A 42,399-nucleotide genomic window follows, 5' to 3' on the forward strand; every position below is an offset into this window, starting at 1 on the left:
GCCCTCCCCCGCAAGCGGGAGAGGGGCGAGGGCTCCCCCCCCCGATTTGCCCGCTCTTAGACGCTGGGCTATGGAACGTCGGCGGTGAGACGTGAAAACGTCACGGATCAGGGCGGTAAAGAATGGGTTTGGCTTACCGGGCCGACGTGGACGGCCTGCGGGCGCTTGCGATCGTGCCCGTCGTTTTGTTCCACATCCACCTGTCGGCCTTCCCGGGCGGCTATGTGGGCGTCGATATCTTCTTCGTGATATCGGGGTACCTCATCACGGCCATCCTGTTCCGGGACATGAAGGCCGGCCGCTTCAGCCTGCTCGATTTCTACGATCGCCGCATCCGCCGCATCTTTCCGGCGTTGTTCGTGGTGCTCGTCGCCACCACGCTGGCCGCCGTCTTCATCATGGTGCCGTCCGACCTGCTGCTCTATGCGCGCAGCCTCAGGGCCACCACCCTGTTCTTCTCGAACATCTATTTCGCGAAGAATCTCAACTATTTCCAGCCTGAGGCCGACCTCAACCCGCTGCTCCATACCTGGTCGCTGGCGGTGGAGGAGCAGTTCTACATCTTCTTCCCGCTCATCCTGTTCGCGCTGATCCGCTGGGTGCGGCCGAACCTGTTGCGGCCCATCATCCTCGTGCTGATCGTGGCGTCGCTGGCCCATGCCGAAATCCGGCTGTCGCGCAATCCCATCGAGAGCTTCTTTTCCCTGCCGACGCGGGCGTGGGAGCTGCTGATCGGCTCCGCCTTGGCGCTGGGGCTCGTGCCTTTGGTGACGCCGCGCAAGGGGGCCTGGCTGTCGCTGGCGGGCCTCGCGCTGATCGTTTGCGCCATCGCCTTCTATGACCGGCACACGCGCTTTCCCGGCCTCGCGGCGCTGGCGCCGTGCCTTGGGGCGGCGCTGATCCTCCATGGCGGGGCCTCGGGGGCGAAGGGCATCGTGCAGCGGATGCTGGCCTCGCCAGTGCCGGTGTTCTTCGGGCGCATCTCCTATTCGCTGTACCTGTGGCATTGGCCGCTGCTGGTGCTGATCGGCTATTATCTTGAGCGGCACCTGTCCCCCACCGAAGGCCTCATGATCGCGGCCGTGAGCGTGGGCCTTGCCACGCTCTCCCTGTTCTATGTGGAAGCCCCCTTCCGCAAACGCCACCGGGCCGGCACCAGCCGGTGGATTCCGGTGTGGGCGGGGGGCGCGGCCATGGCGCTGGTGGTGGCGTTCGCGCTCACCGCCATCGCCCGCGACGGGCGGTTCTGGCCCATGTCCGCCTTCGCCCAGCAGGCCGATGCGCTGGCCCGCGCGCAGGACCCCTATATGTCGTGGTGCAGCGCGCCGCTCAGCGGCCCCATGCGCATGCCGGCCAAGCCCCAATGCGTGGTCGGCCGGCAGGCGGCGGCGCCATCGGGCGCGTCAGGGGAAGCCGCCCTGCCGGCGTTCGACGTGCTGCTGTGGGGTGATTCCCATGCCAGCGCGCTCATGGCCGGGCTCGGCGAAGCCGCCACCAGGGCCGACGCTTCCATCCGCCTGGTGATGCTGCCGGCCTGTCCGCCGCTGGGCGAGGTGGTGACCCTGCACGAGAGCATCAAGGGGCTGGAGCGCCAATGCCCGGCCTTCAACCGTGGGGTGCTGGAGCTGATTGCCGAGAAGCGGCCGAAGCTCGTCGTCATGGCCGGCCGCTGGTCGCCCTGGACCAGCCTGCAGCCGGGATTCGCCATCCGCGATGGCAATGACCGCTACCTCTCGGCGGAGGAGGCGCGGGCGGAATTTGCGCGCGGGCTGGCCCGCAGCGTGGAGGGGGTGACGCGGCTCGGCATTCCTGTGGTGCTGGTGGGGCAGGTGCCGGAATTCGGCTTTTCGCCGCCCCATTGCATCACCCGCGCCGAATTTTCCGGCGCCGACACCGCCCGCTGCCTGAGCCAGGACCGGGAGAAGACCCTGGCCGGGCTCGCCGCCTCCAACCAGGTGCTGCTGGATGTTGCCAAAGGCAATCCGCTGGTGACCACGGTGCTACTCTCCGACCGCTTCTGCGGCAAGGAGAACTGCCCCGCCATGGAGGCCGGCACGCTGATCTATCGCGATCCCAACCACCTAAGCGTCGAGGGCTCGCGCGCCGCCGCCGGCTTCATCAATCTCGCCGGCATTCTGCGCGCCGCGGCCGGCGGCCAGCAGGCGGCGGGGCAGGGGACAGGACAGGCCCCGCCCCCGGCCATCCGCTGAGGGGACAGCGCGGGCTCAGTCCTGGTCGAGCAGGCCGGCGAGCTTGAGGGCCACGCCCTGGGAGCCTTCCACCTTCAGCCGCCCGGTGGAAAACGCCATCAGCGGGCCCATGCGGCCGGTGATGAGCTTGTCCAGCGTGTCGGTGGAGAGCTTCAGCACCGCATCCGCCTCGCCCGAGCCCTCGCCCACCTCCACCGCGCCGCCGGTGGCATCCAGCAGGATGGCCTCGCCGGTGTCGGTGAGGTCGAAGCGCACCTTGTAGCCGAGCTCCGCGAGCGCAGCGGACCGCTCGCGCATGGCTTCGACGAGGGAGGAAAGATCGGCCATCCGTGTCACCTCAAAAAAAGCCGCCCCGGAAGCGGGGCGGTGGGAGGAAGTCGAGAATCGGTACGTCTGGTTCCGGGGAGCTTGCCCCCTCAGGACAGGACCCCTCAGAACATGGCCTCGTCGAGGGCCATCATGGAGGCCTTTCCGGCCTTGATGGAACCCCACAGCGCCGCCACGTCCGGCAGCAGCTTCTCCATGAAGAAGCGCGCGGTGGCGATCTTGGCATCATAGAAGGCGGCGTCGTCCGGGTTGGAGACGCGCTTCTCGAACGCCACTTCCGCCATGCGCACCCACATGTAGCCCAGCGCCACCATGCCGAACAGGCGCAGATATTGCGTCGCCGCCGCGCCCGCCTCCTCCGGGTCCTTCAGCCCCTTCTCGGCGATGTGGGCGGTGGCGAGCTGGAGCGCGCCGAACGCCTTGGAGAGCGGGGTGATGAGCGGCCCGAGATTCTCGTCGTCGAGCTTGGCGTCCATGTAGTTGAGCACGGGATGGAAGAAGGAGCGCAGATAGCGCCCCATGTGCGCCGGCAGCTTGCGGCCCACGAGGTCGAGGGCCTGCACCCCGTTGGTGCCCTCGTAGATCATGGCGATGCGGGCATCGCGCACATATTGCTCCATTCCGTGGTCGCGGATGTAGCCGTGGCCGCCATAGACCTGCATGCCCATGGAGGTGGCCTCGAAGCCCAGATCCGTGAACAGCGCCTTCACGATGGGGGTCATCAGGGCGGTGAAATCCTCCGCCCGCTGGCGCTCCTGCGGGTCCTGCGCATGCTCCATGAGGTCCAGCGCCCGGGCCACCCAGCCGGCGAGCGCCCGGCAGCCCTCGTTGTAGGCGCGCATGGTCATGAGCGTGCGCCGCACGTCGGGATGCACGATGATGGGATCGGCCGGCTTGTCGGGGTGCTTGGCGCCGGAGAGGGCGCGGCCCTGCAGACGCTCTTTAGCGTAGGCCACGGCGGCCTGATAGGCGGCCTCGCCGAGGCCCAGGCCCTGCGTGCCCACGGACAGGCGCTCGGAATTCATCATGGAGAACATGGCGCGCATGCCCTTGTGGGGCTCGCCCACCAGCCATCCGGTGGCCTCGTCGAACGACATCTGGCAGGTGGACGAACCGTGGATGCCCATCTTGTGCTCGATGCCGGTGCAGGTGACACCATTGCGCGGGCCCACGGAGCCATCTTCGCGCGGCAGGAATTTCGGCACCAGGAACAGGGAGATGCCCTTGATGCCCTTGGGCGCGTCCGGCAGGCGGGCCAGCACCAGGTGGATGATGTTCTCCGCCATGTCGTGCTCGCCGGCGGAAATGAAGATCTTGTTGCCGGTGACCTTGTAGGAGCCATCGCCTTTCGGCTCGGCCTTGGTGCGCACGAGGCCGAGGTCGGTGCCGCACTGGGGTTCGGTGAGGCACATGGAGCCGGACCACACGCCATCCACCATCTTCGGCAAAAAGCGGTCCTTCAGCTCCTGCGAGGCGTGATTCTTCAGCGCCTCATAGGCGCCGTGGGTGAGGCCGGGGCAGATGCCGAAGGCAAGGTTGCCGGAGCAAAGCATCTCCTCCACCAGCTTGTTCAGGCTCGCGGGCAGGCCCTGGCCGCCATATTGGGGATCGCAGGCGATGCCGTTCCAGCCGCCCGCGCAGAACGCCTTGTAGGCTTCCTTGAAGCCCTTGGGCGTGCGCACCACGCCGTTCTCATAGGTGCAGCCCTCCAGGTCGCCGGACTGGTTGAGGGGGGCGAGCACTTCGGTGACGAATTTTCCGGCTTCTTCCAGCACGGCGTCGATGAGGTCGGGGGTGACCTCCTCAAGGCCCTTGAGGGTGGACAGCTCCGCGCTGCCATGCAGCTCGTGGAGGACGAAGCGCATGTCGCGCAGCGGCGGTGTGTAGACCTGCATGGCGTTTTGCTCCCTGATCTATCTGATTTGCATCGCCATGCCGCCAACTCGGGCGCGCGGCGATGACGGACGGATTGATACGCAGATTACGGCGCGCGATTTCGAGCCACGCGTCCCGCTATTCTGCTTTCAGTTCTTCGCCATCATCATAGCGATTATTCTCGGGCTATTTATGCCGAGCATTACTATTTTATCGGACGCATAAATAACGTAGCATTCGTCTAATTTCTGGTCGGGTAAGGTGAGCCTCAATCTGAGGCAGCCATCTTCGGTCTCCCAACGTCCGTATCTTGGGATCCGATCTTGCGAGATGCCCGCGAATTGATGCTTGGCCTCGAACTTCAGCTCGCCATTGGGAAGAAACGTGAAGATTCCACCGCTCAGTGCGGCCATGGTAAAGGCACTGCCGACCACGTATGGCGCTATCTCCTCTGTCCCGATCTTGCGGAACGGAGACGACGACGGCAGTTCCTCCCCGGCCTTGTGTGCCTCGTTGACGAGGGGCAGGGCACGCATGACTTCGGCCCACCGGTCCCTGTCGGTGTCCGCAGCCGCCGGAGCGACCGCGAGACCGACGCCGAGGGACGCGACGCAGACGAAACGGACGAGCCCTGCCACCCGCATTGCTCTATCCCTCAGTTCCGCAGCGGCCGCCCGGTTTCGAGAATGTGCTCGATCCGGTCCAGGGTGGCCGTGGTGCGGATCAGCTTCATGAAGCCGTCCCGCTCCAGCTCCAGCAGCTTGGCGGCGGGCACCGGCTCGATGTGGTCGGCGCTGCCGCCGGTGAGCACTTCCGCCAGCACGCCGGAGACCACGGTGTCGTGCTTCGTCGCCATGCCGCGCTTGGCGAAGCCCGCCACCGCCATGTCCATGGCCACCTTGCCGGTGGGACCCGGCAGGAAGAATTCCACGGGCTTGGGCGGCGCATAGCCCTCCAACAGCGCCAGGGCCTTGGCCTTGGCGTCGGCAAGCAGCCGGTCGCGGTTCATGGTGATGCCGTCGCCCTCGCGCAGGAATTTCAGCTCCTTGGCCTCGGCGGCGGATTTCGCCACCGTGGCGGTGGAGACCGTCTCGAACACCTTGGAGGGCGCCGGCATGGGCCCCTTGGGGAATTTCGGGTCGGTGGCCCAGCGCTCCAGCATGGCGGTGCAGCCGCCCCAGGCGGGCAGCACGCCCACGCCGCATTCCACCAGGCCGATATAGCTCTCCGCATGGGCCTGCACGGCGCTGGCGTGGAGCAGGATCTCGCACCCGCCGCCGAGCGCCAGCCCCGAGGGGGCCGCCACCACGGGGAAGGGAGCGTATTTCATGTCCTGGTAGGTCTTCTGCCCAGCGGCCACCAGCTTCTCCACCTCGCCGAAGGCGCCGATGTTGCAGGCAAACAGCGCAAGGCCGAGATTGGCGCCCACCGAGAAGTTCGAGCCCTCGTTATAGATGACGAGGGCCTTGTGCTTGTCTTTCACCAGCTTCAGCGCCTTGCCGAGCAAGGTGATGATGCCCTCGTCCAGCGAATTGCTCTTGGAGGTGAATTCCAGGCACACCACCCCGTCGCCGATATCCCACAAAGCGGCAGAGCCGTTCTTCAGCAGCGGCTGGGACTTGAGCTTGATGTCGGCCAGCAGCAGCACGCCGTCCGGGCGGACGATGTCGCGATAGCTGCCGTCCAAGGCGAGATACTGCCGCGTGCCGTTCTCCACCCGGTAGAAGGGGGTGTCCGCCGCCAGCGCCAGCAGGGCCGGGACCTCCTCGCCGTCGGCCGCCAGCAGGCTCTTGAGCCGGGCGGCGCCGATCTTGTCGATCAGCTCGAACGGGCCGAATTTCCAGTTGTAGCCAAGGCGCATGGCATCATCGATGGCGACGATGTCGTCCGCCGCCTCGGGCACCAGCCGCGCCGCATAGGCCAGCGTCTTCGCCATGACCGAGCGGGCATAGCGCCCCGCCGTGCCGGGGGCTTCGAGGAGGGCGAAGATGTCCTTGCCCCCGCCATCCTCCAGCTCCGGCACGCTGGCCTTTTCCTGCGGGCGATAGGCGCCGGTGGAAAGGTCGATGGCCTCTTTCGCCTTGCCGCCGTTGTCGCGGTTGAGCCGATAGAAGCCGCCCTTGCCCTTGCGGCCGGTATAGCCGGTCTCGATCATCTTCGAGATCAGCGGCTCGTCGCGCAGGGTGGCGTGGAACGGGTCGGACAGGGGCAGGGCGCGTTTCAGCGAGCCCTGCACATGGGGCATCAGGTCGAGGCCCACGAGATCGATGAGGCCGAACACGCCGGTCTTGGGGAAGCCGAAGGGCCGGCCCATCACCGCGTCCGCCTCCTCCACCTTGAGGCCGAGGCGGAAGGCCTCGCCCACGGCGAGCTGGAGCCAGTAGGTGCCGAGCCGGTTGGCGATGAAGCCGGGGGTGTCCTTGCAGGTCACCACCGTCTTGCCCAGCTTCACGTCGGCAAAGCGGGCGACCGCAGCGACGGTGGCCGGATTGGTGTCGGCGCCGGCCACGATCTCCAGCAGCCGCATGTAGCGCGGCGGGTTGAAGAAGTGGGTGATGAGGAAGTCGCGCTTGAAGCTGTCCGGCAGCCCGGCGGTGAGATCGCCCAGCGGGATGGTGGAGGTGTTGGACGACACCGCCGAGCCGGGGCGGCGGGCGGCCTCGATCTTGGCGTAGAGCGCCTGCTTGATGTCGAGGCGCTCGATCACCGCCTCCACGATCCAGTCGCAGGAGGCAAGATCGCCGAGGTTGTCCTCGATATTGCCGGCGGTCACCAGCCTGGCGGCGCGCTTCGACATGAAGGCGGCGGGATCGGCCTTCAGCAGCTTCTCCACCGCCTTTTCGGCGATGGCGTTGCGATTGGCGGCCCCCTCCGGGACGATGTCGAGGAGCAGCACCTCGACCCCCGCATTGGCCACATGGGCGGCAATGCCTGCGCCCATGACGCCGGCGCCGATGACGGCCACCTTCTTGATGTCGAAGCCGCCGATGTCAGTGAAGGTCTTGATATCGCTTACGTTGGTCATGACGCGCCCCCTCAGACGCGTTCGAGCACGGTGGCGATGCCCTGTCCGCCGCCGATGCACTGGGTGGCGAGGGCATAGCGCCCGCCCTCCCGCTTCAGCAACGACGCGGCCTTGCCGACGATGCGCGCGCCGGTGGCGCCCAGCGGATGGCCGAGGGCGATGGCGCCGCCGTCGATGTTGAGGGTCTCGTCGCGGACGCCGAGTTCGCGTTGGCAGGCGAGGGCTTGGGAGGCGAAGGCCTCGTTCAGCTCGACCACGTCGATCTGGGAGATGTCGATGCCGGCGCGGGTCAGCGCCTTCTTCGTCGCCGCCACCGGGCCGATGCCCATGATCTCCGGCGCGCAGCCGGCAACCGCAACGCTTTTCAGCCGGGCGAGGGGCTCCAGGCCATGCTTCTGCGCATAGTCTTCCGAACACACCAGCACGGCGGACGCGCCGTCGGTGAGGGGGGAGGAGGTGCCGGCGGTGACGGTGCCGTGCTCGTCAAAGGCGGGCTTGAGGCCGGCCAGCTGCTCGGCCGTCGCATCGCGGCGGATGCAGCCGTCCTGGGTCGCGCTTTTGCCGTTGATGCGGATCGGCACGATCTCGCCGGCGAATTTACCGGCGGCCTCGGCCGTGGTTGCTTTCGCGTGGCTTTTCAAGGCGAAAGCGTCCTGGTCGGCACGGGTGATCTGCCATTTGGCGGCGACGTTCTCCGCCGTCTCGCCCATGCCCATGTAGGCCTGCGGGAGCTTGGCGTAGAGCGCCGGATTGGGCATGGGGTTGAAGCCGGTCATGGGCACGCGGCTCATGCTCTCGATGCCGGCGCAGATGAACACATCGCCGGCGCCGAGCTGGATCTGCCCGGCGGCCATGTGCACCGACTGCATGGACGAGCCGCAGAAGCGGTTCACCGTGACCCCGGCGATGCTGTCCGGCAGGCCGGCGATCATGCCGATCAGGCGGGCGATGTTAAAGCCTTGCTCCGCCTCGGGAAAGGCGCAGCCGACGATGAGGTCCTCGATGTCCTCGACCTTGATGCCGGTGCGGGCCACCAGCTCGGCCACCACCTGTGCGGCGAGGTCGTCCGGGCGCACGCGCGCCAGTTCGCCCTTCTTGGCAAGGGCGAAGGGCGAGCGGGCGTACCCCGCAATCACAACGTTTTGCATGGGTTCTCCTGCCTGATGTCTTGTTGGTCCGCGCCGTGAGCACGGTCCGGTCAGGTTGGTTCACCTGGCCAGACGCGGCGCAGCGCGGGGCCGAATGGGGATTCGGTCAGCCGGCGGCCTTCTTGTGGGCCGCCTCCTGTTCGAGAGCGGACAGGGTCTGCTCCTCGATTTCCTTCAGCTCGACGATGCTTTCTTCGAGCGCAAGACGCTGGTCTTCCAGCATTTCGAGACGGACCTGCACCTTCTTGAGGAGCAGGCGCATCTGTTCCGCCTGGCTCGGGTCCATGTCGTAGAGATCGAGGTATTCCTTGATCTCGCGCAGGGAGAAGCCGAGCCGCTTGCCGCGCAGGATGAGGACCATCCGTGCCCGGTCGCGCTTGGTGTACACGCGCATGGTACCGGCGCGGCGCGGGGTGATGAGGGCCTTGTCCTCGTAGAACCGGATCGTGCGCGGGGTCACGGACAGGTCCCGAGCCAGCTCGGTGACCGTGAAGAACGTGTCCGTCAGGGCGCTCCCGGCGCCGCGCTTGCCTGTGGATGCCACGGCCTCACCTATACGTCATCTATCCGCCCCGAAGATACATGCTTTGACCCTCGGCGCAAGCCCCGATTCGGCAGGATTTCATCGCGATCGCGTCATCGGCCGGGGTAGACGCCAGCGCTTGCGGGGGCTTGTGGGAAGGCTTGCCGAAACGCGCGCTTTCGATCGCAAATTGCAAATATCCCGGGTACCCTCACTTCACCCCGGCGGAGAGGTTCAGGCCGGGCAACTGTGGCGCATTTACAACGAGTTTGTCTTTCCCTTGCGATCATCTTCCAGGTTAAATGAACCCAGTTGACGCAGATATTCGTTTAGGCATGTTAGGTGACGTATAGGGCATCGAAAAAACCAATACTGCACTGCAATGTGCCGGGCCCAGAGGAAACTGTCTCAAGAGGGGGTAACCCAATGATGATGCGCGACTGGGCCGTGCGGGCGGCTCGAGTGCTTGTTGTTCCGATGGTCGCTGGCGCGGCCGGGCAGGCGCATGCCGGCGGCTTCGGCCTGCGCGAGCAGAGTTCCTATTACCAGGGCACGGCTTTCGCCGGCACTGCGGCGGGCGGCGAGGGCCTCGCCTCCATGTTCTGGAATCCGGCAGCCATCAGCTTCTCGCCCGGTCTCAGCGTGGAAGGCAATGTCACCTACATTGCGCCCCACGCCTCCTTCGACATCTATTCCGCCACCGCCCCCCTCACCGGGGCCTCGCTGGGGACGACGGGCGTCAGCGACATCGTGGGCAACGGCGTGCTGCCCACCACCTTCATCTCGTATGCCTGGGAAAAATGGGCGGTGGGCTTCTCAGTCACCTCCCCCTTCGGCCTCGTGACCGACGCGCCCTGCGGCTATTCGGGCCGGTATTACGGTTGCTATAACCGTATCTTCGATATGAATGTTCAGGCTTCCGTGGCCTACAAGGTCAATGAGTGGCTGACCATCGGCGGCGGGCTGAATGTCAATTACATCGATGCCAAGCTGACAAACGCGCAGTTCGCCGGCTTTACGCCCCCCGCCAACAATCTATACGCGGAGTTGAATGGCGACGACCTTGGCATTGGCTTCAATCTCGGCGCTTTGTTCACGCTGGTGCCAGGGACGACGATCGGCATCGGCTACAAGTCCTCTATCGACCAGAACCTGTCCGGCACCCTCGACCTGTCCGTGGCCAACGTCACCACGGTCAATCAGATGTACGTCAATGCGGGGCTGACCCTGCCGGATCAGGTGACGGCCTCGTTCCGCTCGCAGCTGACGCCGCAATGGACCGTGCTCGGCACGGTGGAATGGACCAACTGGTCCACGGTCCAGGACCTGGTGGTGACCTCTCGCGGCATCCCGGTGAGCACGCTCGACCTCAGGTGGAACGACGGCTGGTTCTTCTCCGGCGGCGTCGAATACCAGTGGGATCCCAAGCTCGCGCTCCGGGCCGGCATCGCCTACGAGCTGACCCCGGTGCCGGACGAGACGCGCTCGCCGCGCCTGCCCGATACCAACCGGCTGTGGCTGTCGGGGGGCGTCACCTACAATTTCACCCCGCAATTCTCGGTGGACCTCGCCTATACCCACATCTTCGGCGAAAACAGCCCCGTCGCGCTCGACGCGTCCGATACCGGGAACGCGCTGCGCGGCTCGCTGGTGGGCGAGGTGAACGATGGCTATGTGGACATCGTCTCGGTGGGCCTGCGCTACAAGTTCGGTGCTCCGGTCACCGCCGCGCTCATCACCAAGTGAGTGCATGCGCGGCCATCCGCGGCCATTCGTGGCTTGACGGGTGGTCGCACTGCGCCGCCGGGCATGTCGCATTCCTCGTGATCCGGCATTGTGATCCCGGCGCAATCGCGTCGGATACTGCATGACCTTACGTGAGAGGCGAGAGCATGGGCATGTCGCGTTCCAACGCGACGCGAAATTGCTCCAGGCTTCTGTTTGGTCGCTTTTTTAACGCGAACCGGTGCCCACCCCGCCCGGATATGCTCTGCTGTCGACGAGCGTGCGGGACCCCATAAGATGGCACCGGCGGAAGGAGGGACGTCCATGCTCCATCGCACCGATGGCGGGGCCGCGGCCCCCGCGCCCGTGCCCGAGCTTCTCGAGAACAGCGTGGCTGAATTCGGCGACCGCGCCGCGCTCAGCTTCTTCGGCCGCAAATGGACCTATGCCCAGCTCGGCACGCTGGTGAATCAGGTGGCGGCCGGGCTCCAGGCGCAGGGCGTGCACAAGGGCACGAAAGTGGGCCTGTGCCTGCCCAACACGCCTTATTCGGTCATCTTCTTCTTCGCCATCATGAAGGCCGGCGGCACGGTGGTGAATTTCAGCCCGCTCTATGTGGAGCGCGAGCTCAGGCACCAGATCCGCGATTCCGGCACCACCATCATGGTGGTGCCGGACCTGAAGCTGATCCATTCGCGCGTCGCCGCGGTGGCCCAGGAAGCGGGCCTGAAGACCATCATCGTCTGCCCCATGTCGGGCATCCTGCCGTTCCCCAAGGGGCTGCTCTTCAACCTGTTCAAGCGCAAGGAGAAGGCGCAGTTCAGCCTCGGCGACGGCGTGCACCTGGCCTATGGCGCGCTGCTGCGCCATGGCGACCGGCCGCAGCCGGTGGAGGTGGATGTGGAGAACGACGTGGCGGTGCTGCAATATACCGGCGGCACCACCGGCGTGCCCAAGGGCGCCATGCTCACCCATGCCAACATCTCCGCCAATGCGGAGCAGGTGATCACCCACGCGGATTGCCGGCGGATCGGGGTGAAGCGGGTGCTGGGCGTGCTGCCCCTGTTCCACGTCTTCGCCATGCAGACGGTGATGCTGATTCCCATCTGCCTCGGCGCCGAGATCATCCTGGTGCCGCGCTTCCAGCTTGGCGACCTGCTCGACCGCATCGAGCGGGAGAAGCCCACCATGTTCCCGGGCGTGCCCACCATCTATGCCGCCATCAACGGCGTGGCGAACATCGAAAAGCGCGACCTGAAGTCCCTCACCCTGTGCATCTCCGGCGGCGCGCCGCTCCCGGCGGAGGTGCGCGAGCGCTTCGAAAACCTCACCGGCTGCAAGCTGGTGGAGGGCTACGGCCTCAGCGAGACCTCGCCGGTGGTGACCGCCAACCAGCCCCTGGGCCGGGTGAAGGACGGGTCGGTGGGCACGGCCCTGCCGCAGACGGTGATCGAGATTCGCGGCCTTGAGGATGTGCGGCGCATCGTCCCCCAGGGCCAGAAGGGGGAGGTCTGCGTGCGCGGGCCGCAGGTGATGAAGGGCTATTACAATCGCCCGGACGAGACCGCCTCAGCCTTCATCGACGGCGCCCTGCGCACCGGCGACGTGGGCTATCTGGACGAGGACGGCTTCCTCTTCCTCGTGGACCGCATCAAGGATGTGATCCTCTGCGGCGGCTACAATGTTTATCCGCGCGTCATCGAGGAGGCGCTTTACCTGCATCCGGCGGTGGCGGAAGCGGTGGCCATCGGGGTGCCCGATGCGTATCGCGGTCAGGCGCCAAAAGCCTTCGTCACCCTGCGCGCCGACGCCGAGGCCACCCCCGGTGAGCTGATGGATTTCCTCACGGCGCAGATCTCCAAGATCGAGATGCCGAAGGCGGTGGAGATTCGCGACAGCCTGCCCAAGAGCGTGGTGGGCAAGCTCTCCAAGAAGGAGCTGGTGGAGGAAGAGCGCCAGCGCGAGCAAGGGCAGGGCGGGGACGCCGCCTCGGCATAAGACCGTCGGCCGTTGTCTTCGACCGACGCCAAGCGGGTTACGCTCAAACGTCGCCGGCATAAGCCTCCGGTCGGGCGCCTCTCGGCGGCGACCGGAATGCCCCAGGACCAGCGGGGGAGCGTGTTCCGGCTTGCATCACCGGACAGTGCACCCGCGGTTACCACTGCCCACACTTGCCTCGGCAAGCCGGCTCGCGTATATGGCCGGCCATCCCGCACGCGGACATCAGGCCCTACTGGCCATCCGGTGCCCTCTCCCTTTCGGGGGTGGGGGTACGTCCGCGGAGGCTCAACCGGAGAATACCGAAATGGCGCTTCCCGATTATTCGATGCGCCAGCTGCTTGAAGCTGGCGTGCACTTTGGACATCAGTCCCACCGCTGGAACCCCAAGATGGCTCCGTTCATCTTTGGCGTCCGCAACAACATCCACATCATCGACCTGTCGCAGACCGTGCCCGCGCTGCATCGCGCGCTGCAGGCCGTCTCCGACACGGTGGCCCAGGGCGGCCGCGTGCTGTTCGTCGGCACCAAGCGCCAGGCCCAGGAGCAGGTGGCCGACGCCGCCCGCCGCTCCGCCCAGTATTATGTGAACTCCCGCTGGCTCGGCGGCATGCTCACCAACTGGAAGACCATCTCCAACTCCATCGCCCGGCTGAAGAAGCTGGAGGAGATGCTGTCCGGTCCCGAGCAGGGCTCCGGCTACACCAAGAAAGAGCGCCTGACCCTGTCCCGTGAAAAGGACAAGCTGGACAAGGCCCTCGGCGGCATCCGCGACATGGGCGGCCTGCCCGACCTGCTGTTCGTCATCGACACGAACAAGGAAGACATCGCCGTGAAGGAGGCCCAGCGCCTCGGCATCCCGGTGGCGGCCATCCTCGACACCAATTGCGATCCGGACGGCATCGCCTTCCCGGTTCCCGGCAATGACGACGCCGGCCGCGCCATCCAGCTCTATTGCGAGCTGGTTGCCCGCGCCGCCATCGACGGCATCGGCCGCGGCCACAGCGATCTCGGCTTCGATACCGGCGCCGAAGAGGCCCCGCTGGTGGAAGACCTGCCGGTGGAACCCAGCGCCTGGTCGACCTTCGAGCCCCTGTCGGGTCCGCGCGGCGTTGCCGACGACCTGAAGAAGCTCACCGGCGTCAGCCCCGAGATCGAGCAGAAGCTCAACGATCTCGGCGTGTTCCACTTCGGCCAGGTGGCCGGGCTCGACGCGATCGACGCCCACCGCATCGGCGAGGAAGTGGGACTGCCCGGCCGCGTCGACGGCTGGGTGGCCCAGGCCAAGGAATTGTCTGCCGAGGTCGAGTGACCTTGTCGCAGATCTGATAGCGAATCGAGAGTAATGGGGCGCCTGGGGCGCCCCCACGGCCGGCTCGGGCACCTCCCTGGCCGGCCGTGGCGCGAGAAGAAGGGATTTTTGACATGGCTGCGATCACCGCCGGGCTGGTGAAGGAACTGCGCGACAAGACCGGCGCAGGCATGATGGATTGCAAGTCCGCGCTCACCGAGACGAACGGCGACATCGAGGCCGCCATCGACTGGCTGCGCAAGAAGGGCCTCGCCAAGGCCGCCAAGAAGGCCGGCCGCGTGGCCGCCGAGGGTCTGGTGGCGGTGGAATCCTCCGGTCACTACGCCGCCGCCGTGGAAGTGAATGCGGAAACCGACTTCGTCGCCCGCAACCCCGACTTCCAGGCGTTCGTGCGCGAAGTGGCCAAGGTCGCCCTCAACACCGACGGCACCGTGGAAGCGGTGGCTGCCGCCAAGTTCCCCGGCGAGAGCGTCACCGTTGCCGAGCGCCTGACCGCGCTCATCGCCACCATCGGCGAGAACATGACGCTGCGCCGCTCGGCCAAGCTGTCCGTGTCGGCCGGCGTCATCGCCAGCTACGTGCACGGCGCGGTGGTGGAAGGCCAGGGCCGCATCGGCGTGCTGGTGGCGCTCGAGTCCACCGGCGACGTGGAGAAGCTCTCCACCCTCGGCCGCCAGATCGCCATGCACATCGCCGCGCTGAACCCGCTGGCGCTGGATGCTTCGGGCATCTCCGAGGAGACCATCGCCCGCGAGAAGGCCATCCTGCTCGAGAAGCACCAGGGCAAGCCCGCCAACGTCCAGGACAAGATCGCCGAAAGCGGCATCAAGAGCTTCTTCAAGGAGGTCACCCTCCTCGACCAGGCCTTCGTGCACGACGGCTCCAAGTCCGTCTCCCAGGTGCTGAAGGAGGCCGAGGGCCAGGTCGGCGCGCCGCTCAAGCTCACCGGCTTCGTGCGCTTCGCCCTGGGCGAGGGCATCGAGAAGGAAGAGACCGATTTCGCGGCCGAGGTGGCGGCCGCCGCCGGCCAGTCCTGATCAGCGTTTCGTTCTGACGAGAGCGATTTCCGTTCGCACCAGCTCACGGAAGTCGCTCTCGAGTCTTGTGCTAACGCGTTTTCTTCACGCGAACCGATAATCGCTTCGCGCGAAAACGCTCTCAAGGGCAAGGGGGGCTCGCATGACCGTTTCCACGGCGGACGATTCGGACTTCCCGGAGCCCCCGGCGCCGTTCGCGGCACCGGGCCTCCCTTACCCCCGCATCCTGGTGAAGGTTTCCGGCGAAGCCCTGATGGGCTCGGAGCCCTTCGGCCTCCACCCGCCCACCGTGGCCCGCATTGCCCGCGACCTGGTCGCGGCCCGTGCGTTCGGCTGCGAGGTGGCGGTGGTGGTGGGCGGCGGCAACATCCTGCGCGGTGCCCGGGTGGCCGGTGAGGACCTCGATCGCGCCACCGCCGACCACATGGGCATGCTGGCCACCGTCATGAACGGCCTCGCGCTTGAGGCCGCCATCGAGGCCGCCGGCGCACCGGCCCGCACCCTGTCCGCGATTCCCATGCCCACCGTCTGCGAGCCCTATGCCCGCCAGCCGGCGCGGCGGCACCTGCGGCGCGGCCGCATCGTGGTGCTCACCGGCGGCACCGGCAATCCCTATTTCACCACGGATACCGGCGCGGTCCTGCGCGCCGCCGAGCTGGATTGCGACGCGGTGCTCAAGGCCACCAACGTGGACGGCGTCTACACCGCCGACCCGAAGAAGGATCCGACCGCCACGCGCTACGACCGCATCACCCACGACGAGGCGCTGGCCCGCGACCTCAAGGTGATGGATGCGGCCGCCTTCGCCCTTGCCCGCGAGGCGGCGTTGCCGATAATCGTGTTCGACATTCGTGAGCCGGGCGCCATCGCCACGGCCGCGAAGGGTGAAGGCCGCGTGACGGTCGTCGCCCCCTGAGCGTGCCGTGCGCGGGGCGGTTCCGCTCCCGCACACCATCGGGGCAAAGGACCGCGAAAGGGCCGCGGTCGTTGGCTGGGATCTGGGTTGGGGTTTAGGCTGGAATCGTAGGCCGGACTTGCGCCGGAAGGGCCGGACGGTTTGGGGCGGCGGCTTTCACCGCACCTTTGACCGGCCGCATCTGCGACGGGCGCTGTGCACCGCATCTGCGCGCTGCCATCAAGAAGCCGTACCATCCTGTCATCCGCGCCGGCGCCAGTCTTTTGCCCGGAGCCCCGCATCCTGACGCGGGGTTCGTCCATTGGCATGGAAACCGAAACGTTTCCATGCCAATGGACGAACCCCGACCACAGACTACAGAGGTTAGCCATGACCACCGGGACCTTCGAGATGTCCGATCTCAAGCGCCGCATGCAGGGCGCTGTCGGCGTGCTCAGGGACGAATTGGGCGGGCTGCGCACCGGGCGCGCCTCCGCCAGCCTGCTCGACCCCATCACCGTCGAGGCCTACGGCGCGCGCATGCCGCTGAACCAGGTCGCCACCGTATCGGTGCCGGAAGCGCGCCTGCTGTCGGTGCAGGTGTGGGACCGCGCCATGGTGAACGCGGTTGAAAAGGCCATCCGCGACAGCAATCTCGGCCTCAACCCCAACACCGAGGGCCAGGTGCTGCGCCTGCGCATCCCCGAGCTGAACCAGGAGCGCCGCCAGGAACTGGTGAAGGTCGCCCACAAATATGCCGAGGCGGCCAAGGTCGCGGTGCGGCATGTGCGTCGCGACGGCATGGACCACCTCAAGAAGGTGGAAAAGGACGGCGAGATGAGTTCCGATGATCTCGACCGCCTGTCCAAGGACGTGCAGAAGGCCACCGACGAGGCCATCGCCGAGATCGACCAGACGCTCGCCCAGAAGGAAAAGGAAATCCTTTCGGTCTGAGGAGCCGCGCGTGAGCCCGGAGCAAGCCATGTCCCTACGCGCCGCTGCGGGCGAGGCCGCCGTTACCCAACGGTCGCCGGCCGTCGTCCCGGTGCATGTGGGCGTGATCATGGACGGCAACGGGCGCTGGGCCACCTCGCGCAAGCTGCCGCGGGTGGAAGGCCACCGGCGCGGGGTGGAAGCGCTGCGCCGCTGCGTGCGTGCCGCCCGCGAGGTGGGCATTCGCTTCCTCACCATCTACAGCTTCTCGTCGGAGAACTGGTCGCGGCCGGTGACCGAGGTGAAGGAGCTGATGGGGCTCCTGAAGCTGTTCCTGCGCCATGACCTTGCTGACCTGCACGCCGATAATGTGCGGGTGAAGGTGATCGGCGAGCGGGACAATCTCGCCCCCGATATCCGCCAATTGCTGGTGGATGCGGAGGCGTTGACCTGCAACAACACCGGCCTCACCCTGGTGGTGGCGTTCAATTACGGCTCGCGGCAGGAGATCGCGGCGGCGGTCTCGCGCATCGCGGCGGATGTCGCCGCCGGTCGGGTGCGGCCCGAGGACGTGGACGTGGACATGATCTCCCAGCGGCTCGAAACCGCCGGCATCCCCGATCCCGACCTCATCGTGCGCACCTCCGGCGAGCAGCGGCTGTCCAACTTCCTGCTCTGGCAGGCGGCCTATTCGGAGTTCGTCTTCCTGCCCATCTACTGGCCCGACTTCGACAAGGCGGCCCTGCTCTCGGCCATCGACGAATATGCCCGGCGGGAACGGCGGTTCGGCGGCACCACCAAGTGTCCCGGGCCCTGATGCCCGTGAATTTCGGTGCCGATCTCAAGCATCGGACGCTCTCCGCGCTCGTCCTCGTGCCGGTTGTGCTCCTGGCCGCCTATCTGGGCGGCATCCCGTTCGCCATCCTGTGGGTGCTGGCCGGGGGCGCCATTCTCTATGAATGGGCCACCCTGGCGCAGCTGGACAACCGGCCGCTCTATCTCGGCATCGGCGGGCTGGCGCTGATCGGCGGCGGGGTCCTCGCCGTGCTTGAGATGCCGGGCCACGTCTTCAGCGCCGTCGCCCTTGGGGCGGCGGCCTGCGCGCTGGCGGTGCCGCGCCAGAGTGCCTGGGCCATGACCGGCCTGATCGTCGCCGGGAGCGCGGCCCTTCCCGTGGTGATTCTGCGCGGCGAGACGCCGCTGGGCCTTATCGCCGTGCTGTTCCTGTGCGCGGTGGTGTGGGCGACCGACATCTTCGCCTATTTCACCGGCCGCGCGCTGGGCGGGCCCAAGCTGTGGCCGCGGGTTTCCCCCAACAAGACCTGGTCGGGCGCCATCGGCGGCACGCTTGCGGGCATGGCGGCGGGCGTGCTGGTGGCGACGATTCCCGGCGGGGCCGCGCTGCTGCCGGTGGCCGGCCTCGCGCTGGGGCTCAGCATCGTCAGCCAGGCCGGCGACCTTGCCGAATCCGCGCTCAAGCGGCTGTTCGGCGTGAAGGATGCGAGCCGCCTCATTCCTGGCCATGGCGGGCTGCTCGACCGGCTCGACGGATTCGCGGCCGCCGCGCTGGCCGCCGTGGTGCTGGCGCTCCTGCGCAATGCGAGCGATCCGGCGGCCGGACTGCTCTTGTGGTAGGACCTGTGTCATGAAGCGCCTTTCCATCCTCGGGGCCACCGGCTCCATCGGCCACAGTGTCCGGACCCTCCTGGCCGATGCGCCCGGCCTCTATGAGGTGGAAGCGGTGGCCGGCGGGCGGGATGTGCAGGCGCTGGCCGAGACCGCCCGTGCGCTCAATGCGCGCTTCGCCGCCATCGCCGATCCGGCGGCGGGCAGGGCCCTTGCCGATGCGCTGGCCGGCTCCGGCATCGCCAGCGGCGCCGGCCCTTCGGCCCTGATCGAGGCGGCCCAGCGCGAGGCGGACGTGGTGGTGAGCGCCATCGTCGGGGTGGCGGGCCTCGCGCCCACCGTGGCGGCCTTCGCGCCGGGCCGGCGCATCGCGCTGGCCAACAAGGAATGCCTGGTGGCCGCCGGCGCCTTCTTCATGGCCGAGGCGGCGCGGCAGGGCACCGAGATCCTGCCGGTGGACAGCGAGCACAACGCCATCTTCCAGGCGCTGGAGGCCGGCCCGCGCAAGGCGGTGGAGAAGATCACGCTGACGGCCTCTGGCGGCCCGTTCCGGCTCAAGAGCCGGGAGGAGATCGCGCGGGCGGTGCCGAAGGACGCCCTGAAGCACCCCAACTGGTCCATGGGCGCCAAGATCACCATCGATTCGGCGACCCTCATGAACAAGGGCCTCGAACTGATCGAGGCGATGCACCTGTTCGCCTTGCCGCCCGAGCGCTTCGATGCGGTGGTGCATCCCGAGTCGGTGATTCACGGGCTGGTGTCCTTCGTGGACGGGTCGGTGACTGCCGGCCTTGCCATGCCCGACATGTGCGTGCCCATCGCCCATTGCCTGGCCTTCCCGGACCGAATCGCCACCTCCTGCCGCCGTCTGGACCTCGTGGCCCTGGGCCGCCTCACCTTCGAGGCGCCGGACGAGGCCCGCTTCCCGGCGCTGGCGCTCGCCCGCGCCGCCATGGCCGCCGACGGGGTGGCCGCAACCATCCTCAACGCGGCCAACGAGGTGGCGGTGGCCGCCTATCTTGAAGGGCGGATCGGCTTTTACGGCATCACCGATACCGTGGCCGCGACGCTGGACCGCATCAATGGCGGCCCTGCGCCTGCCAGTGTCGCCGATGCCATGGAGGCGGATGCACAGGCGCGACGCGCCGCTGCCGTGCTCTTGCCTAAGTTTTCCGCAAAGGCATCTTAGGATCAGTTTGTCGTCTCACGGGCGGCGGGCTTTTATACCGTTCGTTTGGGCGGGCGATGGTGTTGATGCCGGGTGGCCCGGCAGTATCAGGTCGGCCAAGGCGCGGGACTTCCCCCGTGCCGGGCGCCGTCCGCGGGAGAAGAGGTTCCGATAATGGATGTGCTTTCCGGTCTCGGCGCGCACCTGGGCAGTCTCTCGTCCTCCCTTCTCGGATATATCGTTCCATTCCTGTTCGTTTTGACCCTCGTGGTGTTCTTCCACGAACTCGGTCATTTCTGGGTGGCGCGGCGCGCCGGGGTGAAGGTGCTCACCTTCTCCCTCGGCTTCGGGCCGGAGATCGCCGGCTTCAACGACCGGCACGGCACCCGCTGGCGGCTCGCCGCAGTGCCGCTGGGCGGCTATGTGCGCTTCTTCGGCGACGAGGACGCCGCCTCCACCCCCAATCAGGCACGCCTCGCCGAAATGACCCCGGCCGAGCGGCGCGAGAGCTTCTTTTTCCAGCCGGTGGGCTGGCGGGCCGCCATCGTGGCCGCCGGGCCGATCGCGAACTTCCTCCTCGCCATCGTCATCTTCGCCTTCGTCTTCATGGTGTTCGGCAAGCAGGTGACGGCGCCCCGCGTGGATCAGGTCAACCCCGGCAGCGTGGCGGAGAGCGCCGGCTTCAAGCCCGGCGACCTGGTGCTGGAGATCGACGGCGCCAAGGTGGAGAGCTTCTCCGACATGCAGCGCATCGTCGGCAGCCGTGCGGGGGAGGGGCTCGCCTTCACCATCGTGCGTGGCGACCGGCAGCTCACCTTGACCGCCGTGCCCGAGCTGAAGGAGGTGAAGGACCCCTTCGGCAATGTGCACCGCACCGGCCTGCTCGGCATCTCCCGTTCCCTTGCGGCAGGTGACGTAACCACCCACCGCTACGGTCCCGTTGAAGCCGTTGGCCTGGGTGTCCAGGAAACTTGGTTCGTGGTAACCCGCACCTTCAGCTATCTGGGCGGCCTGATCGCCGGCCGCGAGTCGGCGGACCAGCTGGGCGGACCCATCCGCATCGCCCAGGTGTCGGGGCAGGTTGCGACCTTTGGTATCGGGGCACTTCTGTCTCTGGCAGCAGTGCTGTCCGTTTCTATCGGACTGCTTAACCTCTTTCCCATCCCGCTGTTGGATGGCGGCCACCTTCTGTTCTACGCTTTCGAGGCGATCCGTGGGCGTCCTCTGAGCGCCCGCACCCAGGACATCGGCTTCCGTATCGGCCTTGCGCTGGTGCTGATGCTGATGATTTTCGCGACGTGGAACGACGTGCTGCATATTGCTGCAATGTAAGGGTTTTTGATTTGCCGCACCGGGGTCGTGGCGGGAACGCAACGGTCCTCGGAAAAGGGCAGGCTGGAGGGGCGGTGTTGTTTGCACCGCAGGTAAAAGCCTGTACAAGCGGCAATGCAGGGTGAGAATCCGTCATCGCCCTTCAAGGGCTTCGGGCGGCTTCGAGAACAACGAAATTTCAAGGTTGCGCACCATATGACTGCTTCGCTCCGGGTCTTGAGAAATCTGGCTGCCGCCTTTGGGCTCGCCGCGTGCGTCGCGGGAGTTTCGGTGGCCGGTTCCCTCGTCGTGGCAAGTCCTGCCGCTGCGCAGTCGAGCTCCATCGTCGTCGAGGGCAACCGCCGCGTCGATGCCGAGACCATCCGTTCCTATTTCGGGCCAGGCCCCTACACCGCGGGCAAGGTCGATGAGGCCTGGAAGGCGCTCTACGCCACCGGCCTGTTCTCCGACGTGCAGGTGTCCCAGTCCGGCGGCCGCATCATCGTGCGCGTGTCCGAGAACGAGGTGATCAACCGCGTCGTTTTCGAGGGCAACCGCAAGATCAAGGACGAGGTCCTCGAGGGCGAGATCCAGTCAAAGCCCCGTGGCACCCTCTCCAAGGCCACCGTCCAGGCGGACACCCAGCGCATCATCGAGGTCTACCGGCGGTCCGGCCGCAGCGGCGTGCGCGTCAATCCGGTGACCATCGACCGCGGCAATGGTCGTGTGGACCTCGTGTTCGAGGTCACCGAGGGCGACAAGACCGGCATCAAGGACATCAAGTTCGTTGGCAACAAGGCCTTTTCGGACTGGAAGCTGAAGGATGTCATCTCCACGACCGCCACCAACTGGCTGTCGTTCCTGAAGTCCACCGATGTGTATGATCCGGACCGGGTGAACTCGGACCAGGAATTGCTGCGCCGCTTCTACCTGAAGAACGGCTATGCCGACTTCCGCATCATCGGTGCCTCTGCCGAGATGGATCCCGCCGGCGGCGGCTACACCATCACCTTCACCCTGGACGAGGGCGAGCAGTATCGCTTCGGCAAGGTGGATGTGGTCTCCAATATCCGCGATGTCTCCGGTGAGTCCCTGCGCCGCTCCGTGCGCGCCACCGAGGGGCAGGTCTACAACGCGGAACTGGTCGAGAAGTCGGTCGAGAACCTGACCATCGAGGTGTCGAAGAGCGGCTACGCCTTCGCTCAGGTGCGTCCGCGCGGCGATCGCGACTTCGAGGCCAAGCGCATCAATGTCGTCTTCGTGGTCGAGGAAGGCCCGCGGGTCTACATCGAGCGCATCGAGGTGCGCGGCAACACCCGCACCCGGGACTTCGTGATCCGTCGCGAGTTCGATATCGGCGAGGGCGATGCCTACAATCGCGTGCTGGTCGATCGCGCCGAGCGGCGCCTGCGCAACCTCGGCTACTTCAAGACCGTCAAGATCGTCACCGAGCCCGGCTCCGCGCCCGACCGGGTGATCCTGGTGGTGGACGTGGAAGACCAGCCCACGGGTGAGTTCGCCATCTCCGGCGGCTACTCCACCGCGGACGGCGTCATCGCCGAGGTCTCGCTGGGCGAGAAGAATTTCCTTGGTCGCGGCCAGTACGTGAAGGTGTCCGGCTCCATGGGCGAGAACGCCCAGGGCGCGGAATTCTCCTTCACCGAGCCCTACTTCCTCGGCTATCGCCTTGCGGCCGGCTTCGACCTGTACTGGAAAGAAACCAGCACCACGAGCTACACGCCGTATGGCACCACCACGGTCGGCGGTGGCCTGCGCTTCGGCCTGCCCATCACCGACGAGATCACGCTGGCGCTGCGCTACAATCTCTACCAGCGCGAGATCAATCTCTGTAACGACTACACGGTTGGCACCGTCTATTACGACTACTGCGCCAGCACGACGTCCTGGGCGATCCGCGATGCGGCGGCGCAGGGTGCCACGATTACGTCTGCGATCGGCTACACCCTGTCCTTCAATGGTCTCGACAACAACATGAACCCGACCCAGGGTCTCTATGCCGAGCTCAAGCAGGACTTCGCTGGCGTCGGCGGCGACGTGAACTTCATCCGCACCACCGGTGATATCCGTCACTACACGCCGCTCTGGTTTGACTCGGTGCTCATCCTGCGCACCCAGGCCGGCTATGTGAGCTCCTGGGGCAATGACAATCTGGACGTGCTCGACAATTTCTACATGGGTCCGAACCTGGTGCGTGGCTTCGCCCCATCCGGCATCGGCCCGCGTGACGGCGCGCCCTGCGCTGCGACCAACGCCAGTTCGCCCATTGGCTACAGCTGCACCAGCAACGAGCTGAATGCGCTGGGTGGTACCACCTATTGGGGTGTCTCTGCGGAAATTCAGTTCCCCTTCGCCTTCCTGCCTAAGGATATCGGCATGAAGGGCGCCATCTTCGCCGATGCCGGCTCGCTGTTCGATTACGGCGGACCGACCGAATTCCCGGGTGTGTATAATTCCTTTACCAATCCCAATGCTTCGCCGCCCTGGTCGGGGAACAACTACTATGGGAACCCAAACTTCGTGACTTGCCCTGCTGGATCTAAGAACGCGGCTGGCAACGTCTGCGTGTACGACGACAACACGATCCGCTCGTCCATCGGCGCCAGCCTGATCTGGCAGTCGCCCTTCGGACCGCTGCGCTTCGACTATGCGTGGGTGCTGTCGCAGGCGTCCTACGACCGGACCCAGGCGTTCCGCTTCTCCGGCGGCACGCGCTTCTGATCCCGATCCTGCAAGGCGGGCGCCGGAGGGTGGTGGCTTCGGCCCCAACCTCCGGCGCCCGCCGCGTTCTTAGCGCCCGGGCATATCCTTCCCATGAGCCATGACGTTTTCTTCCCGCTTCCGGCGCCCCTCACCCTCGCGGAGGCGGCGGCCCTCAGCGGGGCGCGGCTCGCCGTCGCCGATGAGGCGCAGGCCGCCGAGCTGGGCGCGCGCACCATCAAGGGCGTCGGCACCCTGGAGACAGCGGGACCGGACGAGCTCGCCTTCTGCGATACGGTCCAGTTCGCCGAGAAGCTCGGTGCCGTGCGGGCCGGTGCGGTCATCACGTCGGAGCGGTTTGCGGCCAAGGCGCCCCCCGGCCTGACGCTACTCATTGCGGCGCGGCCCGCGGCGGCCTTTCTCGCCGTCACCCGCACCCTCTTCCCCGCAGCCCTCAAGCCGCTGTCCATCTTCGGCCAGGACGGCGTCGCGCCGGGCGCGCAGGTGCATCCGAAAGCACGACTCGAGGACGGCGTGACGGTGGATCCTGGCGCCGTGATCGGGCCCGGTGCGGAAATCGGCGCGGGCACCGTGGTCTGTGCGGGGGCCATCATCGGTCCGCATGTCCGCATCGGCCGCAACTGCGCCATCGGGCCCGGTGCCAGCATCATCCACGCGTTTCTTGGCAACGGCGTGATCATCCATGGCGGCGCGCGCATCGGCTCGGATGGCTTTGGCTACCAGCCGAGCCCCAAGGGCCATGTGAAGGTGCCGCAGATCGGCCGGGTGGTGATCCAGGACGACGTGGAAATCGGCGCCAACACCACCATCGACCGCGGCGCCCTGACCGATACGGTCATCGGCGAGGGCACCAAGATCGACAATCTGGTGCAGATCGCCCACAACGTGGTGACCGGCCGGCATTGCATCATCGTGTCCCAGACCGGTATTTCGGGGTCCACCACGCTCGGGGATTTCGTGATGCTGGGCGGCCAGGTGGGCGTGGTCGGCCATGCCACCATCGGCACCGGCGCGCAGATCGCCGCGTCCAGCAACGTGAAGGGCGACGTGCCACCCGGCGTGCGCTGGGGCGGCACGCCGGCCAAGCCTGTCCGTGAATGGTTCCGCGAGGTGACGACCCTCAAGCGCCTCGCCGCGGCCAGCGCCCGGCGGGACGGCAATGACGGGGAAGGGGAAGGATCGGGGGAATGAACGATACGACGTCCGCCGCCGAAGGTGCGGCGCCGAAGGTGCTCGCCAGCGCCGACATCCTCAAGGTGCTCACCTGCCTGCCCCATCGCTATCCGTTCCTGATGGTGGATCGGGTTGAGCTGATCGACGGCGACCTCTCCTGCGTCGGCATCAAGAATGTGACGGCCAACGAGCCGCACTTCCAGGGTCATTTCCCCGGCAACCCGGTGATGCCCGGCGTCCTCATCATCGAGGGCATGGCGCAGACCGCAGGCGTCGTCTGCGTGCTCGGCAAGGACAGCGAGAAGCCCTCTCTGGTCTATTTCATGACCATCGACGAGGCGAAGTTCCGCCGCCCGGTCGTGCCGGGCGACGTGCTCGAATATCACATGACGCGCATCTCCCGCCGCCGCAATATGTGGTGGTATCGAGGTGAGGCCAAGGTGCGCGGCGAGATCGTCGCACAGGCCAAGGTGGGCGCCATGATCATGGAGAACAGCTAGTGGCGAAGATCGACCCCACCGCTCGGGTGGAAAACCCGGCGGGCCTTGCGGATGATGTGGAGATCGGCCCCTACGCAGTTCTCGGTCCGGATGTGGTGCTCCAGGAGGGTGTCAAGCTCCTCGCCCATGTGAACATCCAGGGCGCCACCACCATCGGCGCGCGCACCACGGTCTTTCCTTTCGCCTCCCTCGGCACGGCGCCGCAGTCGGTGCACTACAAGGGCGAGCGCACCGAACTGTTCATCGGCTCCGACTGCATCATCCGCGAGCACGCCACTGCCAGCATCGGCACGGCGGGCGGCGGCGGCGTTACCCGCATCGGCAACGGCGTCATGATGATGACGGGATCCCATGTGGGCCACGACTGCATGGTGGGCGACAGCGTCATCTTCGCCAACAATGCGGTTCTGGGCGGCCATGTGAGCGTGGGCGAGTTCACCTTTCTGGGCGGGCAGTGCGCGGTGCACCAGTTCACCCGCATCGGCGCCCAGTGCATGATTTCCGGCCTCACCGGCGTGCGCGAGGATGTGATCCCCTTCGGCAATGTGCTCGGCCAGGCCGGCAAGCTGGTGGGCCTCAACGTCATCGGCATGAAGCGCCGCGGCTTTTCCAAGTCCGACCTGCACGCGGCGCGGGCGGTCTATCGCGATCTCTTCTTCGGCGAGGGCACGTTCGAGGCCCGGCTCGAGACCGTGCGCGAACAGGCGGAGACTTCGGCCTTCGCCGCGGCCGTGGTGAGTTTCATCGACGCTGACCGCAAGCGGCCGATCTGCCAGCCCTCGCGGGGCGTCATCAAGGAGGAGTGAGGCGTGAGCCTTCCAGGGCAGAACGGGCAGGGGCCGGTGCCTGGCCCGGGCGCCCTGAAGGCCGCGGGCATGGCTGCGGAGGATCGGGGGCCGGCCGGCAGGGGTCCCGTGGGCATCGTCGCCGGCGGCGGCGCCTTTCCCGCGGCGGTCGCCGAGGCGGTCATCGGGCAGGGCCGGGAGGTGCTGCTCCTCCTCATTCGCGGGTTCGCCGATCCGGCGCTGGAGCGCTATCCCCACCAGTGGTTTCGCCTGGGCTCGCTGGGCTCCGTCACCGCCATGGCCAGGGCGCGGGGCGTGCGCGACGTGGTGATGGTGGGTGCGCTCACCCGTCCGCGCGTGTCCGATCTCGGCTTCGACTGGACCATGCTGCGCCTGTTGCCGCGCATCGCCCGGCTGTTCCGCGGCGGTGACAACCATCTGCTGTCCGGCGTGCTCGGGCTGGTGGCGGAGCAGGGCTTCAACCTCGTCGGTGCCCACGAGGTTGCCCCCGGCCTGCTGCTGCCGCAAGGCGTGCTCGGTGCGCGGGGCCCCTCGGCGCAGGACCGGCAGGACATGGCCCGCGGGCTCGATGTCATCCGCACCCTCGGGCCGTTCGACGTGGGGCAGGGGGTGATCGTGGTGGATGGCTTCGTCGCGGCGGTGGAGGCGGCGGAAGGCACCGACCAGATGCTTGCGCGATACGGCGAGATGCGCCGCACCGGCCGCCTGCGTTTTCACGCGGGGCGCGGCGTGCTGGTGAAGGCGCCCAAGCCGGGGCAGGACCGGCGGGTGGACCTGCCCTCCCTCGGACCTGCCACGGTGGCGCGCGCGGCCGAAGCGGGCCTCGCCGGCATCGCCTTCGAGGCGGGCGGCGCCATCGTGCCCGACGTGCAGGCGCTGGTGGCCGGAGCCGATGCCGCCGGCCTGTTCATTTTCGGCATGGGCCGGAGCAGCCAGACGTGAGCGGGCAATCATGAGGGAAGAGGGGGAGAAGGCGCTCCGCGTCTTCATGGTCGCGGGCGAGGAATCCGGCGACCAGCTCGGTGGGGCGCTGATGGAGACGCTCCATGCCGCGGCGCCGGGCATCGCGTTTCGCGGCGTGGGCGGCCGGCGCATGGAGGCGGCGGGGCTGGCGAGCCTCTTTCCAATGGAGGACCTCACCGCCATCGGCATCGCCGCCGTGCTGGGCAAGCTGCCCACCATCCTGCGGCGGCTGCGGGAGACGGTGGCCGCGGTGCTCGCCGATCCGCCCGATGTGCTGGTGCTGGTGGATGCGCCGGATTTCACCCACCGTGTCGCCGCGCGGGTGCGGGCGGCAAATCCCGACATCCCCATCGTGAAATATGTGTCCCCCACCGTGTGGATCTGGCGGCCGGGACGGGCGGCGGCCATGCGGCCGCACGTGGATGCGCTGCTGGCGCTGCTGCCGTTCGAGCCGGAGGTGCATCGCCGCCTCGGCGGGCCGCCCACCTTCTATGTGGGCCATCCGCTGCTGGAGCGGCTGGCCGAGTTGCGCCCCTCCGAGGCAGAGGCCCGGCGCCGCAGCGAACAGCCGCCCCTGGTGCTGGTGCTGCCGGGAAGCCGGCGTCGCGAGATCGTCCGGCTCGGGGCGGACTTCGGCGCCGCGCTGGCGCGGGTGGGCCGGACGCGGCCCATGGACCTCGTGCTTCCCACCCTGCCGCACCTGGAACCGCTGGTGCGCCAGACCATTGCCTCCTGGCCGCTGAAGCCGCGCATCGTCACCACGGACGCCGAGAAATACGCTGCCTTCCGCAGCGCGCGCGCCGCACTCGCGGCATCGGGAACGGTCACCCTGGAACTGGCACTGGCCGGCATTCCCCATGTGGCGGCCTACCGCGTGGGGTGGATCGAGGCCCAGATCGCACGGCGCGTGCTGCAGGGCACCACCGTCATCCTCGCCAATCTGGTGGCGGGGGAAGATGTGGTGCCGGAATTCCTGCAGGAATATCTGACGGTGCCGGTGCTCGCCGACGCCCTCGACAAGGTCATCGGCGACACGCCCGAGCGGGCACAGCAGGCCGCCACCTTCGCCCGGTTCGATGGCATTTTCGGGATCTCCGGGCCGAGCCCCAGTGCGCGGGCGGCCGAAGTGGTGCTGCGCCTCGCCCGCGGCGGGCGTCCCGGTGCGCTGCCGGCGGCCTGAAAAGACCATCTCCGCCTGCGCGCATTTTAAAGACTGGTGCACAAACGAAAAGCGCGGCCCAGGGGCCGCGCTTTCCTCGTTTCAACCGGCCGTGATGATCGGCCTCCGGATCATTTACGCCTGAACAATCACTTGCGCTTGGACATGGCGATATAATCGCGCTGGGCGGCGCCGGTGTAGAGCTGACGGGGACGGCCGATGCGCTGGCCCGGATCCTCGATCATCTCCTTCCACTGGCCGATCCAGCCCACCGTGCGCGCGAGGGCGAACAGCACGGTGAACATGGTGGTGGGGAAGCCCATCGCCTTCAGGGTGATGCCCGAATAGAAGTCGATGTTCGGATAGAGCTTCTTTTCGATGAAATAGTCATCGGAGAGCGCGATGCGCTCCAGCTCCACCGCGACGTCCAGAAGCGGATCGTCCTTGATGCCGAGTTCGCCCAGCACTTCATGGCAGGTCTGCTGCATGATCTTGGCGCGCGGGTCGTAGTTCTTGTAGACACGGTGGCCGAAGCCCATGAGGCGGAAGGGGTCGTTCTTGTCCTTCGACCGCTTGATGTATTCCGGGATGCGGTCCACATGGCCGATCTCGGTGAGCATCTTGAGGGCCGCCTCGTTGGCGCCGCCATGGGCGGGGCCCCACAGGCAGGCGATGCCGGCCGCGATGCAGGCGAAGGGATTGGCGCCGGAGGAGCCGGCGAGGCGCACCGTGGAGGTGGAGGCGTTCTGCTCGTGATCGGCATGGAGGATAAAGATCTTATCCATTGCCTTCGCGAGAATGGGGTTCACCTTATAGTCTTCGCACGGAACGGCGAAGCACATATTCAGGAAATTGGCCGTGTAGTCGAGTTCATTCTTGGGATAAACAAACGGCTGACCGATGGAATATTTGTAGGCCATGGCCGCCAGCGTCGGCATCTTCGCGATCATGCGGATCGATGCGATCAGGCGCTGGGTGGGATCAGAAATATCGGTAGAGTCGTGATAGAAGGCGGAGAGCGCGCCGACGGACGCCACCATGATCGCCATGGGGTGGGCGTCGCGGCGGAAGCCCTGGAAGAAGCGCGTCATCTGCTCGTGAACCATCGTGTGACGGGTCACGGAGAGGTCGAACTCGGCCTTCTGGGCCGCGGTCGGCAGTTCGCCGTAAAGCAGGAGATAGCAGGTCTCGAGGAAGTCGCCGTTCTCCGCGAGCTGCTCGATGGGGTAGCCGCGATAGAGCAGCACGCCCTCATCACCATCGATATAGGTGATCTTGCTTTCACACGAAGCGGTGGAGGTAAAGCCGGGGTCATAGGTGAACAGCCCGGTCTGGCCGTAGAGCTTCGAGATATCGACCACGTCGGGGCCAATGGTCCCTTCGTGGATCGGAAGGTCCCAGCTCTTCTCCCCCAAGCTCAGCTTGGCCGCTTTTGCCCCGGTATTGGTGGTGGCGTCCATGGATCCCTCATCCTTTGGGCGGACAAGAACCGGAAATCCACGCGGGCCCGGAGGTGGCAATCCGGTTTCCCCGAGTGGCAAGTCCGTCCCCGCTCTGGCGTCTTCGCGAATGCGAAGCTGCCGTGAAGCAGTCCTAAACCCTCCCCATTCCTGCCGCAAGCGTGACCATGCTTCATTGCCGGGCAGTCCGGCGAATCTCTGCAATGGCAAGGTCTTCCGGTGTGTTCACATTGAAGAAGGGGTCTTCCGGCTCACTGTCCCACACCTCTGTTACGGCGTTCAGGGCATCCATGAGAAGCCCGACTTTCAGCCGTCCCGCCTCAAGGCTCTCCCGCAGCGCGGTGCGCGCCGAGGCCGGCCAGAGGGCGATCACCGGATGGCGCCGGCCCAGGGAACCGGCGCAGACCACGCCTCCCGTCTCCGCCTGCCGCTGCTGGAGGCGCGCGGCGAGATCGGACGGCAGGAAGGGCGTGTCGGCCGGGACGGTGAGAAGGCTCGCGTGCGCATCCTCGGCTGCCAGCCGTTCCAGGCCCGCCAGCACGCCCGCCAGCGGGCCGGGATAGCCGGCAATGGTGTCAGGGACCAGGTCGCAGCCGAGGCCGGCATAGGCGTCGGCACCGCTGTTGGCGTTGATCCAGAGCTGGCCGACCTGCGGCCGCAGGCGCGCAATCACATGGGCGATGAGCGGCGTGCCGCCGAGTTGCACCAGTGGCTTCTGCGGTGCGCCGTGGGCGGGGGCGTCCATCCGCCGGCCGAGGCCGCCGGCGAGGATCAGGGCATGGGGCGGGCGAAAGGGGCTCATGCCCCTTCATAAAGCGCGGTCGGTCGAGAGCAAAACGACTCCGTTGCGCTTTCGCGCCGTCGGCCTCGGGCGCCGGGACGCACGCCCGCCTGTGAAACGAAAACGCCCGGCATGGGGCCGGGCGTTTCGGATTGCATAGCGGCCTCGGCCGCTTGAAGCCTCAGTCCGCGACGGCGGGCGGCGGGGTGAGGCCGAGGCGGCGCGGCACCACCGCGAGCTTGGCGCCGACGGACCGCCAGAAGGCGACCTGGTTGAAGCGCGAGGGCTCGAAGGCGCCGATGAGGGCGGCGGCAACGAAGGGCAGGCTCTGCACCATCAGCGCGATGCCATAGAGGTTGATCTCGCGGATATGGCGCCAGTCGTTCTTGGTGAGCGCCACGCCCGGCCAGTTGTTCAGCACCAGCAGCGCGATGCCGGCGAGCAGCAGCAGGCCGCCCAGCGTCGCCTCCGGCAGGGCCGGGAAGGACCGGGCCGCACCGGCCAGCCAGTTGTTGCCCTTGGCGGTGCGGGCGAAGGCGAGGTCCTTGTAGCGGAAGCCGTCGAGCACCGCCTTGGCCACCGTGTACTGCACCGCGCTCGCCGCCACCGCCGCGCCCAGCATGCGCAGGGGCGTGGTCTCCACCCTCAGCCGGTAGAGGCTGACGAAGTGCATCAGGTAGACGAGGAAGGTGATCAGGATCGGCAGGGTGAGCACATGGGCCGGCACCGACACGCCGAACAGCAACACGAAGGGCACGAAGGCCAGCGAGGCGATGGCCATGGCGGCACCCACCGATTCCGAGCCGAGCCAGGAAATCCAGCCGAGGACGAAGTGGCGCTTCTGGGCCGTGGTCAGGCGCGAGCGGTTGGGCAGGAACTTGCGCCAGTGCTTCTTGATGATCTGGAAGCCGCCGTAGGCCCACCGGTGACGCTGCTTCTTGAAGGACTCGAACGAGTCGGGCAGCAGGCCGTAGCCGTAGCGCTTGCGGGTATAGTGGGTCTTCCAGCCGTTCTCGGCGATGGTCAGGCCGAGGTCGGTATCCTCGCAGATGGTGTCGGAGGACCAGTTGCCGGCCTCCAGCATGGCCGCGCGGCGGATGAGGCACATGGTGCCGTGCACCACGATGGCGTCGTCCTCGTTGCGCTGGACCATGCCGATGTCGAAGAAGCCGGCATATTCCGCGTTCATGGCCTCGTGCAGCAGGCTGCGGTCGGCATCGCGATGGTCCTGGGGCGCCTGGATGAGACCCACGGTGGGGTCGTCGAACACCGGCACCAGCTCCTTCAGCCAGTCGGGCGTCACCACATAGTCCGCGTCGATCACGCCGATGATCTCGGCGTCCGGGGCGGTGGCGTCGAGGGCGATGCGCAGGGCGCCGGCCTTGAAGCCCGCCACCTTCTCCGCATTGATGAACCTGAAGCGCTCGCCCAGCGTCGCGCAATGCTCGCGCACTGGCTCCACCATCGCCGGGTCCGGCGTATTGTTGACGATGATGATGGCCTCGAAGTTGGGATATTCGAGCGCCGCCAGGGCATCGATGGTCTGCTTCAGCATCTCCGGCGGCTCGCGGTAGGCGGGCACGTGGATGGAGACCTTGGGGAAGCGCGAGGGCACCGCGGGCACGACGGCCTTCTGCGCATCGATCAGGCGGCGCGGGCCGCTGCCGAAGGCGATCGCCGCCATTTCCTCGATGCGGTAGAGCAGCACGAAGACGAGGGGCACCAGCATCACCACGCTCAGGGCCAGGGTGACGTAGTCGCCGCCGGTGACATAGTGGTTGAGCCAGTAGTCCACCACCAGGGCCAGCCAGGCCGCGACGCCGTTGGCGGCGCCGGCGAGCACGAGGCCCTGCGACATGGTCAGCTCACGCATGCGCAGCAGCGGCAGGGTGAACAGGACGCCGAGCAGCAGCGCCAGGATGGTGGTCTGGTTGTAGGTGTGGTCGTAGATCGGGCCGCTGAGCGGGAACTTCAGGTCGCGGTCGGCGTCGAACACGCCCCAGTACTGGCCGACCGAGCCTTCGTTCTGCTTCTTGGGCAGGTCGAACGCCTCGATGATGTTGTACTCGATGCCCAGCGCGTCGGCGCGGGCCACGAAATCGCGGATGATCATGGCCTGGGCCAGCGGATCGGGCACCGAGGCGCCGCGGTTGTAGCCGTGGGAGGGCCAGCCGAACTCGCCGATCACGATGCGCTTGCCGGGATAGGCGGCGCGCAGGCGGTTGTAGGCATTGATGGTGAAATCGACCACCTGGTCCGCCGGCACGTCCTCCCAGTAGGGCAGGATGTGGGCGTAGATGAAGTCCACGGAGGAGGCGACCTTCGGGTGGTCGAGCCAGGTGTTCCAGATTTCGCCGGTGGTCACCGGCACGTTCACCTGCCGCTTCACCCGGCGGATGGTCTCGGCCAGTTCGTCGTCGGTCATGTCGGCGCGCAGCAGGGTCTCGTTGCCGACGACCACGGCCTCGACGTTGCGGTTCTCGCGCGCGATCTTGACGGCGCTCTCGATCTCGCGGTCGTTGCCTTCTTTGACGGGGACCATCTCGTCGGTCTTCTTGTCCCGCACCAGGATGAGTTCGCCCGTCTTCGGGTCGGTCTGCTTGTTGAGCCAGGCGCCGACGGTCGCGCGCAGGCCCTGCTCGCCGGCGATGGGGGCGATCAGTTCCTTGCCGTTGGTGGAGGAATAGGTACGCACGCCCCGCGAGTAGGGCGCCACCACCTGCATGTCGGAGCGGATCTGCGCGGCGTTGGTGGGGGCCTCACCCTCCGGGCTCATGTCCCGGCTGAAGGGTGCGAAGGACAGGCTCTGGAAGCGGTCCGTGATATTCGGAGCGCTCACCTCGGGACGCAGGGATAGCCACATTGCGGCGTGGATCGAGGTCACAACCGCAATGACCGCTGCCGCAGCAGCAAGACCGGGACGCATGGCGATGCCCACCCTAGAGGGGAAGTGGAACCGGGAACGCCGGCTGACGGCGAAGGGTTCCGGGAAACGGCTTCGGGGCACCCTTTCGACCTGCCCCCGCGGTCGGCAATGCAGCATGAACGACCAAATTACGCTGCACCGCGTCGAGACACTAACATGCTCACTGCTGGAGATAAATCCCGATCGTGGCGCCGCTGGGACGCCGTTGCGTCAACGCCATGATCGGGCGGTGATCTTATTGTTGCGCGGGCGCCGGTGCGGCGGGCTGCGGGGCCGCCGCGATATAGTCCGGGTTGACCCAGCACTGGTGCACCCGGCCGCCGAGACGCTCCTGCGCCTTGGGATCGATGTTGCCCTGCCGCACCAGGCAGCGGAAGGCAAACTTCAGGTGCTCGGTGGGGCAGCCGAACTGCTGGTACATTTCAAGATGGCGGCGCGCGGTGTCGATGTCGTCGCGCCACAGCAGTGCGGCGATCCGCCGCCCGGTCCAGACGCATTCCGGCAGGCCGGCGGTCCCCGGCAGCTTGGCCGCCTCGGTGAACTCCTCCACCGAGCGGCGCTGGGCTTCGGCGGCGGCTTTCTGCTCCGGCGTCAGCTGCTCCGCGGCGGGCTTCTGATCGGCCGGCTGATTCTGGGCGGCGGCCGGCGAAAGGCAGGCGAAGACGATGGCGGCCGCAAGGAGCGGAAGTCGAAAGCGTTGCATGAGGGCCATTTTCTCAGAGGAACGCGGAGAGAACCGCAGCGACACGTTAGGAGAAGGGCGTGAATTTGTCAGCATGACGGCGCCGCGGATGTTGCGATGCCGTTGCGGCGCCCGCGGCTGCGGGAAGGCTTCACACCGCCGGTGCAAGGCTCTATGTGGCGGCGGGGTCCCTCGTCTCGTCTGGAGTTTCGATGCCTTCCTCCGTGCGGCTGCCCGTGGTGCTCGCGCTCGTGGTGGCCGGCCTCATCGCCGGCCTCTGGACCCTGCTCGGCCGGCCCGTGGCCATGCCACCCTCGCCGCTGGCGCAGGGCGAGAAGCTGCCGTGCGTGTCCTATGCCCCGTTCCGCGACGGCCAGTCGCCGTTCCAGAAGGGGCTGGTGATATCGGAAGCCCAGATCGACGAGGATTTCGCCCGCCTCGCAAAAATCACCGCCTGCGTGCGCACCTATTCCATCGAGATGGGGCTCGACAAGGCGCCGGCCATCGCCCGCAAGCACGGCCTCACCATGCTGCTCGGCATCTGGCTGGGGCCGGACGTGGACCGCAACCGTGTCGAGCTGGACACCGGCATCCGCCTCGCCCAGGAAAACCAGGACGTGGTGAAGGCCGTGGTGGTGGGCAACGAGGTGCTGCTGCGCGGCGAGATGTCCGCCACCGAGTTGGCCAGCACCATCGCCGGCGTGAAGCGCCAGGTTGCCCCGGTTCCGGTCACCTATGCCGATGTGTGGGAATTCTGGGAGCGTAACAAGGGCCTGACCGAGAATGTGGATTTCGTCACCATCCACATCCTGCCCTATTGGGAGGACCTGCCGGTCTCCGCCGCCGAGGCCGGGCCCCATGTGGACGAGATCCGCCAGCGCATGGCCGAGGCCTTTCCCGGCAAGGAAATCCTGATCGGCGAGACCGGCTGGCCCAGTGCCGGCCGCATGCGCGAGGAGGCGTTGCCCTCGCCCTCCAACCAGGCGCGGGTGATGCACGACGTGGTGGCGCTGGCCAAGCGCCAGGGCTACCGCGTCAACGTCATCGAGGCCTTCGACCAGCCGTGGAAGCGCCGCAGCGAGGGCACCGTGGGCGGCCACTGGGGCATTATCGACGCCACGGCCCGCATGCCGAAATTCGCCTGGGGACAGCCGGTGGAGGATTATCCCGGCTGGCGCATGCATATTGCCGTGGGCCTGGTGGTGGTGGCGGGCGCCTTCGCCAGCGCCTTCGCCGCGGGCCGCAGGCGCGAGGATGGACTGCAGACGCGGGACTGGCTGGCGGTGGCGGGAACAGCCTTGTTGGGAGGCGCGAGCCTCGGCGCCGCCATTTCCGCCATGCCACTGGAAAGCCTCGGCGTCTTCGGCTGGCTGCGCAACGGCCTGCTGCTTGCCATCGCGGCGGCGAGCCTGATCGTGATGCCGGCGGTGATCGGGCGGGGCCAGGGGCTGGCGCCGTTCTCGGTGGCGCTCGATGCCCGCCGCTGGGCGGTGTCCTCGGGCGCGGCCATCGCCGCCGCGCTGATGCTGGCCCTCGCCACCGTGGCCGTGGGATCGGTGGCGTTCGAGCTGGTGTTCGACCCGCGCTACAAGGACTTCCCGGTGTTTCCGCTCACCGCCATCGTGGCGGCGGTCTGCGCGCCCATGCTGGTGCGCCGCGCCGAGCGGGACGGGGCGGGCCTCGGCGAGGTCATCGCCACCTGGGGGCTGCTGGTGGCGGGCGTCTACGTGCCGCTCAACGAGACGCTCTCCAACTGGCAGGCGGCCTGGTTCGGTGCGCTCTGCCTCGTCCTTTCCTTCACGCTGTGGCGGGTCCAGGCCGTGCAAAGGAAAGGATAAGCATCATCGCCGCCAGCGCGCCGGCCACCTCGTTGTGGAACACCAGCGCGAAGGCGGAGAACACCATGCCCACGCTGAAGGTGGCGAGGCCCGGCGCCATGAGCTGGATCAGCGCCACCACCAGCGCCACCGCCCCGAACACGTTCCACAGCGACAGCGCCAGCACCGCCGCGCGGCCATAGCAGGCGGCGCTTTCCAGCCCGGCCTCGCAGGCCAGCGAAACCAGCGTCGGCTCCACCACCATGTAGCGCATGTAGAGCGCCCACCCCACGGCGCCCATGCCCAGCGGGATCAGCCAGTTGAGCGTGTGCGGGCCGGGGCGGAAGAGCGGGCGCTCGGAATAGGGGATGTTCGGCATTCAAGGTCTCTTCGGCCGGCGGAACGGAGCATGCTCCTTATGAAATGGCGCCGGACGGGTCCAGTGGCAAGGCGGGCGGCATAGCCGGGATAGGTCAGCCGGGATGGCGCATGCCGCTGAGCCGGGGTAAGGGACAGCGCTTCGCCGAGGAGGGGTTAGAATGAGTGACCGGAGCCTGCTCGTTGTGGTTCTCGCGGCCGGGGAGGGCACCCGCATGGCCTCGCGGCTGCCGAAGGTGCTGCACAAGGTCGCCGGCCGAACCATGCTGCACCACGTATTGGCCGCCACCCGCGCCGCCGGCGCCACCCGCACTGCGGTCGTCGTCGGCCCCGGCCGGGAGGATGTCGCCGCCGAGGTGCGCAGGATCGTTCCCGATGCGGAGGTGTTCGAGCAGACCGAGCGCCTGGGCACCGCCCACGCCGTCCTCGCCGCCCGCGCCGCGCTGGAGAAAGGCGCCGACGATGTGCTGGTGCTCTATGCCGACACGCCCCTGGTGCGGCCGGAAACCCTCGGCCTGCTGCGCGCGCCGCTCAAGGCCGGCGCGGCGGTGGCGGCCCTCGGCTTCGAGCCCGCAGACCCCACCGGCTACGGCCGCCTCGTGACGGCCGGCGACGAACTCGTCGCCATCCGCGAGGAGAAGGACGCGAGCCCGGCGGAAAGGGCGGTTCGCTTCTGCAATGCCGGCCTCATGGCGCTGGCCGGCGCCCACGCCATCGGCATTCTGGAGCGCATCGGTAATGCCAATGCCAAGGGCGAATATTATCTCACTGACGCGGTGGAGATCGCCCGTGCCGACGGGCTGTCCGCCGTGGCTGCCCGCGCGGATGCGGACGAGGTGGCCGGCGTCAACAGCCGGGTGCAGCTCGCCGAGGCGGAAGCCATCCTGCAACGCCGCCTGCGCCTTGCCGCCATGGCCGGCGGCGCCACGCTGGTGGCCCCGGAGACGGTGTTCCTGTGCGCCGACACGGTGCTGGGACGCGACGTGATCGTGGAGCCCCACGTGGTGTTCGGCCCGGGGGTGAGCATCGGCGATGACGTGGTCATCCATTCCTTCTGCCACCTGGAGGGCGCGCGGCTGGAATCGGGGGTCACCATCGGCCCCTATGCGCGGCTGCGGCCGGGCACCCAGCTCGATTCGGGGGTGCGCATCGGCAATTTCGTGGAGACCAAGGCGGCTCACATTGAAAGCGGCGCCAAGGTGAACCACCTGTCCTATGTGGGCGATGCCCATGTGGGGGCGGACGCCAATCTGGGTGCCGGCACCATCACCTGCAACTACGACGGCTTCGGCAAGTACCGCACCGAGATCGGGGCAGGGGCCTTCATCGGCGTGAATTCCGCGCTGGTCGCGCCCGTGACCATCGGGAAGGGCGCCTTTGTCGGCACCGGTGCCGTCATCACCTCGGACGTGCCGGACGATGCCCTCGCCATCGCCCGCAGCAGGCAGGTGGTGAAGGAAGGCTGGGCGCGGGAGTTTCGCGCCGCGCGCGCCAAGAGCCCTGGCAAGCCGAAGGGCTGAGCCTGCTCTTCGGACCTGTCCTGACAGGAAGCGAAAGCGGAAGTGATGCCGTCCGGGCTTGAGCGAACGGGCGGGAACGGTCCATTCAGCTTTGGAGTGGACCTTGGGGTTAGACCTTGGGGCCTGGGCGGGCGCCGACCTTTGGCGACCGGAACAAGCGGAGCTTTTGTGCATGTGCGGCATCGTCGGCATTCTCGGGAAGGGCGCTGTCGCGGACAAGGTGGTGGAGGCGCTCCGCCGCCTCGAATATCGCGGCTATGATTCCACCGGCATCGCGACCCTCGAGAACGGCCACCTGGAGGTGTGCCGGGCCGAAGGCAAGCTGCGGCACCTGGAAACCAAGCTGGACCGGCACCCGCTCAACGGTCATTCGGGCATCGGCCACACCCGCTGGGCCACCCACGGCAAGCCCTCCGAGCGCAATGCCCATCCCCATGGCACCAAGCGCGTGGCGGTGGTGCACAACGGCATCATCGAGAATTTCCGCGAACTGAAGCTGGAACTGGAAGCCCAGGGCGTCAGCTTCAAGAGCGACACCGACACCGAGATCGTCGCCCAGCTGGTGGACCGCGAACTGCTCGCCGGCCACGAGCCGGTGGCGGCGGTGGCCGCGGTGCTGCCGCGCCTGAAGGGCGCCTTCGCCCTCGCCTTCCTGTTCGACGGCAAGACCGACCTGTTGATCGGCGCCCGCCGCGGCTCGCCGCTCGCCATCGGCTTCGGCAAGGGGGAGATGTTTCTCGGCTCGGACGCCATCGCGCTGGGCCCGTTCACGGACACCATCGCCTATCTGGAAGAGGGCGACTGGGCCGTCCTCACCCGCGAGGGCGTCCAGATCCGCGACGAGACCGGACGACTGGTGGAGCGCACCATCCAGAAGGTGCCCGCCGGCGCCATGCTGGTGGACAAGGGCAACCATCGCCACTTCATGGCGAAGGAGATCTACGAGCAGCCGGAGGTCATCTCCCACACCTTCGGCCATTATCTGGACCTCGCCGCCGAGACCGTGACCCTGCCCGAGCTGCCGTTCGACCCCAAGGCGGTGACCAACATCTCCATCACCGCCTGCGGCACGGCGCTCTATGCCGGCGCGGTGGCGGAATACTGGTTCGAGCGGTTCGGGCGGGTGCCGGTCTCCACCGACATCGCCTCCGAGTTCCGCTACCGCGAGACGCCGCTGACGCCGGACGGCATCACCATCGTCATCTCCCAGTCGGGCGAGACGGCGGATACGCTGGCCTCCCTGCGCTACGCCAAGGAGTGCGGGCAGAAGGTGGTGGCCGTGGTGAACGTGCCCACCTCCACCATCGCCCGCGAGGCGGACGTGGTGCTGCCCATCCTGGCCGGGCCGGAGATCGGGGTGGCCTCCACCAAGGCCTTCACCTGCCAGCTGGCGACGCTGGCCTGCCTCGCGGTCGCCTTCGGCCGGGCCAAGGGCGTGCTGGGCGAGGAGGACGAGCACAAATTGGTGCGCGCCTTCATGGAAGTGCCGCGCCTGATGACCGAGGCGCTGAAGCTCTCGCCCGAGATCGAGGTTCTGGCCCGCACCCTCGCCAAGGCGCGGGACGTGCTCTATCTCGGCCGCGGCACCAATTACCCGCTGGCTCTCGAAGGGGCGCTGAAGCTCAAGGAAATCTCCTACATCCACGCCGAGGGCTATGCCGGCGGCGAGCTGAAGCACGGCCCCATCGCCCTCATCGACGAGAAGATGCCCGTGGTGGTGATCGCCCCCCACGACCGCATCTTCGACAAGACCGTCTCCAACATGGAGGAGGTGGCGGCGCGCGGCGGCCGCATCATCCTCGTCACCGACCCGCTGGGCGCAGCGGCGATCGACGTGGGCGCGGTGCAGAAGCTGATCCTGCCGGAAATGCCCTCCACCGTGTGCCCCATGGTCTATTCCATCCCGGTGCAGCTGATCGCCTATCACACGGCGGTCATCATGGGCACGGACGTGGACCAGCCGCGCAACCTCGCCAAGTCGGTGACGGTGGAATAGGGGGCGGCGAAAGGCTCAGCGGTTCGGCCGGCTCGCCACGAACACCGCGAGGGCGATGAACACCACGCCCTGCACCGCCAGAAGCAGCGTCGGCGCGCCGAAATACCATGAGCCGGTGAAGGTGCCGACGAAGCTCGACAGGGCGAACAGCTTCACCATCGGTGGGATGGCTCCGGTTTTGCGCCAGCTCACCACGCCCGGGCCGAGCCAGCGGTGGTTCAACAGCCACGCCTCGAAGCGCGGCGAAGACCGCGTGAAACACCAGGCGGCGAGGATCAGGAACACCGTTCCCGGCAGCATGGGCACCACCATGCCGATGACGCCGATGACGAGAAAGACGATGCCCGCCGCAAACAGCAGCTTCTGGTAGATGGCCGCGCGCGACCACATACGCGCCGTCAGCCGCTCGCTTTCCGACCGATGCGGGAGGCCAGGGGGCGTTGGAGCGCCGGAGGTGTCCGGATCAGGCATCATGGCCGGACCATGGCCTCTCATCCGGCCGAGAGCAAGCGCATGGCCCCGTCGCGCTCGGCCAAGTGCAGCAGGGTGTGGAGCGGGCCGGACCGAGGTGCCGCAAGGTCAGGATCGCCCCTGACGCATTGGGCCGCGGCGTCCCGCGCCGCCTCCACCTCGCCGGAATGGAATTCGAGGCGCGCGGTGCGGAAGCCCGGCATGCCGCTTTGCCGGGTGCCGAGCACGTCGCCCTCGCCGCGCAGGCGCAGATCCTCCTCGGCGAGGCGGAAGCCGTCCTGGCTCTCGCGCAGGATGGCGAGGCGCGCCTTCGCCGTCTCGCCCAGGGGCGCGCGATAGAGCAGGAGGCAGACGGAGGGCTTGTCGCCGCGCCCCACCCGCCCGCGCAGCTGGTGGAGCTGGGCGAGGCCGAAGCGTTCCGCGTGCTCGATGACCATGACGGTGGCCTCGGGCACGTTCACCCCCACCTCGATGACGGTGGTGGCCACCAGCAGCCTTGTCTCGCCCGAGGCGAAGCGGGCCATGGCCTCGTCCTTGGCCGCCCCGGACATGCGGCCGTGCACCAGTCCCACCTTGTCGCCGAAGATGGATTTCAGCACCTCGAACCGCTCGGTGGCGGCGGCGAGGTCCGAGGTGTCGGTCTCCTCCACCAGCGGGCAGATCCAGTAGGCGCGGGCACCGGACGACAGGGCCCGGCCGGCCGCCGCCACCACCTCGTCCAGCCGGTCGAGGGGGATGGCGCGGGTGTCGATGGCCTGCCGGCCCGGCGGCTTCTCGCGCAGTTCGCTCGAATCCATGTCGCCGAACAGGGTGAGGACCAGGGTGCGCGGGATGGGGGTGGCGGTCATCACCAGCATGTCCACCGCCTCTCCCTTGCGGGCGAGGGCGAGGCGCTGTTCCACGCCGAAGCGGTGCTGCTCGTCCACCACCACCAGGGCGAGGTCGCGGAAGATCACGTCGTCCTGGATCAGGGCATGGGTGCCGACCACGATGTCGGTGCGGCCGTGCTGCAGCTCGGTGAGCACCGCCGTGCGGGCGCGCCCCTTCTCCCGCCCGGTGAGCACGCTGACGGACAGGCCCGCCGCCTCGGCCAGGGGCGCGATGGTCTCGTGATGCTGGCGGGCGAGGATTTCCGTGGGCGCCATGAGGGCGGTCTGACGGCCGGCCTCGGCCACGGTGGCGGCCGCCATCAGCGCCACCACGGTCTTGCCGGAGCCCACGTCGCCCTGCAGCAGCCGCAGCATGCGGGTATCGGCGGCAAGATCGGCGCGGATGGCCGCCACCGCCTGCTCCTGCCCGCCCGTGAGGCGGAAGGGCAGGGCGGAAAGAAGCCGGGCGCTGATGTGCCCGTCGCCCATGGTGGCGCGGCCGCCGGCCTTCTCCTCCTGCGCCCGCAGCAGGGCGAGGGTGATCTGGTGGGCGAACAGCTCGTCGAAGGCGAGCCGCCGCCATGGCCCGCCGGCCGGGGTCGCCTCATGGGGATTGGCCGGCCGGTGGACCCGCGCCAGCGCCTCCCGGAAGGCGGGCCAGCCGCGTTCCGCAAGGAGGTCCGCCGGGATCCATTCGGGCAGTTCCGGCACGCGCTGGAGCGCGGCCTCCATGGCGCGGCGCACATGGCCGGCGGCGAGGCCCTCCACCAGCGGGTAGACCTGCTCCACCGCCGGCAGCCTGGCGAGGCCCGCCGCATCGAGCACGCGGTCGGGATGGGTCATCTGCCGCATGCCGTCATAAAGCGAGATGCGCCCGCACAGCCAGCGGGTCTGCCCCACGGGCAGCATGTGCTCCAGCCGCGCCGGGTCCATCTTGAAATGCACCAGCACCATGTCGCCGGAGGCATCCGACACATAGGTGCGGTGGGGCGCGCGGCTGCCGCTGTCTCTTATACACCTCTCCGAGCCCACCAGACCTCTCTACA

General features: G+C 67.5%; 33 protein-coding genes. 20 read left to right on the top strand and 13 right to left on the bottom strand.

Going from position 1 to position 42,399, the window contains the following annotated elements:
• Nucleotides 1–122 precede the first annotated feature (122 nt).
• Entirely contained in the window at nt 123–2,210 is a 2,088-nt protein-coding gene (locus tag K9U41_RS05595) for an acyltransferase family protein (protein WP_282639868.1), read from the top strand.
• Between the two features lie 15 nt (nt 2,211–2,225).
• Here K9U41_RS05595 and K9U41_RS05600 read toward each other — a convergent pair whose 3' ends face one another.
• The 6 genes from K9U41_RS05600 to K9U41_RS05625 form a co-directional block, all read right to left on the bottom strand.
• Nucleotides 2,226–2,537, bottom strand: a complete 312-nt coding sequence (locus K9U41_RS05600) for an SCP2 sterol-binding domain-containing protein (RefSeq protein ID WP_282639869.1) — start codon at nt 2,535–2,537, stop codon at nt 2,226–2,228.
• A gap of 104 nt (nt 2,538–2,641) precedes the next feature.
• Nucleotides 2,642–4,432 carry an acyl-CoA dehydrogenase C-terminal domain-containing protein gene (locus tag K9U41_RS05605; RefSeq protein ID WP_282639870.1) on the bottom strand — a complete coding sequence of 597 codons (1,791 nt, stop codon included), beginning with the start codon at nt 4,430–4,432 and terminating at the stop codon, nt 2,642–2,644.
• Nucleotides 4,433–4,561: 129 nt separating this feature from the next.
• A complete protein-coding gene (locus K9U41_RS05610) occupies nt 4,562–5,056 on the bottom strand; it encodes a hypothetical protein (protein WP_282639871.1) in 495 nt (164 codons plus the stop codon).
• A gap of 11 nt (nt 5,057–5,067) precedes the next feature.
• Nucleotides 5,068–7,437 (bottom strand): 3-hydroxyacyl-CoA dehydrogenase/enoyl-CoA hydratase family protein, encoded by a 2,370-nt coding sequence (locus K9U41_RS05615; protein ID WP_282639872.1) that lies wholly within the window; start codon nt 7,435–7,437, stop codon nt 5,068–5,070.
• An 11-nt stretch (nt 7,438–7,448) separates the two neighbouring features.
• Complete coding sequence (locus K9U41_RS05620; RefSeq protein ID WP_282639873.1) at nt 7,449–8,585, bottom strand: thiolase family protein; 1,137 nt, start codon at nt 8,583–8,585, stop codon at nt 7,449–7,451.
• A 106-nt stretch (nt 8,586–8,691) separates the two neighbouring features.
• Complete coding sequence (locus K9U41_RS05625) at nt 8,692–9,129, bottom strand: MerR family transcriptional regulator (protein WP_282639874.1); 438 nt, start codon at nt 9,127–9,129, stop codon at nt 8,692–8,694.
• Between the two features lie 441 nt (nt 9,130–9,570).
• On the opposite strand from K9U41_RS05625, the gene K9U41_RS05630 reads away from it, so the two are divergent.
• From K9U41_RS05630 to lpxB, 16 genes are all read left to right on the top strand, one after another.
• Nucleotides 9,571–10,854 carry an OmpP1/FadL family transporter gene (locus K9U41_RS05630; protein ID WP_282639875.1) on the top strand — a complete coding sequence of 428 codons (1,284 nt, stop codon included), beginning with the start codon at nt 9,571–9,573 and terminating at the stop codon, nt 10,852–10,854.
• Nucleotides 10,855–11,157: 303 nt separating this feature from the next.
• Nucleotides 11,158–12,831: a long-chain-fatty-acid--CoA ligase gene (locus K9U41_RS05635; protein ID WP_282639876.1), complete on the top strand. Its 1,674-nt coding sequence runs from the start codon at nt 11,158–11,160 to the stop codon at nt 12,829–12,831.
• Between the two features lie 307 nt (nt 12,832–13,138).
• Nucleotides 13,139–14,143 (top strand): 30S ribosomal protein S2, encoded by a 1,005-nt coding sequence (locus K9U41_RS05640; RefSeq protein ID WP_282639877.1) that lies wholly within the window; start codon nt 13,139–13,141, stop codon nt 14,141–14,143.
• A 113-nt stretch (nt 14,144–14,256) separates the two neighbouring features.
• Nucleotides 14,257–15,180: a translation elongation factor Ts gene (gene tsf / locus K9U41_RS05645; RefSeq protein ID WP_282639878.1), complete on the top strand. Its 924-nt coding sequence runs from the start codon at nt 14,257–14,259 to the stop codon at nt 15,178–15,180.
• A 142-nt stretch (nt 15,181–15,322) separates the two neighbouring features.
• The gene (gene pyrH, locus K9U41_RS05650; RefSeq protein ID WP_282639879.1) at nt 15,323–16,096 is read left to right on the top strand and encodes a UMP kinase; all 774 of its coding nucleotides are present in this window, start codon (nt 15,323–15,325) and stop codon (nt 16,094–16,096) included.
• Nucleotides 16,097–16,465: 369 nt separating this feature from the next.
• The gene (gene frr, locus K9U41_RS05655) at nt 16,466–17,029 is read left to right on the top strand and encodes a ribosome recycling factor (protein ID WP_282639880.1); all 564 of its coding nucleotides are present in this window, start codon (nt 16,466–16,468) and stop codon (nt 17,027–17,029) included.
• Nucleotides 17,030–17,057: 28 nt separating this feature from the next.
• Nucleotides 17,058–17,825: an isoprenyl transferase gene (locus K9U41_RS05660; protein WP_282639881.1), complete on the top strand. Its 768-nt coding sequence runs from the start codon at nt 17,058–17,060 to the stop codon at nt 17,823–17,825.
• Nucleotides 17,810–18,643 carry a phosphatidate cytidylyltransferase gene (locus K9U41_RS05665; RefSeq protein WP_282639882.1) on the top strand — a complete coding sequence of 278 codons (834 nt, stop codon included), beginning with the start codon at nt 17,810–17,812 and terminating at the stop codon, nt 18,641–18,643. Before K9U41_RS05660 ends, K9U41_RS05665 begins: the two co-directional genes overlap by 16 nt.
• Before the next feature lie 10 nt (nt 18,644–18,653).
• Entirely contained in the window at nt 18,654–19,823 is a 1,170-nt protein-coding gene (gene dxr, locus K9U41_RS05670) for a 1-deoxy-D-xylulose-5-phosphate reductoisomerase (protein ID WP_282639883.1), read from the top strand.
• A gap of 153 nt (nt 19,824–19,976) precedes the next feature.
• Entirely contained in the window at nt 19,977–21,134 is a 1,158-nt protein-coding gene (gene rseP, locus K9U41_RS05675; protein WP_282639884.1) for an RIP metalloprotease RseP, read from the top strand.
• A gap of 195 nt (nt 21,135–21,329) precedes the next feature.
• On the top strand, nt 21,330–23,852 hold the full coding sequence (gene bamA / locus K9U41_RS05680) for an outer membrane protein assembly factor BamA (RefSeq protein ID WP_282639885.1): 2,523 nt from the start codon (nt 21,330–21,332) through the stop codon (nt 23,850–23,852).
• A gap of 93 nt (nt 23,853–23,945) precedes the next feature.
• Nucleotides 23,946–25,043 (top strand): UDP-3-O-(3-hydroxymyristoyl)glucosamine N-acyltransferase, encoded by a 1,098-nt coding sequence (gene lpxD, locus K9U41_RS05685; protein ID WP_282639886.1) that lies wholly within the window; start codon nt 23,946–23,948, stop codon nt 25,041–25,043.
• A complete protein-coding gene (fabZ, locus tag K9U41_RS05690) occupies nt 25,040–25,525 on the top strand; it encodes a 3-hydroxyacyl-ACP dehydratase FabZ (RefSeq protein ID WP_282639887.1) in 486 nt (161 codons plus the stop codon). The genes lpxD and fabZ overlap by 4 nt, the downstream gene beginning before the upstream one ends.
• The gene (gene lpxA / locus K9U41_RS05695) at nt 25,525–26,331 is read left to right on the top strand and encodes an acyl-ACP--UDP-N-acetylglucosamine O-acyltransferase (RefSeq protein ID WP_282639888.1); all 807 of its coding nucleotides are present in this window, start codon (nt 25,525–25,527) and stop codon (nt 26,329–26,331) included. Before fabZ ends, lpxA begins: the two co-directional genes overlap by 1 nt.
• A 3-nt stretch (nt 26,332–26,334) precedes the next feature.
• On the top strand, nt 26,335–27,273 hold the full coding sequence (locus tag K9U41_RS05700; protein ID WP_282639889.1) for an LpxI family protein: 939 nt from the start codon (nt 26,335–26,337) through the stop codon (nt 27,271–27,273).
• A gap of 10 nt (nt 27,274–27,283) precedes the next feature.
• On the top strand, nt 27,284–28,474 hold the full coding sequence (lpxB, locus tag K9U41_RS05705) for a lipid-A-disaccharide synthase (RefSeq protein WP_282639890.1): 1,191 nt from the start codon (nt 27,284–27,286) through the stop codon (nt 28,472–28,474).
• Between the two features lie 128 nt (nt 28,475–28,602).
• On the opposite strand, the gene gltA is transcribed toward lpxB, so the two are convergent.
• The 4 genes from gltA to K9U41_RS05725 all read right to left on the bottom strand — a co-directional run bounded on the left by gltA (nt 28,603) and on the right by K9U41_RS05725 (nt 34,332).
• Nucleotides 28,603–29,913: a citrate synthase gene (gltA, locus tag K9U41_RS05710; RefSeq protein WP_282639891.1), complete on the bottom strand. Its 1,311-nt coding sequence runs from the start codon at nt 29,911–29,913 to the stop codon at nt 28,603–28,605.
• Nucleotides 29,914–30,085: 172 nt separating this feature from the next.
• Nucleotides 30,086–30,715 (bottom strand): molybdenum cofactor guanylyltransferase MobA, encoded by a 630-nt coding sequence (gene mobA, locus K9U41_RS05715; RefSeq protein WP_282639892.1) that lies wholly within the window; start codon nt 30,713–30,715, stop codon nt 30,086–30,088.
• A gap of 160 nt (nt 30,716–30,875) precedes the next feature.
• A complete protein-coding gene (locus K9U41_RS05720; RefSeq protein ID WP_432715733.1) occupies nt 30,876–33,620 on the bottom strand; it encodes a glycosyltransferase in 2,745 nt (914 codons plus the stop codon).
• A 235-nt stretch (nt 33,621–33,855) separates the two neighbouring features.
• Complete coding sequence (locus tag K9U41_RS05725; RefSeq protein ID WP_282639894.1) at nt 33,856–34,332, bottom strand: hypothetical protein; 477 nt, start codon at nt 34,330–34,332, stop codon at nt 33,856–33,858.
• A gap of 182 nt (nt 34,333–34,514) precedes the next feature.
• On the opposite strand from K9U41_RS05725, the gene K9U41_RS05730 reads away from it, so the two are divergent.
• A complete protein-coding gene (locus K9U41_RS05730; RefSeq protein ID WP_282639895.1) occupies nt 34,515–36,140 on the top strand; it encodes a glycosyl hydrolase family 17 protein in 1,626 nt (541 codons plus the stop codon).
• On the opposite strand, the gene K9U41_RS05735 is transcribed toward K9U41_RS05730, so the two are convergent.
• On the bottom strand, nt 36,100–36,498 hold the full coding sequence (locus tag K9U41_RS05735) for a hypothetical protein (RefSeq protein ID WP_282639896.1): 399 nt from the start codon (nt 36,496–36,498) through the stop codon (nt 36,100–36,102). The genes K9U41_RS05730 and K9U41_RS05735 overlap by 41 nt on opposite strands.
• A 160-nt stretch (nt 36,499–36,658) precedes the next feature.
• Here K9U41_RS05735 and glmU point away from each other — a divergent pair, with 160 nt between their 5' ends.
• Complete coding sequence (gene glmU, locus K9U41_RS05740; RefSeq protein ID WP_282639897.1) at nt 36,659–38,017, top strand: bifunctional UDP-N-acetylglucosamine diphosphorylase/glucosamine-1-phosphate N-acetyltransferase GlmU; 1,359 nt, start codon at nt 36,659–36,661, stop codon at nt 38,015–38,017.
• 172 nt (nt 38,018–38,189) lie between these two features.
• Nucleotides 38,190–40,013, top strand: coding sequence for a glutamine--fructose-6-phosphate transaminase (isomerizing) (glmS, locus tag K9U41_RS05745; protein ID WP_282639898.1), 1,824 nt, complete (start codon nt 38,190–38,192; stop codon nt 40,011–40,013).
• A gap of 15 nt (nt 40,014–40,028) precedes the next feature.
• Here glmS and K9U41_RS05750 read toward each other — a convergent pair whose 3' ends face one another.
• Together K9U41_RS05750 and recG are read right to left on the bottom strand one after the other, a co-directional pair.
• Complete coding sequence (locus tag K9U41_RS05750) at nt 40,029–40,403, bottom strand: YbaN family protein (protein WP_282639899.1); 375 nt, start codon at nt 40,401–40,403, stop codon at nt 40,029–40,031.
• A 101-nt stretch (nt 40,404–40,504) separates the two neighbouring features.
• Entirely contained in the window at nt 40,505–42,385 is a 1,881-nt protein-coding gene (recG, locus tag K9U41_RS05755; RefSeq protein ID WP_282639900.1) for an ATP-dependent DNA helicase RecG, read from the bottom strand.
• Nucleotides 42,386–42,399 lie beyond the last annotated feature (14 nt).

Source organism: Xanthobacter autotrophicus (genome assembly GCF_029991245.1).
GTDB classification, from domain to species: Bacteria; Pseudomonadota; Alphaproteobacteria; order Rhizobiales; family Xanthobacteraceae; genus Xanthobacter; species Xanthobacter autotrophicus_C.

What these genes read in the sequence shown, in the direction of transcription:
- K9U41_RS05595 (WP_282639868.1), top strand. Translation starts at nt 123, where the DNA reads ATGGGTTTGGCTTACCGGGCCGACGTGGACGGCCTGCGGGCGCTTGCG.
- K9U41_RS05600 (WP_282639869.1), bottom strand. Translation starts at nt 2,537, where the DNA reads ATGGCCGATCTTTCCTCCCTCGTCGAAGCCATGCGCGAGCGGTCCGCT.
- K9U41_RS05605 (WP_282639870.1), bottom strand. Translation starts at nt 4,432, where the DNA reads ATGCAGGTCTACACACCGCCGCTGCGCGACATGCGCTTCGTCCTCCAC.
- K9U41_RS05610 (WP_282639871.1), bottom strand. Translation starts at nt 5,056, where the DNA reads ATGCGGGTGGCAGGGCTCGTCCGTTTCGTCTGCGTCGCGTCCCTCGGC.
- K9U41_RS05615 (WP_282639872.1), bottom strand. Translation starts at nt 7,437, where the DNA reads ATGACCAACGTAAGCGATATCAAGACCTTCACTGACATCGGCGGCTTC.
- K9U41_RS05620 (WP_282639873.1), bottom strand. Translation starts at nt 8,585, where the DNA reads ATGCAAAACGTTGTGATTGCGGGGTACGCCCGCTCGCCCTTCGCCCTT.
- K9U41_RS05635 (WP_282639876.1), top strand. Translation starts at nt 11,158, where the DNA reads ATGCTCCATCGCACCGATGGCGGGGCCGCGGCCCCCGCGCCCGTGCCC.
- K9U41_RS05640 (WP_282639877.1), top strand. Translation starts at nt 13,139, where the DNA reads ATGGCGCTTCCCGATTATTCGATGCGCCAGCTGCTTGAAGCTGGCGTG.
- tsf (WP_282639878.1), top strand. Translation starts at nt 14,257, where the DNA reads ATGGCTGCGATCACCGCCGGGCTGGTGAAGGAACTGCGCGACAAGACC.
- pyrH (WP_282639879.1), top strand. Translation starts at nt 15,323, where the DNA reads ATGACCGTTTCCACGGCGGACGATTCGGACTTCCCGGAGCCCCCGGCG.
- frr (WP_282639880.1), top strand. Translation starts at nt 16,466, where the DNA reads ATGACCACCGGGACCTTCGAGATGTCCGATCTCAAGCGCCGCATGCAG.
- K9U41_RS05660 (WP_282639881.1), top strand. Translation starts at nt 17,058, where the DNA reads ATGTCCCTACGCGCCGCTGCGGGCGAGGCCGCCGTTACCCAACGGTCG.
- dxr (WP_282639883.1), top strand. Translation starts at nt 18,654, where the DNA reads ATGAAGCGCCTTTCCATCCTCGGGGCCACCGGCTCCATCGGCCACAGT.
- rseP (WP_282639884.1), top strand. Translation starts at nt 19,977, where the DNA reads ATGGATGTGCTTTCCGGTCTCGGCGCGCACCTGGGCAGTCTCTCGTCC.
- bamA (WP_282639885.1), top strand. Translation starts at nt 21,330, where the DNA reads ATGACTGCTTCGCTCCGGGTCTTGAGAAATCTGGCTGCCGCCTTTGGG.
- lpxD (WP_282639886.1), top strand. Translation starts at nt 23,946, where the DNA reads ATGAGCCATGACGTTTTCTTCCCGCTTCCGGCGCCCCTCACCCTCGCG.
- fabZ (WP_282639887.1), top strand. Translation starts at nt 25,040, where the DNA reads ATGAACGATACGACGTCCGCCGCCGAAGGTGCGGCGCCGAAGGTGCTC.
- lpxB (WP_282639890.1), top strand. Translation starts at nt 27,284, where the DNA reads ATGAGGGAAGAGGGGGAGAAGGCGCTCCGCGTCTTCATGGTCGCGGGC.
- gltA (WP_282639891.1), bottom strand. Translation starts at nt 29,913, where the DNA reads ATGGACGCCACCACCAATACCGGGGCAAAAGCGGCCAAGCTGAGCTTG.
- mobA (WP_282639892.1), bottom strand. Translation starts at nt 30,715, where the DNA reads ATGAGCCCCTTTCGCCCGCCCCATGCCCTGATCCTCGCCGGCGGCCTC.
- K9U41_RS05720 (WP_432715733.1), bottom strand. Translation starts at nt 33,620, where the DNA reads ATGCGTCCCGGTCTTGCTGCTGCGGCAGCGGTCATTGCGGTTGTGACC.
- K9U41_RS05725 (WP_282639894.1), bottom strand. Translation starts at nt 34,332, where the DNA reads ATGGCCCTCATGCAACGCTTTCGACTTCCGCTCCTTGCGGCCGCCATC.
- K9U41_RS05730 (WP_282639895.1), top strand. Translation starts at nt 34,515, where the DNA reads ATGCCTTCCTCCGTGCGGCTGCCCGTGGTGCTCGCGCTCGTGGTGGCC.
- K9U41_RS05735 (WP_282639896.1), bottom strand. Translation starts at nt 36,498, where the DNA reads ATGCCGAACATCCCCTATTCCGAGCGCCCGCTCTTCCGCCCCGGCCCG.
- glmU (WP_282639897.1), top strand. Translation starts at nt 36,659, where the DNA reads ATGAGTGACCGGAGCCTGCTCGTTGTGGTTCTCGCGGCCGGGGAGGGC.
- glmS (WP_282639898.1), top strand. Translation starts at nt 38,190, where the DNA reads ATGTGCGGCATCGTCGGCATTCTCGGGAAGGGCGCTGTCGCGGACAAG.
- K9U41_RS05750 (WP_282639899.1), bottom strand. Translation starts at nt 40,403, where the DNA reads ATGTGGTCGCGCGCGGCCATCTACCAGAAGCTGCTGTTTGCGGCGGGC.